Origin of the sequence: Streptomyces xantholiticus (assembly GCF_014651015.1) — a bacterium.
GTDB lineage: Bacteria > Actinomycetota > Actinomycetes > Streptomycetales > Streptomycetaceae > Streptomyces > Streptomyces xantholiticus.
Window position 1 is genome coordinate 343,120 of record NZ_BMWB01000001.1, and the last position, 55,850, is coordinate 398,969.

The window sequence follows — 55,850 nt, forward strand, 5'->3', positions numbered from 1 at the left end:
GGTCATCGCCCGCGGCGGTCTGACCTGAGCCGCTGGGCCCGGCGCGCCTCGCGGGCCAGGGGCAGGTAGCGCAGCCGCTCGGGAAGTACGGGCACGACGGCCCGTACGAGCCGGGCGAAGCGCCGCAACCGGCGCTCCTGCCCGTCGGTCCAGGGCAGGCCGATGGCCTCGCGGGCGTCCGGCGGCATCAGCCCGATGGTCATGAACCGGCGGAAGCGGGCGAGTTGTGGCCGCAGCAGCGGCCACAGGACGCGCAGCACCAGCCGGAGGGCGCGCGGCCCCCGGTCGGGCGGCGGCACCGGCTGGTCCACGGCCACCAGCTCCCGTACGACGACGGTCGCCTCGAGTTCGTCGGCGAGCACCTTGCGGTAGTACGGCCAGAACTCCTCGATCGTCTGCGGCATGTCCCGGTCGTGGACGCCGAGGATCCGGCCGACCTGGAGCCACTCCGCGTACAGCTGCCGCTCCTCGGCCTCGGTGAGCTCGCGCACCAGATACCCGGCCGCGTGCCGGTAGACGGGGAAACCGGTGGCGTGGACCCACGAGTAGTAGGCCGGGTTCAGCGCATGGTAGCGGCGACCGTGGCTGTCGGTGCCCTGGATGGTGCGGTGCAGTTCGCGGAGCCTGCGCCCCTCGGCGGCGGCCGCCTCACCGCCGTAGATCCACAGTTGCAGGGAGCGCAGGGACCGCTCACCGCGGCCCCAGGGGTCGGTGCGGAAGACGGAGTGCTCGTCGACACCCGCGCCGACCGCGGGGTGGGCCACCTGCATGGTGAGCGCCGCGGGCAGCATCAGCAGGGCGCGGACGTCACCGGCGAGGCCCCAGAGCACGCCGCCGGGCGGGGGCGGCAGAGGGTCTTCGGCGGCTGCCCTGCTCATCGGTTCTCTCCCCTGGGTACGGCCCGGTCGGTCACCTCCCAGTATGCGACCCGGAGCACAGGCGCCCCGCCGGCACCAGGACGCACCGGACCCCCGGGCGACGTGAACCCAGGAGTTCGCCGAGCCGGCCCGACCAGGGACGACAGGTACATCTGGACGATCACCTGGCAGGAAGCCGGTCTCGGGCCGCACGCCATGGCGAACAGGCGTCCCGATAGCCTGCGTCGTATGACGGACATCGTGATCAGGCCCGCCGTCGCGGACGACATCCCGGCCGTCGTGGCCATGCTGGCCGACGACCCGCTCGGGTCTGCGCGGGAGTCCCCGGACGATCTCGGGCCCTATCTGACGGCCTACGAGCGGCTGCGCAGTGATCCGAACCAGTTCCTGATGGTGGCCGAGCGCGGTGGAACGGTCGTCGGCACGCTCCAACTGACCGTCGTTCCCGGCCTGTCCCGCCGCGGCAGCACCCGTTCGATCATCGAGGGGGTACGCGTCCACAGCTCGGAGCGGGGCCGGGGACTCGGCCAGCAGTTCATCGAGTGGGCGATCGACAAGTCCCGCGAACAGGGCTGCCAACTGGTCCAGCTGACCTCCGACGCGTCCCGCGGTGACGCGCACCGGTTCTACGAGCGGCTCGGTTTCACCGGCTCCCACATCGGGTTCAAACTCCGGCTGACGGCGCCGGCGGGCGCCGCCGGAACCGGCGCGGGAGAGCCGGCAGGGCACCCCGAGCCGCAACGGTGACACAGGCTGCTCATCCTCAGCGGCGGTTCGGCGAACCCCGCCGGACGACACCGGGCCGCCCGCGTCGTCCATGACCTGTACGGCGCACCACGCTCGTCCTCCCGAGCGGCCCCGGTGGCGCGAGCTGCCGAATCGACGCTGTCTGTACGAAACAAGTACAGAAAGCGAGGAAACATGGGGTCGAAGCACGAGCGCCTCGGGACACCGCGGGCTGCCGGGATCGCCGGGGTGGTGTTCGCCGTCCTGATGGCCGCGGCGATCGTCCTGGTCCGCATTGCCCTGCCCGGCGGGGCCGGCGGGGACCACATCACCATTGACGCCGGGCAGCGGGATGCCGTGCAGACGGCGCTGGCGCTGCTCCCGTTCGCCGGGATCGCCTTCCTGTGGTTCATGGGCGCCCTGCGCGAACAGGCTGGTGAGGCAGAGGACCGGTTCATCGCCACCGTGTTCCTGGGCAGCGGACTGGTCTTCGTCGCCACCCTGTTCGGCAGCGCCGCGGCAGCCGGGACCGTACTCGACGAGAGTCAGCAGGACTCGCCTTTCGGCCGCCACTTCGCCTACACCCTGCTGACCACGTACACGATGCGGATGGCGGCGGTGTTCATCTTCACGACCTCGGCCATCGGCCGCCGACTCGGCGTCTTCCCGCGACCGCTCATCGCCCTCGGCTATCTGGCGGGCCTGACACTGCTCGTGGTGGGAGCGGACCTGCCGTGGTCCGAACTGGTCTTTCCGGCCTGGGCACTGGTCGTCAGCCTGTACATCCTGGGGGGCAGGCGTCCCGCCGGGTCACGGCCCGCCGCCCCGGTCTGATCCGGTGCAGCTCACTCCAACGGTCTTCCCTCGTCGCCGCATCTCTCTCGGCCCCCGAAGGTTGTCCCAGGGGGTGACCCGAGCCCATTGGAGAGGACCGATCCCTTGGTAAGGCTTGTCGTCGACCTGAACCGCTGTCAGGGGTACGCGCAGTGCGCCTTTCTCGCCCCCGAAGTCTTCGTCATGCACGGCGAAGAGGGGCTGCTGTACAACCCGGAGGCCGAGGAGGCACAGCGCGAGAAGCTGGCTCAGGCGTCCGCGGCCTGCCCCGTCCAGGCCATCCTCGTCGATGCGATGGACGCACCGGCCGAGGCGGTGTCCGGTGAACGGTGACGGATCCCTGGAACGGCTCAGACGTGAGGGCCGCATCGTCGTCGTCGGCGCCTCGCTGGCGGGCCTGCGGGCCGCGGAGACCCTGCGCGACAAGGGCTTCGCGGGTTCCCTGACGATGATCGGCGACGAGCCCTACGAGCCGTACGACCGACCCCCGCTGTCCAAGCAGGTGCTGCTGGGCATGGCACCCGCCGACAGCACCGCCCTGCCCAGGCGCCGTGCCGTCGACGCGACCTGGCGGCTCGGCGTACCGGCCACAGGCCTGGACATGGCCGCCAGGCGAGTGCGGCTGGCCGACGGCGACGAGGTGCCGTACGACCGGCTGCTGATCGCCACCGGGGTGCGGGCTCGACCGTGGCCGCGTGAGGCCGAGGCGGAACTCGACGGCGTCTTCGTGCTGCGGACCCGCGAGGAGGGGGCGGCGCTCGCGCGGCGGCTCGCCGACGGACCCAAGCGGGTCTTCGTCATCGGCGCCGGCTTCACCGGCTCGGAGATCGCCTCCGCCTGCCGCGAACGCGGCCTCTCCGTCACCGTCGCAGAGCGCGGTGCGGCACCCCTGGTCGGCGCGCTCGGCGGGGTGGTCGGTGCCGTCGCCGCCGATCTCCAGCGCGAGCACGGCGTGGATCTGCGGTGCGGGGTCATGGTCACCTCTCTGGAAGGGGACTCCTCGGGACGGGTACGTGCGGCGCATCTGTCCGACGGCTCCACCGTGGAGACCGACGTCGTGGTCGTCTCGCTCGGCGCCACCCGCAACACCGAATGGCTCGCCGGGTCCGGACTCGGGGCCGGCCCCCGCGGCATCGCCTGCGACGCCGGCTGCCGCGCCTTCGACATCCGCGGAATCGTGACCGACGACATCTATGTGGCCGGCGACGTCGCCCGCTCCCCGCACGCCCTGTTCGGCTACCAGTTCCTGTCCCTGGAGCACTGGGGCAACGCCGTCGCCCAGGCCGAGATCGCGGCGCACAACATGATCAGTGAGAGCGCCGACCGCCTCCCCCACATGTGGGTGCCGGCCTTCTGGTCCTCGCAGTTCGGCGTGAACATCAAGTCGGTCGGCGTGCCGTCACTGGGGACGGAGATCATGGTCCCGCAGGGCACGCTCGCCAGTCGCAGGTTCATCGGCGTCTACGGGTACCAGGGGCGCGTCATCGGCGCGGTCGCCTTCGACCATGCCCGGTGGCTGCCGTTCTACCAGGAGCTGGTCGAGACCACAGCGCCGTTCCCGCCGCCGTTCCCCACGGTCGACCGGCACCCGGACGGGCAGCGGCCGATGGACGCGGACTTCCCCGACCCGTCGGTCCCGACCCACGGCCCCACTGTGACCCTCAGCGGTTATTCGCCGGCCGACCGCCGGATGACGTTCACCCCCGCGCACTGACCCGCACGGCCACGAGGACCCGCCATGACGCAATCCCTGCTGCACCAGATCCTGGACTACGCCAACCGCGCCGATCCGTACCCGATCTACGAAGAGCTTCGAAAGACGCCGGTCCACCACGAAGAGGACGGGCCGTACGTCGTCGGCACCTACTACGAGATCCGCAGTCTCCTCCACGATCCCCGGATCAGTTCCGACGCCCGCAATCTGGCATCGACCGCCGGCGACCCGCTGGCCGAGTCGGCCCAGGAGGAGGAGACCGCCCTGCCACCGGGCTTCCTGCGGCTCGACCCGCCGGAGCACGACCGACTGCGACGCATGACGAACCGGCCCTTCGGCCCGCCGCACTCCCCCCACCGGGTCGACGGGATGCGTGGAGAGCTCCACGGCATCGTCTCCGGCCTCATCGACGGCCTCGGCGACACCGGACGGATCGATCTGGTCGAGCAGTTCTCGTACCCCTTCCCGGTGACAGTGATCTGCCGGCTGCTCGGGGTGCCGCGCGACGACGAGGCGCGCTTCCACACCTGGGCGGACGCCATCGCCGCGAGCCTGGACCCCGACCCGGACGCGGATCCCGCCCAAGGGGGCAAGGCCTCGCACGACGCCCGTACGCAGCTGGGCATGTACCTGGCCGGCCTGATCGAGGAGCGCCGCAAGAACCCCGGAGACGACATCCTCTCCGAGCTGGCGACGGCCAAGGGCCAGGACGGCGCGATGACCACGATGGAACTGCTCAGCACCGCGGCGCTGCTGCTCATCGCGGGGCACGAGACCACCGTCAACCTCGTCACCAACGGAATGCTGACCCTGCTGCGCAACCCGGACGTCCTGCAGCGGCTGCGTTCGGATCCACGGCTGGCCGTGCCCATCGTCGAGGAGTTGCTGCGCTTCGAGCCGCCGGTGCAGCTGGTGCCGCAGCGCACCACCCTCGCCGACATCGAGGTCCGCGGCGTCACCATCCCCAAGGGCGCCTCCATCTGGCTGGTTCTGGCGTCCGGCAACCGGGACCCTGAGCGCTTCGAGGACCCGGACCGCTTCGACCCGGACCGCCGGGACATCCAGCACCTCGGCCTGGGCAGCGGGATCCACAGTTGCTTCGGCGCACCGCTCGCCCGGCTGGAGGCCCAACTCGCCCTCTCGGAACTGGCCCGCAGGCTGGAGAACCCCCGTCTGCTGGAGGACCCGCCCACGTACCGGCAGAACGCCGTGCTGCGCGGGCCGCGGCATCTGCCCATCGCCTGCGACGGGATCCGCCCGTGATCGTGGGACGGCGTGAAGAAAGCGGGCACCCGGCTATTACCAGAAGGTAACTACGACTGCTTTGATGTGCGGCGCCGGCCCACAGGCCGGTGGGAACCCCCCACCACGAACGGGAGATCCAGTGCCGCACGCGAAGTTCCGCCGTTTCTCCGGCGCAGCCGTGTCCGCCACCCTGTCCGCCGCGCTCACCGCCACCGCCCTGGCGGGCGCCGCTCCGACTGCGGCCGCGGCCGCCGGGACGCCCAACCTGAAGGTCCTCACCTACAACGCGTTCCTCTTCAGCAAGTCGCTCTACCGCAACTGGGGCCAGGACCACCGGGCCGCCGCCATCCCGGCGGCGCCGTTCTTCCAGGGCAACGACGTCGTCGTGCTCCAGGAGGCGTTCGACAACTCCTCCTCGGACGCGCTGTTGCAGCGTGCCGCGGGCCAGTATCCGTACCGGACGCCGGTGATGGGCCGGAGCAGGGACGGCTGGGACGCTACGGGCGGCTCCTACTCGTCGACCACACCGGAGGACGGCGGGGTCGCCGTCCTCAGCAAGTGGCCGATCGTCCGCAAGGAGCAGTACGTCTTCAAGGACGCGTGCGGCGCGGACTGGTGGTCGAACAAGGGCTTCGTCTACGCCGTCCTCGACGTGAACGGCACCAGGGTGCATGTGGTGGGCACCCACACCCAGTCCACGGACCCCGGCTGCGGCGCGGGCGAGGCCGCCGAGATGCGCAGCCGTCAGTTCCGCGCGATGGACGCCTTCCTGGACGGCAAGAACATCCCGGCCGCCGAGCAGGTCGTCGTGGCGGGCGACTTGAACGTGGACTCGCGCACTCCCGAGTACGCCTCGATGCTCGCCGACGGCGGTCTGGCAGGGGCCGACACACGCACCGGCCACCCGTACTCCTTCGACACCGAGGAGAACTCGATCGCCGCCGAGCGCTACCCCGACGACCCCCGCGAGGACCTCGACTTCGTACTGCACCGGGCCGGGCACGTGAAGCCGTCCGGCTGGACCAATGAGGTGATCAAGGAGCAGAGCGCGCCCTGGTCGGTCTCCAGTTGGGGCACCAGGTACACGTACACCAACCTGTCCGACCACTATCCGGTGATCGCCTCCGGCCAGTAGGCGCAAGGCGTCGACGAAGCCCTTGGCTCCATGTCAGGGCCATGCCACATTGAGTCCGCACTCCGGACTGGTCCAGTCCACATTGCCGTCAGGCAATCCCCCACACGGACTCGTACGAAGGAGAAGCCCCCATGAGACGCACGCTCCGCGCGCGCATCTGCCTTCCCGCCCTGCTGGCCCTGACCACCGTCGGACTCGGCTCATCGGCCGCGGACGCGGCCGACACCGGCAAAAACCCGGGCCCTGGCGTCGCCGCATCACCCGCCCAGTACGCCCTGCACACCTTCCTCGAACGCGACCTCGGCGAACGCACCGCCGGCTCGTACCTCGACGCGGAGAGCGGCGAACTCGTCGTCACCGTCACCGACGCCGAGGCCGCGGCGGAGGTGCGGGCCACCGGCGCCCGGGCCGAGCTCGTCGAGCGCAGCATGGCCCAGCTGACGGCCGCCATGGACACCCTGGAGTCCAAGGCGCAGATCGCCGGCACGTCGTGGGGTATCGACCCGTCGGCCAACAAGGTCGCCATCGAGGCCGACAGCACCGTCTCCGCGGCCTCCATGGCAAAGCTGCGGAGCGTCACGGCACGGCTCGGTGACGCCGTCGGCATCACGCGTGTCCCCGGGGTGTTCAAGAAGGAGGTCCGGGGCGGCGACGCGATCTACGGCGGCGGCTACCGGTGCTCGGCCGCCTTCAACGTCTCCAAGGGCACGGCCCGTTACTTTCTGACCGCCGGGCACTGCACCAACGCCGCGAGCAGTTGGTACGCCACCTCCGGCGGCCCCTCGATCGGCACCCGTGAGGGCACCAGCTTCCCGACCAACGACCACGGCATCGTCCGCTACACCGACGGCTCCCAGCCGGCGGGCGACGTCAACCTCCACAACGGGAGTCACCAGGACATCACCGCGGCGGCCGACGCGATCGTCGGCCAGTCGATCCGCAAGAGCGGATCCAGCACCGGGCTCACCAGCGGCACGGTGACGGCGGTGAACGTCACCGTGAACTACAGCGACGGCCCGGTCCACAACCTCGTCCGCACCACCGCCTGTTCAGCGGGCGGCGACAGCGGCGGCGCCCACTTCGCCGGCTCCACGGCGCTCGGCATCCACTCCGGCAGCTCCGGCTGCACGGGCGGCAGCGGCTCGGCCCTCCACCAGCCGGTCAAGGAGGCCCTCAGCGCATACGGGGTCGCCGTCTACTGACGTCGAGGTCCCTCTCAGCAGGGCGTGCCCGCCCCCGGGTGGGCACGCCGTTGTCATGCATGCGCGACAGAGCGGCCGCGGCGTCCGGTCAGTCGCCGTGGTCGTAGACCGTGACCTCGATGTCGCGGGCCGTGAGCCGGTCGGCTATCAGCGGTTCGATCCGCGACCACCTGCCGCCCGCGAGACCGCATCCGATGCGCGGCATGTGGACGGAGGCGTTCAGTTCCAGGGCCTTGTCCGCCACCGCGGCGAGGGCCTTGTCGATCGCGTCGTAGCGGACGGGGACGCCTTTGCTGCCGGTGCGCATGCCGCGCTGGCCAACGATGTTGGCCACCCACAGATACGGGCCGACCCTGACGAACTGGGCAGCGCCCAGGGCGAAGTCGTTGCCGGCGCGCTCGCGGTGCCAGCGTCGGTAGGCCGCCTCGGGCTCCGGCCAGCGGCGGGAGAGGGCGAGGACGAATCCCTTCCCCCAGCCGCCCAGGTCGTTGCACACATGCACGATCAGCTTGACGCCTTTGCCCTGCGGCACGGTGGCGTCCCCCCGGACATATCTGATCTCGGACATGGAACCACCGTACGTTCCGCCACTGACAACGCGCCCCGGCCCGGCGCACGGCTTTCACAGGACTGGTGAGACAGCAATACTGTTGCACCGGAGTGTTCAGCAGAAGGAGGGTCATGGCGACCGAGACCGAGGAGCCGAGGCTCACCGTCGACGAACTGGCCGCGCGGGCCGGGGTGACCGTGCGCACCATCCGGTTCTACAGCACCCGCGGTCTGCTGCCTCCCCCCGTGATCGGTCCCCGCCGGGTCGGGCACTACGGCACCGGGCACCTGTCCCGGCTGGCGCTGATCGAGGAGCTCCAGCACCAGGGCATGACACTCGCCGCGATCGAACGCTATCTGGAGCAGTTGCCGCCGGACCTGAGCGCGCAGGATCTCGCGATCCACCGCGCGCTGGTCGCCTCATGGGCCCCGGAGTCGGCGGAGGAGGTCGGCCGGCAGGAGCTGGAGCGCAGGGCGGGCCGGGCGCTGACCGACCAGGATGTCGACCGGCTGGCGGCGATGGGAGTGCTGGACCGGGCCGGGCGGGACGCGTACCGGCTGGACGGTGGTCTGCTGCGGCTCGGCGTGGAGCTGCTGGACGTGCCGATCGCGCACGAGACGATCCTCGCGTCCCGCACCGTGCTGCTGGAGCACGCACGGGCCGCCGCCCACGACCTGAGCCGGCTCTTCCGTGACGAGGTCTGGGGCCCCTACCGTGAGCGCGAGTCGGATCCGGACCATGTGGCGGCCATGAAGTCGCTGTCCGCCCATATGCAGCCGCTGGTGATCCAGGCCCTGGTGACGGCGTTCCAGCGGTCACTGCGTGAAGAGCTGCGGGCGGCGTTCACGACCGAGGCGTAGCGGAGCCGTAAATGCGTTGCCCGGCGCCGAGGGGTGCGCGAGGCTTCCCGGCATGTCCGATCAAGGAACCAGCACTGCCCGCGGCGTCCACGCCCTCTTCTCCCGGGGGCGGCTGACCACCGTCCCCCGTAAGTCGGCCCGCCGCGAGCAGTTGCTCGTGCACCTCGCGCAGACGCTCTTCGAACCGGGCCGCGTCTACACCGAGCGCGAGGTCAACGACGCGCTGCTCGGTGTACATGACGACTGTGCTGCCCTGCGCCGCCATCTGGTGGTCGCCGGGCTGCTGACCCGGACGAAGGACGGTTGCAGCTACCGGCGGGGCCGGTAGCTGCCACCCGGGCCGCCGTCACGCGTCGCTGAAGACCTCGCCGCGCTCGGCCTTCTCCACGAGCAGCGCGGGCGGCTGGAAGCGCTCGCCGTAACGCTCGGCCAGTTGGCGGGCGCGGGCCACGAAGCCGGTCAGGCCGCCCTCGTAGCCGTTGATGTACTGCAGGGCACCGCCGGTCCAGGCGGGGAATCCGATGCCCATGATGGAGCCGATGTTGGCGTCGGCGACCGACATCAGCACGTTCTCCTCAAGGCAGCGGACGGTGTCCAGGGCCTCGGAGAAGAGCATTCTCTCCTTCATGTCCTCGAACGGGACATCGGCGTCGGCGCGTGTGAAGTGCTCGCGCACGCCCGGCCACAGGCCGGCGCGATTGCCGTCCTCGTCGTAGTCGTAGAAGCCCGCGCCGCCGCTGCGCCCGGTGCGGCCGAACTCGTCCACCATGCGGTCGATCACCGTGTCCGAGGGATGGCCGGCCCAGGTGCCGCCCGCCTCCTCGACCGCCCGCTTCGTCTCGCCCCGGATCTTGCGCGGCAGGGTGAGGGTCAGCTCGTCCATGAGGGAGAGCACCTTGGCCGGGTAGCCGGCCTGCGCCGCCGCCTGCTCCACGGAGACGGGGTCGACGCCCTCGCCGACCATCGCCACGCCCTCGTTGATGAACTGGCCGATGACCCGGGAGGTGAAGAAGCCGCGGGAGTCGTTGACGACGATCGGCGTCTTGTTGATCTGCCGGACCAGGTCGAAGGCGCGGGCCAGCGCCGTCTCGCCGGTGCGCTCGCCCTTGATGATCTCCACCAGCGGCATCTTGTCGACGGGCGAGAAGAAGTGCAGCCCGATGAAGTCGTCCTGCCGCGAGACGCCTTCGGCGAGGACGGTGATGGGGAGCGTGGAGGTGTTGGAGCAGAGCAGTGCGTCGGGCTCGACGACGTCCTGGATCTCCTGGAAGACCTTGTGCTTGAGCGCGGTGTCCTCGAAGACGGCCTCGATCACGGCGTCGCAGCCCGCGAGGTCGGCGGCGTCCGCGGTCGGGGTGATCCTGGCGAGCAGCGCGTCGGCCTTCTCCTGGGTGGTACGGCCCCGGGTCACGGCCTTGGCGCACAGCTTCTCCGAGTACCCCTTGCCCTTGGCGGCGGCCTCGGCGGTGACGTCCTTGAGGACGACGTCGATCCCTGCGCGGGCGCAGGAGTAGGCGATGCCGGCGCCCATCATGCCGGCGCCGAGGACGGCGACCTTGCGCACCCGCCGCGGCTCGATGCCCCCCGGTCGGCTGCGGCCGGCGTTGACCGCCTGCAGGTCGAAGAAGAACGCCTGCATCATGTTCTTGGCGATCGCGCCGGTGACCAACTCGGTGAAGTAACGGGCCTCGATGACCTGCGCGGTCTCGAAGTCGACCTGCGAGCCCTCGACGGCGGCCGCAAGGATGTTGCGCGGCGCCGGGTAGGGCGCGCCGGCGGTCTGCTTGCGCAGGTTCGCGGGGAACGCGGGAAGGTTGGCGGCGAACTTCGGGTTGGACGGGGTGCCGCCGGGGATCTTGTACCCCTTGACGTCCCAGGGCTGCTGCGACTCGGGGTTGGCGTCGATGAAGGCGCGGGCCTTCGCGAGCATCTCCTCCTCGGTGGCGGCCACTTCGTGGACCAGGCCGTTCTCCAGCGCTCGCGCCGGGCTGTACTGGGTGCCCTGGATCAGCACCTTCAGCAGCGCGTCGGCGATGCCCATGAGCCGTACGGTGCGGGTGACGCCGCCGCCGGCCGGGAGCAGTCCGAGGGTGACCTCGGGCAGGCCGAGCCTGGAGCCGGGTGCGTCGAGCGCGATGCGGTGGTGGCAGGCCAGGGCGATCTCGTAACCGCCGCCGAGGGCCGCGCCGTTGATGGCGGCGACCACGGGCTTGCCGATGGTCTCGATACGGCGCAGGGCCCGCTTGATGCCCATGCCCGCCTCGAAGACGAACTCCGCGTCCTCGGGCCCTGCCTGGATCATCTCCTTGAGGTCGCCGCCCGCGAAGAAGGTCTTCTTGGCGGAGGTGAAGATGATGCCGCGGATGGAGTCCTGCTCGGCCTCCACGCGGTCGGCGATCGCCGCGATGGAAGCCTTGAAGGCCTGGTTCATGGTGTTGGCGGACTGGTTCGGGTCGTCGAGGACGAGGGTGACGACGCCGGTCTCGTCCTGTTCCCAGCGGATGGTGGTGGGCTCGCTCATGGTGGTGGCTACTCCGTAAGGCGGAAGCGGAAGAGGACGGGTGTCAGAGACGCTCGACGACGGTGGCGACGCCCATGCCGCCGCCCACGCACAGGGTCGCGAGGCCGTACCGCTTGTCCTGGCGCTCCAGTTCGTCGATGAGGGTGCCGAGGATCATCGCTCCGGTCGCTCCGAGCGGATGGCCCATGGCGATCGCACCGCCGTTCACGTTGACCTTGTCCAAGGACAGGTCCATGTCCTGGGCGAAGCGCAGGACGACGCCGGCGAAGGCCTCGTTGATCTCGACGAGGTCGATGTCGTCGATGGTCAGCCCGGCCTTGGCGAGTGCCTTGCGGGTGGCGGGCGCGGGACCGGTGAGCATGATGGTCGGCTCGGAGCCGGAGACGGCGGCGGAGACGATCCGGGCACGCGGGGTCAGGCCGTGGCGCTCGCCGACCTCCATGGAGCCGATGGCGACGAGGGCCGCGCCGTCGACGATGCCCGAGGAGTTGCCCGCGTGGTGGACGTGATCGATCTTCTCGACCCAGTGGTACCTCTGCAGTGCGACGGCGTCGAAGCCGCCGAGGTCGCCGATGCCCGCGAACGAGGGCTTGAGTGCGGCGAGGGATTCGGCGGTGGTACCGGGCCGCATGTGCTCGTCGTGGTCGAGGACGACCAGGCCGTTGCGGTCACGGACGGGGACGACCGAGCGGTCGAAGCGGCCGTCCTTCCACGCGGCGGCGGCCCGCTCCTGCGACATCGCCGCGTACTCGTCGACGTCACGACGCGACCAGCCGCCGAGGGTGGCGATCAGGTCGGCGCCGATGCCCTGCGGGACGAAGTTGGTCTCGAAGTTGGTCATCGGGTCGGCGAACCAGGCACCGCCGTCCGAGGCCATCGGCACCCGGGACATCGACTCGACACCACCGGCCAGGACCAGGTCCTCCCAGCCGGAACGGACCTTCATGGCGGCCATGTTGACGGCCTCGAGGCCGGAGGCGCAGAAGCGGTTCTCCTGAACGCCGGCGACGGTGTCGGGCAGCCCGGCCGCGATGGCCGCGATCCGGGCGATGTCGGAACCCTGGTCGCCGACCGGGCCGACGACGCCCAGCACGATGTCGTCGATCGCGGCCGGGTCGAGTCCGGGGAAACGGGCCTGGATCTCGTGGATCAGTCCGACGACGAGGTCGATCGGCTTGGTGCCGTGCAGGGCGCCGTTGGCCTTTCCGCGCCCGCGCGGGGTGCGGATCGCGTCGTACACGTACGCTTCGGTGCTCACCTTGTCAGCCTTTCGGGAGGGTTAGCCCAGCAGGGAACGACCGATGATCTCCTTCATGATCTCGGTCGTGCCGCCGTAGATGGTCTGGATGCGTCCGTCGGTGAATGCCCGGGCGACGCGGTACTCGTTCATGTAGCCGTACCCGCCGTGCAGCTGGAGGCAGCGGTCGGCGGCGCGTTTCTGCAACTCGGTGGCCCACCACTTGGCCATCGAGGCATGGACGGCGTCCAGTTCGCCCGTCGTGTGGTCCTCGATGCAGCGGTCGAGGAAGGCGCGGGTGACAGCGCACTCGGTGGCCAGTTCGGCGATCTCGAAGCGGATGTGCTGGAGCTTCGCGAGCGGCCGGCCGAACGCCTCGCGCTCCTTGACGTACTCGGTGGTGATCTCCAGCAGGTGCTCTGCGGCGGCGATCCCGGCGATGGCTATCGCCATCCGCTCCTGAGCCAGATTGGTCATCAGATGGACGAAGGCGCCGTTGAGCTCACCGAGCAGGTTGTCCTTCGGGACGCGGACGTCGTTGAAGAACAACTCGGCGGTGTCCTGGGACTTCTGGCCGATCTTGTCGAGGTTGCGACCCCGCTCGAAGCCCTCCATGCCGCGCTCGACGACCAGCAACGACAGCCCGTGCGCGCCGCCCTCCGGCGTCGTCTTCGCGACGACGACCACCAGGTCGGCGAGGATGCCGTTGGAGATGAACGTCTTGGATCCGTTGAGCACCCAGTGGTCGCCGCGGTCCTCGGCAGTGGTGCGGATGCCCTGGAGGTCGGAGCCTGCGCCCGGCTCGGTCATCGCGATGGCGGTGATGGTCTCGCCGCTGCAGAAACCGGGCAGCCAGCGCCGCTTCTGCTCGTCCGTGGCGAGCGAGGTCAGGTAGGGGCCGATGATGTCGTTGTGCAGACCGACGGCGAGGCCCGGCGCGCCCGCCCGGGTGAACTCCTCGTGCAGCACGACCGCGTACCTGAAGTCGTCGTTGCCGCCGCCCCCGTACTCCTCCGGGACGGCGAGGCCGAGCAGCCCCTGGCGGCCCGCCGCCAGCCAGGCCTCGCGGCTGACGATGCCGTCCTTCTCCCACTGCTCGTAGTGCGGCTGCACCTCCTTGGTGAGAAAGGTGCGGACGGTCTCACGGAACGCCTCGTGCTCCGCGGTGAAGATCCGGCGCTTCAACGGTCCTCCTCGGAAACGGTCAGGTCCAGGCCCCAGTCACGGGCGACCTCCGCGGTGTCCGCGCCAGGCATGGCGGGCCCCCGGGTCACCGCCCCCGGGGTGGCGGAGAAACGGGGCGCCGGTGCGGGCTGGGTGATACCGCCGTGGTCGACGAAGGTCCCGCGGGCCGCGAGATGCGGGTGGGCGGGGGCCTCGCGCAGCGACAGCACGGGCGCCACGCAGGCGTCGGAGTCCTCGAAGACGGCGGTCCACTCGGCGCGCGTGCGGGTCCTGAACCGGTCGGCGACCGCCTGGCGCAGCTCACCCCAGCGGGCGAAGTCCTTACGGGCGGGAACCTCGTCCTTGATGCCGAGCAGCTCGACGAACCGGTCGTAGAACTGCTGCTCCAGCGCGCCGACCGCCATGTAGCGGCCGTCGGAGGTCTCGTAGTTGCCGTAGAAGGGGCAGCCGCCGTCGAGGAGGTTGGTGCCGCGCCGGTCCTGCCAGCCGCCGGCCGCCATCATGCCGTGGATCATCGTGGCGAGGTGCGCGGCGCCGTCCACGATGGCCGCGTCGACGACCTGGCCGGCGCCGCCCTCCGAGCGGGCGTGCTGCAGGGCCGCGAGCACGCCGATGACCAGGTAGAGCGATCCCCCCGCGTAGTCGCCGACGAGGTTGGCGGGGACGGCGGGCGGTTCGTCGGCCTTGCCGATCATGGAGAGGGTGCCGCTCAGGGCGATGTACGCGATGTCATGGCCGGCCCGCTCGGCCAGCGGCCCCTGCTGGCCCCAGCCGGTCATCCGCCCGTAGACCAGGCGCGGGTTGCGGGCGAGGCACTCGTCGGGGCCGACGCCGAGGCGCTCCGCGACGCCGGGCCGGTATCCCTCGATGAGCACGTCCGCGCGCTCGACGAGGTCGAGGACCCGGCCGGCGCCGTCCTTCGCCTTCAGGTCGATCAGGACCGAGCGCTTGTTGCGGTTGGTGAGGTCGTACGCCGGGTCGATGGCGAGCCCGGCGCCGCCCGGGCGGTCGACCCGTACGACGTCGGCCCCGAGGTCCCCGAGCAGCATCGCGGCGAACGGGCCGGGCCCGATGCCGGCCAGCTCCACCACGCGGACCCCGGCCAGCGGGCCGTTCCCTGACGCTGTCATCCAGCCCCCAGCACTTTGACACTAATGATGTAACACCAGTGATGATAAGAACGCGTTCCAGCCCGCACAAGGGTTTCGGCCGAGCAAGCGCTTAGAGGTGTGGGACACGCCGCGGCCCGACCGGATCACCTGTCCGGCCCCCAGGTTGATCACCGATGGGAAACGCATCTTCTGCCCGGCCGGCTCGCGCGCTAGCCTCAGCCACCGACATCGGCGTGGGGCAGGGGCCGCCGGCCCTGATCCGCCGGACGGCCTGACGGCGGAGGAGCCAGTGAACAGCCAGAACGGGACGGATCGCGCACAGCGCCCGTACGACATCGTCCTTTTCGGGGCGACCGGATTCGTCGGCGCGCTGACCGCCGAATACCTCGCGCGGCACGCGCCACAGGGCTGCCGGTGGGCCCTCGCCGGACGCAGCCTCGACAAACTCGAACATCTGAGGGAGCAACTGGCGGTCATAGACCCCGCGTGCGCCGCCCTGCCCCTCGTCGAAGCAGACGCCTCCGACGCCGGGTCGCTGCGGGAGCTCGCCGAGTCCACGCGAGTCGTGGCAACGACGGTCGGCCCGTACGTCTGGTACGGCGAAGGCCTGGTCGCGGCCTGCGCCGACGCCGGTACGGACTACGTCGACCTGACGGGCGAGCCCGAGTTCGTGGACCTGATGTACGTACGGCACGACGCGCGCGCCCGCGAGACGGGGGCACGGCTCGTGCACGCCTGCGGGTTCGACTCCGCGCCCCACGACCTCGGCGTGTACTTCACGGTCCGGCAACTGCCCGAGGGCGTACCGCTCACCGTCGACGGATTCGTCCGCTCCAACGCGATGTTCTCCGGCGGGACACTGGCCTCCGCGCTCAACGCGATGGGCCGCCCGCGGGAGTCGCTGCGCGCCGCGCGGGAACGCCGCCTGCACGAACCGCGCCTCGTCGGCCGCCGGGCCAGGGCACCGCTCGGCGGGCCGCACTTCAGCCGGGAGACCGGGACGTGGGCACTGCCCCTGCCCACGATCGACCCGCAGATCGTGGCCCGCTCGGCCCGCGCGCTCGAGCGCTACGGCCCCGACTTCCGCTACCGCCACTACGCCGGGGTCAAGACCCTCCCGATGGCCCTCGCCGGCCCGGCGGCCCTCGGCGCGGGCTTCGCCCTCGCCCAGGTCCCGGCTGCCCGGCAGTGGCTGATGCACCGTTACGCCCCTGGCGACGGCCCGAGCGCGAAGCGCCGCGCCGAAAGCTGGTTCTCGGTCCGCTTCGTCGGCGAGGGCGGCGGACGCCGCGTCCTCACCGAGGTGACGGGCGGCGACCCGGGCTACGACGAGACGGCGAAGATCCTCGCGGAGTCGGCGATGTGCCTGGTGGCCGACGCGCTGCCGAAGACTTCCGGCCAGGTGACGCCGGTGGTGGCGATGGGCGACGCGTTGCTGACTCGGCTGGAGGGGGCGGGGATCCGGTTCCGGGTGGCGCACACGCGGTAGGGGTGGGGCCCGGGGCGGCCGCTGGGCGGGGCATGTGCCCCACCCCGCCCTCCCCCTACGGCCTGGCGGCCGTGGGTGGTACCCCCGTCCCGAAGCGGGCTCCGCCCGGACCCGTGTACCGCGCCCCGCACGGCGCGCGGCGACCTGGGGGCTCCACCCCCGGGCCTCGAAGGCCAGCGAGGCTCCCGTTGCCCGCAGGCCGCGGCACCTTCCCGCCCGCGGGGCCGCGGGCGAAGCCCCGTGGCGAACGCCGAAGGGCGCCCGAGGCCGGACGGAACCCGACCGGGTTCCGACGAGCCCGGTACCCCCCAAGGGCGGGGAGCGGAGCCGGGGCGGCCCGGGCAGCGCCTGGAGGGCGTACGGAGCCCCGTACCAGGGCGAGGGTCGGGACGGAGTCCCGCCGCAACGCCCGAGAGCGCGCGGGGACCAGGGCTGTCCCCGTTTCGGGAATCCGCGCAGCGGCCCGTCAGGACCCGCCCGAGACCTCACGCAGTGCCCGCCTGCACAGTGCATCCGCGCGCCTCGTCGATTCGGGTATGCGGAAGTCCCGCGCCAGATGCAGCGCATGCGCGCACGCCGATTCCAGGGTCACCCGGTGTCCCGCCGAGACGAAGACCGGCTTCACGCCGTGCTGGGTACGCAGCGCCCTGCCGACCTCCTCCCCGTCGTCCGCCACGAGCGCCGCGAAGTCGCCGCGGGACCCGCCCGGTTCGGCGTGGGTGAAGACGAACGGGTTCTTGGCGACGCCGAGCACCGGCAACCCGGTCAGGACCCCCAGGTGGCTGGCGAGCCCGAACCTCCGGGGATGCGCCCGGCCGTAGCCGTCGCAGACGACCAGGCCGGGGTCGGACGTGAGGGAGGCGAGCGCGGCCAGCACCGTCGGGAGCTCGCGGAAGGCGAGGAGCCCGGGTACGTACGGGAAGGTGACCCGGCCGATCGCGGTGGCCTCTTCCACCACGGTCAGCGTCGCCGCGTCCAGCACGACCGCCGCTGCGGCGACGACGTCGCGCTCGTCGTCGTACGCGACGTCGACACCGGTCACCGTACCGGTGCCGACCGGCGGGCCCGGCTCGTCCAGGACGACGCGCGTGCGCAGTTCGTCCTGGACCGACAGGGCCTCTGCTTCGTTCACCGGCCAGCCGGCGGGCGCTTCGACGATCTTCATGGTGCCGCCCACCCTAGGGCCTCCAGTTCTGCTCCGCGGAAGTCCGGGGAGGGGCATCAGCCGGTGAGGGCGGTGAAGAAGTCGGAGACGGCACCGGGGCGTCCGGGCTTCAGGAGCTTCTCGAAAATTATCAGGACCAGTTCGTCGGTCTCGTCCAGGACACAGTGGTCGTCGCGGCTGACGCTTTGCGAGCCGCGTCCGACGAATGACGCGATCCGGGTGCCGTCCCGCATCGCGTCGGCGCGCTGTCCCCCGGTGTGAAGGAACTCGTAGCGCCGGCCGTGGACAAGGGCATGACCGGTTTTCTCCCGACGGCGGTGACCGTGGCCCCGGCCGTCGCTGACGAAGGCCTGCTCGTCGTGCGGATGCAGCGTCACCGGGGTGGGTTCACGGCCAGGCAGAGACGGCCCGCCGCTCTCGAACGCTCGGCTCGTGACCGCGTTCTGCCGTTCGGCGAACCGGCCCGTGAAGTGCTGCACGGGCTTCGTGGCCACGGACGCGCGGACTCGGCCGCTGGGGTCGATCACGTCCACGCGGGTGCGCGAGTCGTCGGCCTCGATACGCCAACCGCCACGGGTCGGCCGACGCCAGAGGGGGATGTCCGTCATGGTCGCAGCCTCTCAGACGGCCGGAATTCGCAGGCCACGAGGCTGCTCCGGGACTCGACCCACCGTCGCCGAGGCGGCCTGGGCGGTGAACGGCGTAACGGCCAGGACGGCGCCCGCACCGGCGGCTGCCGGCACGGCTTTCACGAGTCGGTGCGACATGAACCTCTTCTTACGTGGATCTCTTGCTGATCACACGGCGTCTTCTCCTGCACGGCCGCCCAGTGCCCTGTCGGTGTGTGCGGCGGCCCGTCCGGTCGTGGCCCCGGCCCGGCGCCCTCACGGACGCGGCCGCCCGCCGGGGCGGTTCCCGCAGAGCCCGGACCAGCGGTGCGGACGGCGAAACCGGATCGGTAGTAGCCGCCCGGTAGCCTGGCGATCATGTTTGTGATGGAACTGACCTACACGGCGCCGATCGAGCACGTCGAACCGCTTCTGGAAGACCATGTGGCATGGCTGGACGCGCTTTACGAGGAGGGCGTCTTCATCGCGTCGGGCCGCAAGAAGCCGCGCGACGGCGGGATCATTCTCGCCGCCGGGGACGACCGCGCACGGATCGAGAAGATCGCGTCGACCGACCCCTTCGTGGCCGGCGAGGTGTGTACATACCGGATCACCGAGTTCATCGCGACCAAGACCGCCCCTGAGCTGGCGCCCTACCGCCAACAGCTGCCTTCCTGACGGCCTGTCGGCTGCTGCCTGACGGCCTGTGGGTCACGGCCCGTCAGAACTCCAGGCGCGCGACCCTGCCCTTCTCTCCCGACGCCCAGCAGCCGAAGTCCGGCGTGCAGTCGACGGTGTCGAAGGAGCCGGTGTCGACGGTGCGCCAGGTGCGGCCGCCGTCGGTCGTGAGGTCCGTGCCGGTGGGGCCCACGGCCAGCGCGGCGGACCTGCTGTGGGGCAGCCAAGCCACGCCCGAGCGGTAGGCGGGCGGCGGGTTCTTCGACTGCTGCCAGTTGTGGCCGCCGTCGTGCGTGACGGCTGCGGCCCGGGGCGAGGCCTGGTCGGCGCGGTAGTCGCCGCCGACCGCGAGGCCGTGCGTCCGGTCGCGGAACGCGAGCGCGAAGACGCCGCGGGCAGGGTCCCCGGCCGGCACCGTGGACTCGGCGACGGTCCAGTTCAGGCCTCGGTCGGCGGAGTGCAGGACCCGTGCGGTCGCGCCTCCACCCGTGGCCAGCCAGACGTCCTTGGGGCCGGAGCTCACCAGGCACTGGCCGCTCGCCGCGAAGCCGGCCTCGCCGGGCAGGGCGGGCGGCATGCCGGCGTCGGGCAGTACCTTCCACGACCTGCCGCCGTCGCCGGTGGACAGGAGGCGGTACTTGCCGTCCACGGGGTCACTCATGGCGAGACCATGGCGGCTGTCGAAGAAGGTGACGCAGTCGTAGAACGCCCGGGGGTCGGTGTTGCGGAACGACTCCGTCCATGTCGCTCCGCCGTCCTCGGTGCGCAGCAACCGGGAAGCCTCGCCCTCCCCGATGGCCAGGACGACAGCTCGCCGGGCGTCGAACGCCTCGATGTCACGGAACTCCAGTTCCTCCGCGCCGGACGGCGAGACGTCGAGCCAGCTGCGGCCGCCGTCGTACGTGCGCAGCACAGTGCCCTTGGAGCCGGCGACCCACGCGGTGCTCCGGCTGACGGGTGCCAGCCCTCGCAGCCGTACATCCGTTCCGCTCTCCTTGAGGCTCCAGCCTGGGGTAGGGGCCTTCGCCTGCCGGTCCGCGGCCGGCACCGCCTGGGCCGGGGCGGCCAACACTGCCGCCACCGCAGCCGCGCACAGCCCCACCGACACCGCGCTTCTCGTCTTCCCCTTGGACGTCATGGCGCTGGAAGCTAGTCCAGGCGCCGGGGGCCGTCCAGGGTGCGTGGTCGGACCGGAACACGACGGCGGACGGCGGACGGTGACACATGTCACGCTCCCTGAAGGTGCACGGAACCGGTCGTTCCGACGTCTTCTGTGGTGTCGACACCACCCCACAGGACCCCAGCGAGCCGCAATCGAAGGAGCGGGCCTTTGTCCACCGTCATCGAGCAGGCCGTCCAGGCCCGACTCGTCGCCACCGCGCCCCAGATGGAATCCGTCCCGGCGACACTGCACTACGACCGCCGGGATCCCTTCGCCGTGCGTATCGACTTTCCCGGCCCCGCGACCCTGGAGGGTACGGACGTGTCGTGGGCGTTCTCGCGGGAGTTGCTGGCGGAAGGGGTCCATGAGCCGGCCGGCATCGGTGACGTGCGGGTGCGGCCGTACGGCTACGACCGGACGGTGCTGGAGTTCCACGCCCCGGAGGGCATGGCCATCGTGCACATCCGCACCGGGGAACTGCGGCGTTTCCTCGAACGGGTGCAGGAAGTGGTCCCGGCCGGGCGGGAACACCTGTATCTGGGGCTCGAGGAGGACCTGAGGGATCTGCTGGGCGACGCGGCCTGAGCGCTGCGCGTCGCCGGGGATCGGCTTCGAGGACGTGGCGGACCATGGTTGCCACGCCGTCGGAGTCGTCGGCGTGGCCGCCCCTCCATGTCCGCGCCGACGGGCACGTCCACGGCGCCCGCGATGCGGGCGGCGTGCCGGAGCGCGGTGGCGCGGTCCAGCTGGTCGCCGTCCGCCGCGCCCAGGCCCAGGCGACGCCGGCGCTCGTGGTGGCGATGGCCGGCGCGCCGGCTTCGGCGATGATCCGGGCGCTCGCGGTGTCCCAGGCGTTGGGAGGGACGAGGGGGCGGCCCATGGCGTGGAGGGCATGGAAACGGCGGGCGAGATCACCGAGGTTCGTCAGCCTTGCACTCGATCAGGGCGGGGCGCCGACCGGCCGGCAGGTTTCCGTCATCAGCACGGGCCGGCGAGCGGGGCGGCTGCGGAGAGAATTGCGTTGACAGCGGCTCAGTACGCCTTCTACGGTGTATGGCGGTTCTGTTGTCGTCGATCGGAGTAGGACGTTGCTCGTCTGAGGTCTTGAGACACCGTGCTGCACGGCCTTCGGCCGGTGCGCCGCGTGTGCGACCTCGACGACTCATGCCGTCCACCCGCGACCGGGACCTTCTCTTCTCTCCCGGCGTCCGTCGCCCCGCCCCGGTGTCTCCACCCGTTGCCCATTCCGCACGCAGCAACCGGGAGGCCCTGTGTCTACTTTCCCCACCTGTATCACCTGCTCCGCGCTCGCCTTCGCATGGCCGGACGGCACCGTCGTGTTCGAGGACTTCCATATCGCGATCGGGCCGGGAAGAACCGGTCTGATCGGCCTCAACGGGTCAGGGAAGTCAACTTTGTTGAAGCTGATCGCCGGTGAGGCCGCACCCCACGACGGAGCGGTCCGCACCATGGGCGAGGTCGGCTACCTGCCGCAGAACGTCGTCCTGGACACCGGTCTGCGGGTCGACGAGGTCCTCGGCATCGCGCGGGCCCGCGCGGCGCTGCACGCCATCGAGGGAGGTGACCCCGGCGAGGAGCACTTCACCGCGGTCGGCGACGACTGGGACGTCGAAGAACGCGCGCAGGCCACGCTGGACCAGCTGGGTCTCGGGCACATCGGTCTCGACCGCACGATCGGCGAGGTCTCAGGCGGCGAGGGAGTCCTGCTGCGGCTGGCCGCACTGCTGCTGGCACGGCCCGAAGTGCTGCTGCTCGACGAGCCGACGAACAACCTCGACCTGTTCGCCCGCCGACGCCTGTACGACGCGGTGGCCCGCTGGTCCGGGGTGCTGGTCGTGGTCAGTCACGACCGCGGGCTGCTGGAACTGGTCGACCGGATCGCAGAGCTGCGGGACGGCGAGGTCAGCTGGTACGGCGGCAACTACTCCGCGTACGAGCAGGCACTCGCCGTCGAACAGGAGGCGGCGGAGCGGATGGTGCGTGTCGCGGAGGCGGACGTGCAGCGCCAGAAGCGCGAACTCGCCGACGCGCACGTCAAGTTGGCCCGCCGCAAGCGGTACGGCCAGAAGATGTACGACTCCAAGCGTGAGCCGCGGATCGTGATGAATGCGCGCAAGCGGACGGCCCAGGAGTCGGCCGGCAAGCACCGGATCATGCACACGGAGAAGCTCGCCGAGGCGAAGGAGCGCCTCGAGGGGGCCGTGGAGGCGGTGCGCGACGACGACGAGATCCGTATCGAGCTGCCCAGCACCCAGGTGCACCCCGGGCGTGGTGTGTTGCGGCTGCGGGACCTGCGCCTGCGGTACGGGGCCGAGGTGAAGGGCGAGTTCGAGGTACGCGGCCCGGAGCGGATCGCGCTCGTGGGACGCAACGGCGCGGGCAAGACGACGCTGCTGCGCACCATCGCGGGTGAGCTGGAACCGGTGGCGGGCGAGGCGGTGGCCGAGGTGCCACTCCGTTTCCTCCCGCAGCGGCTGGACCTGCTCGACGACGAGCTGAGCGTGGTGGAGAACGTGGCCCGGTTCGCCCCGGACGCCACGAACAACCGGATCAGGGCACGGCTGGCGCGCTTCCTGTTCCGGGGCGCACTCGCCGACCAGCCGGCCGGGACGCTGTCGGGCGGCGAGCGGTTCCGTGCCGCGCTGGCGGCGCTGCTGCTGGCCGACCCGGCCCCGAAGCTGCTCATGCTGGACGAGCCGACGAACAACCTGGACATGGCGAGCGTGCGCAGCCTGACGGCGGCGCTGGAGTCGTACGAAGGGGCGCTGATCGTCGCAAGTCACGACCCGGTGTTCCTGGAGTCGATCGGCGTCACCCGCCGGCTGCTGCTCGACGGCGAGCTGCGGGACGTCTCGGCGGAGGAGCTGCGGGAGGGGGTGTTCCTGGCGGAATGACCGCAAAAGGAGCCGGCGGGCGGGTCCCGCCCGCCGGCTCCGCCGGGTCCGGAAGGGTGAGATGTCTCTCCCGGCCCGGCCATGAGCTGGACCCATAGCGTTACGTAATGGGACATCCCGGATCCGGGCTTGGACTGGGGCTTATGGCGTGCTTAACCTACGGTTTCGTAACCTACGACTACGTAGGTAACTCTCCCGTCCCCAGGAGCCCCCGTGACGATCACCTCTCCCCACCTCGGCAGTTCGGAAGCGTGGACCGATGCCAAGCTTCTGTACGCGCTGGAAGAGGTCGTGGAGAAGGAGCTCAACCGCCATCTGAAGGTCGCCAAGGACTGGATGCCGCACGAGTACGTCCCCTTCTCCGACGGCCGCAACTTCCCCGGTCAGTTCGAGGACGGCGAGGCCTGGGAGCCCGGCCAGTCCAAGGTCACCGACGTCGGCAAGATCGCGCTCGTGGTGAACCTGCTCACCGAGGACAACCTCCCGAGCTACCACCACGAGATCGCCACCCTCTTCGGCCGCGACGGCGCCTGGGGCACCTGGGTGCACCGCTGGACCGCGGAGGAGGGCCGGCACGGCATCGTGATGCGCGACTACCTGCTCACCTCCCGCGCGGTCGACCCGGACAAGCTGGAGCAGTTCCGGATGGCCCACATGGCGGAGGGCTTCGAGTCCGACAACCGCCACTCGATGCTGCACTCCGTCGCCTACGTGGCCTTCCAGGAACTCGCGACGCGCGTGTCGCACCGCAACACCGGCCACCAGTCGGGCGACCCCGTCTGCGACCGGATGCTGGCGCGCATCGCCACCGACGAGAACCTGCACATGGTCTTCTACCGGAACCTGCTGGGCTCGGCCTTCGAGCTCGCCCCCGACCTGACGATGCAGGCTGTGCGGGACGTCGTCGTCAACTTCCGCATGCCCGGACACGGCATGCCCGGTTTCGAGCGGGCTGCCGCGCAGATGGCGATCGGCGAGATCTACAACATGCGCATCCACCACGACGACGTGCTCCAGCCCGTGCTGCGCTTCCTGAAGGTCATGGAGATCGACGGCCTGGGACCCGAGGGGCGCAAGGCCCAGGAGGAGCTGGGCCTGTACATGGGCGGGCTCGACGCCGAGGCGCTCAAGTTCGACGAGAAGCTCGCCGCCCGCAAGGCCCGGATGGCCGCGCGCGCCGACCGCTGACTCCCGCGGGGGCGCGGCAGCGGCCGCATCGGCCGAGGTCCGTCGTCCGCGCGGGTGGGCAGGGGGCTTCTGGGTCGTGACGGCCGCATCGTACTCTGTCCCGCGTGAAGCCCCTGACCCGCATCGTCCTGATCGGCGCCCCTATAGCCGTCGCCGTCTCCGTCTGGTTCGGTGGGGACGGTGAGCCGCAACGCCCCAAGGACGACCCGAGCCTGCGCGTCAGCCGGACGGCCGCGGCGCCCGACCCCCTCAAGGCCGGCACCCCGGAGCAGCAGCAGGAGCTGGAGGAGCGCATCGACGCCCTGCCGCCGGGGCTCGCGGACCCTGCGAAGAAGGAGATCGCCGCCCGGCTGGTGGCGAGCGCCGAGAACTCGACGCTGAATTGGCGCGGTCAGTACGGCGCCATCGAGGACATCGGCGACGGGAACGGCTACACGGCAGGGATCATCGGCTTCTGCTCGGGTACGAACGACATGCTCCAACTTGTCGAGCACTTCACCGAGCAGCACCCCGACAACCCTCTCGCCGGCTACCTCCCCGCCCTGCGCAGGGTCGACGGCAGTGACTCCCACGAAGGCCTCGGCGCGCCGTTCGAGGCGGCCTGGGCCAAGGCCGCACAGGACCCCGCCTTCCGTGAGGCGCAGGACCTGATGCGGGATCGCATCTACTTCGATCCGGCGGTACGGCTGGCCAAGATGGACGGCCTGTCCACCCTCGGCCAGTTCATCTACTACGACGCGATGGTGCTCCATGGACCGGGGCTCGGCCCGCAGGGCTTCTACGGCATCCGCGAGGCCGCCATGGCGGCGGCCGACACGGCCGCGGAGGGCGGCGACGAGAAGGCCTATCTGGGCGCCTTCCTCGACGCGGGCCGCGACGTGATCAGCCGCCAGAAGACCGAGCAGACCAGGGACTCGTCCCGGATCGACACCGCCCAGCGGGTCTTCCTGCGCCAAGGCAACATGGACCTGCAGACCCCGCTCGAGTGGCGCGTGTACGGGGAGACGTTCCGCATCGACTCGTGACCGGGTGCCTCTTCCGGTCAGCGGGAGCCGTGCTTGAGGCGGTGGCGTTCCTTCTCCGAGAGGCCGCCCCAGACGCCGAACCTCTCGTCGTGGGTCAGGGCGTACTCCAGGCAGGCCACGCGGCCCTCGCACGCTCCGCAGAGCTGCTTGGCCTCGCGGGTGGAGGAACCGGGGGCCGGGAAGAAGAACTCGGGGCCCGCCTGGGCGCACAACGCGGTCTCCTGCCAGGAGAGTTCCTGGCCGTTGGCGCGGTCGGTGGCGCGGTCAATGGTGAGGTCGGTGGTGTTGATCGGCATGCCGAACACGTTGCCCTCGGCCGATAAACGCCGGATCAATGAAGCCTCAACAGCCCTGCGGTCCCGGCGTGCACGGGTTCTCAGTCCGCGGGCCGGAAGCCCTGCATCACCGCGAACCGTGCGCCTGCCGGGTCGGCGAGGTTGGCGAAGCGGCCGATGCCCTCCAGGTCGAGGGGGGCCATCCTGATCTCGCCACCGAGTTCCTGGGCGCTCGCCACAGCGGCGTCGCAGTCGGTGACGGCGAAGTAGGGGAGCCAGTAGGGGCCGCCCGACGCTTCGAGCGGGTCGGCGCTCAGTGGGACGACGCCGGCGAACGTGGCGTCGTGACCGGCCCCGCCTGGATTGATCATCGTGTAGGTCCCGCTGCCGTCCGGCATGGGCATGGAGGAGGTCTCCCAGCCGAAGATGTGGCGGTAGTACTCCAGGGCCGAGTCGGGCTCCGGGGTGTACAGCTCGAGCCAGCACAGCGCGCCCGGGTCGTCGACCAGGTCGAGTCCTTTGTTACGGCCGGGCTCCCAGCCGGCGAAGCCCGCGCCCGCCGGGTCGAGGAAGATCGCCATCCGGCCCTGGTCGAAGACGTCCATCGGCTGGACGACAACGGTCCCGCCGTGCCGTTCCACCGACTTGACCGTGGCGTCGGCGTCCGGCGTCTGGAAGTAGACGTTCCAGTTCGGCGGGCCCTGTTCCGGTGGGACCGTCATGGCCGCCGCGACGGTACGGCCGTCGAGCTCGAACATGCCGTAGCCGCCCGCCTCGGGACCGGCCGACCGGAACGTCCAGCCGAACACACCGCCGTAGAAGGCCTTCGCGGCCTCGATGTCGGGCGTGCCCAGATCGATCCAGTTCGGGGAGCCGGTGACATAGGGAGCGGTGAGCATGGGTCCCTCCTTCTGACGCGGTCCCCCGTCGACCGTGCCGAGTCTGCTACCGATCCCGGCCGGGCGCACCACGGCGCGCCCGGTGGTCCCCTTCTTCGCTGCAACCACATTGCGTCAAGGCCGCGGCGTCCGGCAGGATCCGAGCCATGACGACCAGAAAGGGCCATGCCGCGTAGGCGCCCGTCGCTGCCCTGGGCGAACGCACCGCCGGACCGGACGAACCGCCGCCCAAGTCCGTCCCCGGCTTCCGAGGAGCACGCCCTCATGCACATCACCCCCCTGGTCCCGTACGCCCGGCTACCACGCGCCCGTTCCGGTGCCCGTCAGGAGATCCTGCACAGCACCGTGGACGCGTTCGGCCGCGCCCACTGGCTGCTGGCCGAACGCCGCGGGAACGGCGGGCCGTACGACGCGTCGGTCGTCACCGTGGACGACGGCCGGGTCGAGGAGACCCGTCTCAGTGCTGTGACCGCGCGGTATCCGATGCTGGACGCCCTCCCGGACGGCGGTTTCGTCGTGGCCGACGCCCGGCGCCGGGGCCGCGCCGATCACGTCCAGATCTTCGACGCACTGGGAAGGGCCTCCTGGTCCTTCGCCGTCGGCGACGCGATCGAGCATCTGCTGGCCGACGAGTCCGGTGATCTGTGGGTGGGTTACTTCGACGAGGGCGTGTTCGGTGACGACCCGCTCAGCGAGGCCGGGGTGCGGAGCTGGTCGCCGACGGGTGAGTCACTGTGGGAACTCCCGCCGTCCACTCCGGGCGGCTGCGTGGCGGACTGCTACGCGCTGAACACGCATCAGGGCACGACCTGGGCGTACTACTACACCGACTTCCCCTTGGTCCGTGTCCGCGGCGACGGGTCGGTGCGGGTGTGGGATTCACCGGTCCCAGGGGCGAAGGCGACCGCCGTCCACGACGGCGGTGTCGCCTTCTTCGGCGGTTACGGGCAGGAGAAAGACAGGCTCGTCCTGTGCACGTTGGCCGAGCGCACCGCCGCGCCGTATCTGCACAGCACGCTCGTGCGGTCCGACGGTTCGCCCGTCGGGCGCCGCCGCGTCCTCGCCCGCGGCCCGCGCCTGTACGTGCAGGCCGAGCCGTACACCACCTGGGAGATGTGGGACCTGGGCGCGCCGGGCTAGTGCGCGTGCTCGCCCTCGGCCGACCCCGCCGTCGGGTGGTGCGGCTCATGGCCCGGGATCGTGCCGTCCGGCTTGGCGACGAGGAACAGGCCGGCCATTCCCATGTCCGAGTGGCTCTGGACGTGGCAGTGGTACATCCATGCGCCCGGGCCCACGTGTTCGCCGGCGATCACCTGGAAGCCGAAGGAGTCGGCGGGGCCGGTGATCTTGTTGTCGATGACCCGGCTGACGTCCTCCGGCCCCGACAGCAGGCCGGTCCTGTTGTCCGCCCAGCGGTGACCGTGCATGTGGAAGGTGTGGTAGTACTCGCCGTGCGTGATCATGATGATCTCGACGCGGTCGCCGACCGTGGCAAGGAAGTTGGGCGGGTCGGCGGCCGGGCGGTTGTTGATCGTCATGTCGTTGAAGACGATGGTGAACTGCTTGTCGGGAAGGATGTCGTCCTTCCTGCGCACCACCAGCGGACCGTAGAGGCCCTTGCGGATGCCCCCGGTACCGTGGTCGGTGCCGACCACATGGTCGTGGTAGTGCCAGTAGCCCGCACTACCGGGCCGCCAGGTGCCGTCCGGGCGTCTGCCAGGGATGTGGGTGCGCCAGGTGTAGGTGCGAGTGGTGCCCGGTTCGACATGACTGCGGCTCACCTTGGTGCCGTCGTTGGCGATGTCGTAGTCGACGCCGTGCGGGTGCAGGCTCACGGGGACGTCCATCAGGTTCTCGAACTCGATGTGCAGCGTGTCCCCTTCGACGAGTTCGATCAGCGGACCGGGAATCGTCGCCCTGCCCTTCTCCAGGCCGTATCCCATCTGTCCGTCGGCCAATTTCTCCGCGTACAGCTTGAGGTGGCGTATTCGGCCGCCGGCCCGGGCAGTTCTGGGTGCGCCCTTCGCCGGGGCCGGGGCAGCATTGGAGGCGGAAGGGATCGACAACGATGTCACACCTGTGGCCGCCGCGGCGCCGCCCGCGACCAGGCGCCGATTGAAGCTCCGTCTGTCCATGTCGAACTCTCCAGTCATCGGCAGAGATTGACGGGGCGTACCGACCCCGGGGACGGCCACACGGTAACCGGGTGATCTTCGTTTATCCACAGTCAGGACAAAGTTCGTCGGATTGCGGTCATACCTCTTGGCGAAGCACCGAAAGACGTCTAGCTTCAACGGCTGTTGTTGTGACCACAGAGGGATGGGTGACCACATGCAGCGCGCACCACATCACAGGTCCGGAGAGACACGATCGCGAAAACGCCTACTGGCGGCGGCACTTGGCGTCGGCGCCCTGACCGCGTCCCTGCTCGGAGGGGGCAGCATCGCCGGCGCCGCGCCCCAACCGGAGCCCAGGACAACGTTGTCCCTTCCGTCGCCGCCCGGTGGCGCGAGTGTGCGGGTGCTCGTGTTCCACGCGTCCGCCACCGCCGAGTCGCCGACCGTGGACGCCGGTATCGCGGCGATCGAGACGATCGGTCAGACCGGGCCTGCGGCCGGCCGGTTCGGGACGGCGGCCACCGACGACCCCGCGGTCTTCACCGACGCCAAGCAACTGGGCCGCTTCAACGCAGTCGTTTTCCTCACCGGCGGCGGCGATGTGCTCGACCCCGCCCAGGAGGCCGGCCTCGAGTCGTACCTGGAGGCGGGCGGCGGCTTCGTCGGCATCCACGAGGCGGCGCGCACCGAGCCGTACTCCGACTGGTTCACCGGCCTGATCGGGGCCCGGCCGACCGGGGCGCCCAGCAGCACCCAGCGGGCCGTCGTCGAGGTCGGCGACCGGATGCACCCGGCCACCACATCGCTTCCGCTGCAGTGGAAGCGGCCCGACAGGTGGTTCAACTGGGTGCAGAACCCCTCGGGCAGGGTGCACACCGTGGCGCGGGTGAAGGAGAACTCGTACACCCCGGCGGCCGAGCCCAACGGATGGGACCATCCGGTCTCCTGGTGCCGTGACTACGACGGCGGCCGCTCCTTCTACACCGGCATGGGCGGTACGGTCGACAGCTTCGCCGAGACCGACTTCCGCGACCATCTGCGCGGCGCGCTCGCCTGGACGGCCCGCATCTCGCAGGCCGACTGCAAGGCGACCATCGACGCCAACTACACGGCCGAACGGGTCACCGAGCCCAACCAGCCGGGCAGGAACGACCAGATCGGTGAGCCGCACGGCCTGGTCGTCGCACCGGACGGGCGGGTGCTCTACATCGGGCGCGGCGGCGCCGACTCGTCCCAGCCCGTGGTCACCGACTGGAACGACCCCGGCATCGGAAAGGGCCGGGGCGAGATCCACGTCTACGAACCGAAGACGAAGCAGGTCACCCGGGCCGGTGCGCTGACCGTCTTCGGCAACAAGGGCGGCGGTGACGAGTTGGTCAAGAACGAGGAGGGGCTGCTCGGCATCGAGCTGGACCCTGACTTCATGACCAACGGCTGGGTGTATCTGCACTACACGCCCCACTCCGAGATCGACCGTGACACGCGCATGGCCGAGCGGCGTGTCTCCCGCTTCACACTCGACCTCGCCACCAACCGTCTGGACCCGGCGAGCGAGAAGGTGCTGCTGCACTGGCCGGTGCAGATCCACAGCTGCTGCCACGCGGGCGGCGGGATGGCCCGGGACTCGAAGGGCAACCTGTACATCGCGACCGGCGACAACAACTCGTCAGGCTTCAGCGGCGGTTATTCCGGAAACAACCCGGACCCCGACTTCAAGGGCGTCTCGTTCGCCGACGCGCGCCGCACCGCGGGCAACACCAACAACCTCAACGGCAAGATCCTTCGGATCCACCCCGAGGACGACGGCACCTACACCCTGCCCGAGGGCAACCTGTTCACAGGCGAGGAAACCGCCGAGGGCGGCGGGAAGACCCGCGGCGAGATCTATGTGATGGGCGTCCGCAACCCGGCGCGGATCTTCGTCGACCGGAAGACGGACATCCTCTACGCCGGCTGGGTCGGCCCGGACGCAGGCGCCCCCTCGACGACCTGGGGTCCGGCCAAGTACGACACCTTCGCCGCCATCACCAAGGCCGGCAACCACGGCTGGCCGTACTGCATGGGCAACAACCAGCCCTACCGCGACCGCAATCTGCCCGACCCGAGCAAGCCGCTCGGCTGGTACGACTGCGACGCCCCGAAGAACGAGTCGCCCAACAACGACGGTCTGGTGAACCTGCCGCCGGTCACGCCCAACACCATCTGGTACTCGCCGCAGGGCGGTGGGGTGGACTACCCGCGGGACGCGAACGGCATCCCCAGCTACAAACAGGAGGAGCAGAAGCTGCTGCTGCCGTGGCTCAAGGGCGGCGGCCAGGCGACCATGAACGGCCCCGTGTACCGCTACGACGCGTCGAGCGACTCGCCGGTCAAGTGGCCCGCGTACTGGGACGGCAAGTGGTTCGTCGGCGACTTCTACGACGGCGAGCAGCCGCGCCACGCGGTGCTGACCGACCCGAGGACCGTCGGCATGGGCGGTCTGCCCGTGCACGCCGAGTCGCTCAAGAAGATCGTGCCGGTGGGCTCGGGCGGTATCCGCAACCTCATGGACTGGAAGTTCGCGCCGGACGGGTCGCTGTACGTCCTGGACTACGGGCGCGGGTTCTTCACCTCCGACTCCAACTCCGCGCTGTGGCACGTGACCTACCAGGGCGGCGGGGCGACCCCGGCCGCCGATCAACTGGCGAGGAGGGCGGCGCAGTGACACTCGGACACCGAACCGCGAGTGTGTGGACGGCCCTGCTGGCCGCCGTGGTGATGGTCGTCGGACTGACGTCCGTGCCCGCCCACGGCAAGGCGGTTGCCGACCGGGCCGGGGCGGACGGACCGGCGGCCGCCGAGCAGGTGCTGACCTGGACGGCCGGTGACCCGATCGACCGCTATCTGTCGTTCCCGGCCACCGCGGTGGCCGGCCCTGCGACGATCGTCTTCGAGAACAGCAAGGCCACCGGCAACACGACGGGCATGCCGCACACCCTGACGTTCTCCGTGTCCGACGTCGAGTTCAACAACGACGTACAGCTGAACCTGCTGGCCAATCCGGGCGACGACACGGACGGCAGGCACACCGCCCGGGTCAACCTCACCCCCGGCCGGTACTTCTACCACTGCACCATCCCCGGCCACGGCTCCATGCAGGGCATCCTGACCGTCACCGAGGGCAGCGGCGAGGACACCACCGCACCCGTCACGACGGCGAAGGTGGACGGCGACAGGAACGCCGACGGCGCCTACATCGGGCAGGCATCCGTCTCCCTGGCGGCGACCGACGCCGGCGCGGGCGTCGACAGGATCGAGCACGCGCTGGGCGCGGACGGCCCGTGGCAGCCGTACACGGCGCCGGTCGTCGTCGACCGGGTCGGCACCCACACGGTCCGCTACCGCGCGTACGACAAGGCGGGCAACGTCGAGACGGAGAAGTCCGTCGACTTCGCCGTCGTCGCCCCACCCACGGACGACACCAGCGCGCCGGAGACCTCCGCCACGGTGAGCGGCGAGAAGGACGATCAGGGCCGGTACGTGGGGATGGCCACGGTCACCGTGACCGCCTCCGACGCGGGCTCCGGCGTCAACACCGTCGCGTACGCGGTCGGGGACGGCACCTGGCAGCCGTACACCGCGCCGGTGATGGTGCGCGACGCGGGAGCGCACACGGTCCGCTACAAGGCGACCGACAAGGCGGGCAACGCGTCCGCCGAGAAGTCCGTGGAGTTCACGGTCGTCGAACCGCCGGCCGAGGACAAGGAGCCGCCGCAGACCACCGCCGGCATCGCGGGCGACCAGAACTCCGACGGCGCGTACGTCGGACGGGCCACGGTCACTGTCGTCGCGGTCGACTCCGGCGGCTCGGGCCTCGAGAAGATCGAGTACTCGCTCGACGGCGGCCCGTACCTCGCCTACACCGAGCCGGTTGCCGTCGACCGGGTCGGCTTCCACACCGTTCTCCACCGGGCCACGGACAAGGCGGGCAACACCTCCGAGGCCAGGAGCCTGTCGTTCTCCGTCACCGAGGGAGGCGGCGTCCCCGCACCCAACTGCCCCGAGTACGACGAACGCACGACGGTCGTCGTCGGTGAGGTCGACACCGGTGTCCCGAACCGTATGACACGCAGCCGCTGCACCATCAACGAGCTGATCGAGGACGAGAAGGACTGGTCCTCGCACGCCCTGTTCCTCAAGCACGTGGACGAGGTGCTCGACCGGCTCCTCGAGGAGGGTGTCATCGACGGCCGCGAGCACCGGAAGATCTACCGCGCGGCCACGGAGTCCGGCATCGGCAAGCCCGGTCGGACCGACGGTTATCGCAAGATCTTCGACGGCACCGAGCAATCCTTCTCCAAGTGGCAGCACGTCGGCGGCGGCAGGTTCTCGCTCGGCGAGGACGGGGCGATGACCAGCAGCACCACCGTCCCGGGCATGGGCATGCTGTGGTTCCCGCAGCGTCAGTACGGCGACTTCTCGCTCAGGCTCCAGTGGCGCGACGACGCACCGGCCTCGGGCAACGCCAACGGCGGTGTCTTCGTGCGCTTCCCGTGGGTCCACGACAACCCGGAGGAGCCCCGCCCGGAGTGGGTCGCCATCAAGTACGGCCATGAGGTGCAGATCCTCGACCGTCCGGACGGCGACATGTACAAGTCCGGCTCGATCTACGGCTTCGACCGCGTCGGCCTCGGCGGCGCGGGAGTGACCCCGAAGGGCACCTGGAACGACTACGAGATCCGGGTGGAGGGCCAGCACTACTCGATCTTCCGCAACGGCAGGCTGATCAACGAATTCGACAACTCCGGCGGCCAGGTGTTCGACCCGCCGCGCTCCGACGACCCGGGCACGGACGGCCGCCGGTACGCCACCGGCTACGTCGGCCTCCAGGTCCACGGCACGACGGACGTGATCTCCTACCGCGACATCAGGATCAGGGAGCTGTAGTCCCGGGTTCGTTCGCCGGCTGCCCCGCCGTCCCGTCCGGGACGGCGGGGCAGCGGTGCGTCGCCACCCGTGCCGCTACTCAGCCGCGGGGCGGCGGAAATGAGCAGCTGTACTCAGGCCCGCCCGGCCGGGCCGCTGCGACGATCGCCGCATGCTCAAACACACGAGCGATCCGCGTCAGCGGGTCGGTATCACCGGCGTCGGCAGCGCGCTGCCCGACACGGTGCTGACATCGCACAGCCTGCAGCGCGAGGCGACCGCGCACCTCGCCAAGTCCCTGCCCGGCACGCTGCTCGCGCAGGCCACCGGCATCGACACGCGGCACGTCGCGGCCGACGACGAGTACGCCTCGACGCTCGCGCTGCGCGCCGGCCGCCGTGCTCTGGCGCAGGCGTCGCTCGACCCGCACGACATCGACCTGCTGCTGTTCGCCTCAGCGTCACGCGACATGGTCGAGCCCGCCACAGCCCACATCGTGCAGGCCCGGCTCGGTTCGAAGGCGCACGCCCTGGACGTCACCAACGCCTGCAACAGCTTCGTCAACGGGATCGACGTCGCCCGCAGCACCATCCTGGCGGGCCGTGCCCGGCGGGCGCTGGTCGTCACGGGCGAGACGCCGACCCGTGCGATACGCCGTACGCCGGCCGACTTCGCCGAGTTCCGAGCGGGTTTCGCGGGCTACACCTTCGGGGACGCCGGGGCGGCCGTGGTCCTGGAAGCGGTGGAGCGCGGCGGCATTTTGGACGTGGACACCGAGACGCACTCCGAGCACTGGGACGTCGGGGGCATCCCCGGCGGCGGCTCGCGTCACCCACGCGGCGACGAGCACACCTACTTCCGTGGCGACGGTCATGAACTGCGCGGCGTCTTCGAGAAGGTGGGCGCCTCCGTCGTCGAACGGACCCTGCACCGGGTGGGCCTGGACTGGGACGGCTTCGCGAAGGTGCTGGTCCACCAGGTGACCGTGCCGTATCTCGAGCGGTTCGCCGAGCTGACCGGCGTGCCCGTGGACAAGCTCGTGGTCACCGTCCCGGAGCTCGGCAACATCGCCAGCGCGAGCATCGGTGTGCAGCTCGAGCGGGTGTACGGGGAGCTGACGGCGGGTGAGCGGGTGCTGTTCGTCGGCCTCGGCGGCGGCATCAGCATCATGACGATGGTCTGGGAGAAGTCATGAGCGGCCGCGGCGATCTGTGGGTGATCGTTCCCGCGCACCAGGAGGAGGAACGGCTGGCCGGTACCCTGCGCGCCCTCGCGGCGCAGCGGGACCGCGACTTCACCCTGCTCGTGGTCGACAACGCCTCGTCCGACCGCACCGGCATCATCGCCAGGGACTTCGCGACCGGCGCGCCGTTCCCGGTGGAGGTGCTCGAGGAGCCGGAGAAGGGTGTGGGCTGCGCCGTGGACACCGGTTTCCGGCACGCCATCGAGCAAGGTGCGACGCTGCTGGCACGCACCGACGCCGACTGTCTGCCACGGCCCGGCTGGACACAGGCCGCCCGCGCCGCGATGACCGGCCGGCCGGGACCGAGCATGGTGTGCGGGCGAGTCGTCGCCCGGCGCGACGAGCACGGTCCGCTCGGACGGGCAGGGTTCTCGGCCCTGGTGTCGCTGGCCGCCCTGTTCGGCCGGCTCCGGCCCGCGCACGCCCGCAGGAACGGCTACCTGGCGCCCTACCGCATGCACGCCGGCAACAACATGGCGATCACCGCCGACCTGTATCTGGCCTGCGGCGGCATGCCGCGCCGGCCGTCGCCGACGGACCGGCTGTTCCTGAACCGGGTACGGCGAAAGACGGACCGGATCGTGCGCTGCCCCGCCATGGTCGTCGAGAACTCCACACGCAGGCTCCGGGCGTACGGCATCCGGGGCACCGCCCGCTGGTACCTGGACCAGGGCAGCGGCGGACGCGGCGACGACCCCCGCTGACGCGCTCACTCCCGAACCGGGGCGGCCTGGGGCCCCTCGCGAACCAACGGCGCGCTGCGCACCGCGGACCCGCTCCGACTACCCGTGGACGGCTCATCATGCTCGACCTTCTCGACCACTCACTGTGCTCCTCGCCCGAGCGCCCCGCCGTGCTCGGCACGACCCGCACCGGGCGGACCCGCGTCCGGGCCACCCGGGGCGAACTCGCGGGTCTGGCCGACGCGTACGCCTCTTCGCTGTTCGCACGCGGCCTGCGCCCCGGTGACACCGTCGGTGTCGCGGTGCGTCCCGGGCCACGGGCGCTCGCCGTCCTGCTCGCCCTGTGGCGGCTCGGGCTGCGCGGCGCCGTACTCGACCCCGGCGCCGGACCCGATGTGCTGCGCGCCAGGCTGGCGTCGGTCCGGCCCTCGCTCGTGCTGGCCGATGCCGCCGCACAGGCGGTCGCCGGCTGGGCCCGGCCACTGGCGGCGCGGGCACGGCTGGCTCTGCCGCCCCTGGAGGAGCTCGGCCCGGTGGCCACGGTCGGGCGCCGGCTTCCCGGCTGCGCACCCGCGCTCGGCAGGGCCGACGCGCGCGTTCCGTCGTTCGACCACGGCGACGCCGACGCCGTCATCGTGTTCACGTCCGGTACGACGTCCCGGCCGAGGGCCGTGGTCCACACCCGCTCCGGCCTCGCCGCCGGCATGAGTACGGTCGCTGCACTGTTCCGTGCCCGGCCGGGCGAACCCGTTGCCGGGGGAACGTTCTTCGTCCTCGTCCCCGCACTGGCCCAGGGCGCGCCGGTGGCGCTTCCGGCGCGCTCCCCGAAGGTCCTGGCACGACAGCTTCAGCGACTGCGCCCGCAGGCCACGTATCTGACGCCACCTCAGCTGCGGGACGCTCTGAACGCCGGCGCCCGTTTCACGGGCCGAGTGTGGACCGGTTCGGCGCCGGCCGGCGCCGAACTGCTGAGTCGGGTACGGGCCGCAGGCGCGGCGGAGGCCTGGGGTGTGTACGCGCTCACCGAGCTGTTCCCCGCCGCGGCGGTCGAGTCCCGGGACAAGGCGGCGTACACGGGGGCGGGGGATCTCGTCGGTGATCCGCTGCCGGGTGTCGAGGTGCGCACGGAGGCCGGTCAGCTGCTGCTGTCCGGACCGGCGGCAAGGAACCGCTACCTCGGGGAGGACCCCGACCCATGGGTGCGAACGGGCGACCGGGCCCATCTGGACGCCTCCGGCCGGATCGTGCTCGAGGGCCGCTGCAAGGACATGGTGCTGCGGCGTGCCGAAAACATCTATCCAGGTCTGTACGAGCCCTCGCTGCATGTGCCCGGGGTGGAGCTCGCCGTGCTGGTCGGAGTCCCGGCGGGCGACGGCGACGAGCGGCTGGTCGCCGTCGTCCAGCCCCGGCCGGGCCACGACGAGTCCCGGCTGAGGGCCGCGCTCGCCGGGCCGCTGCGACGGATGGGCTCGGCCCGGCCGGACGCGCTGCTCCTCGCGGACGTGCCGCTGTCCGGCCGGTCGCGCAAACCGGACCGGGCGGCGACGGCGCGCTTGGCGGCGGAACGCCTGGGCACGGCGGGGCCCACGGAGGTGCGGACATGACCGGCCGACGATCCCTCTCTACGGGCCGACGCCACAGCGGTGGCAACGGCGCCGCCTGCCCGGTGACCGCCCTCACCGGTCCGGCCGGCGCCCGTACCGAGGGCGTCGCGTCGTCGGCCGACGCAGTCCCGGAACTCGCGAGGCCGGACGGCGCGGAGCCGGCCGGTGCCGCCCCTGGCACCGCGCGCCTCGCCCGGGCGGCGCGGCGGCGCGACCGCCGCGTGTACTGGCGGGCGCACCCGTTCCTCTTCGCCCTGCTCGCGGCCACCCGCGGGCGCCCGTTCCGCAGGATCGGCCGCACCGTGCTCGTGCACGACCCGGACGCCTACCGCGAGGTGCTGACCCGACTGCCGCTCGACCGTACGGCACCCGGGACCACCGGAGGCGCGGCGCGGTCGGCTCTCGGTGCGAAGGGGCCCGGGGACGCGGGTGTCCTGTTCGACCAGGAAGGCGGCGAGCACCGGGCCGTGCGGCGTGGTCTGGCGCGTGGCCTCGGAACGGCCGGCATCGAGGAACTGCGGGAGCTGTGGCGGCCGTTGTTCGCGGATCGCCTCGAACCGCTCTCATCCGGCGGCACGGTGGACGTCGTCGCGCTCGCCCGGGAGCTGTCGGGCACGGTCGTCTGCGCGCTGCTCGACTCCCCCGCCTCGCCCCGGGCTGTTGCCGCTGCCGCCGCGGAGGTCGCCGCCGCCTCGGTCCGCAGTGAGTTGCCCGGCCCGCCGCGGCCGGGGGCGACGGCCGCCGTGGCGCGGGCAACGACCCGGCTGCGCCAACTCCTCGGCGGCGAGGGCGACGACGCTTTGTCCGCGATGGTGGCGGTCGCGGCGGTGAACACGACCGTCGCCGCCCTCCCCCGCGCCGCGGCCTGGTGCGCGGACGCCGCCCTGTGGGAGCAGGCCTCCGACGACACGCTGCGCCGGAGCCTGGTCGGCGAACTCCTGCGCGTGACGGCCGCCTCGCCGCTGCTGCCGCGGGTCGCGGCGGCGGACGGTGCGGTCGGCGGGTGCCCGGTGCGCGCCGGTGACCGAGTGCTGCTGGTCGCCCGGCACGCCGTCGGCGCACACCGGGACGACCCCGACGCGCTGCACCCGGCGCCTGCGGGCGTCGCCCGGCTGGTCTTCGGCGCCGGGCCGCACACCTGTCCCGGAGCCGCCCTCGCCCGGGCGCTGCTGGAGGACCTGCTCGCGGCAATGGCCCCGTACCGACCCGCCGTGGTTCGGGCGGAGGTCGACCGCCGCGCGGCGCTGCCCGGCTGGCGGACGCTCACCGTACGCGCCGGGGTCCGCCGGTGACCGCCCGGCTCCGCATCGCCGTGACCGGCGCCTCCGGCTTCTGCGGCGGACACGTCGCACGGGCCGCGGCGGCGGCCGGCGCCGAGGTGGTGTGCCTGGGTCGCCGACCAGGGCCGACGGGCGAATTCCGGTTCTGGGACGCCACGTCAGGCGCCCCGGACCTGTCCGGCGTCGACCACGTCGTGCACTGCGCGGCCGCGGTCGGCGACCCGCCACCCGGTTCGCCCGCGGAGGAGCGAATGCACGCCGTCAACGTGCGAGGCACCGTGCGGCTGCTGGAAGCGGCCGGGGGCCGCCCGGTGATCTGGGTGAGCAGCGCCAGCGTCTACGACCCGCGCCCCGCCCGCACCCTGGTCCGCGAGGACCACCCGCAGGCCGGACACCTGAACGCCTACGGGCGCACCAAGGCGGCCGGCGACGCGATCGCCCTGGCCGCCGGCGCCGTCGTGCTTCGTCCGCGTGCCGTGTACGGCCCCGGCGACACACAGCTCCTGCCGCGTCTGCTGTCGCGGGTCAGGGCAGGGACGCTGCTGCTGCCGGGCCCGGACGTACGGCTGAGCCTCACGGCCGTCGAGAACCTGGCCGACGCGTGCCTCGCCGCGGCGGGCTGGCCACCGGGCGCGTACAACATCGCCGATCCTCAGCCGTACGGCAGGGACGCGGCGGTACGGGCGGTGCTGCGCGCGCACGGCGTGGCGGCCCGGATCCGGCACCTCCCGCCGGCTCTCGCCACCGCGGCGGCCCGCCTCGCGGAGGGCGCGGCCCGCCTCGCGCGCACCGAGCCGGCGCTCAGCAGATACGCCGTCGACCAGCTCGCGCACCCGGTCGTCCTCGACGTGACGCGCGCGAGGGCGGAGGGCTGGCGGCCTCGCAGGTCACTGGCCGACTATCTGGCGGCGGCGGGTGGGCCTGGACCGGGAGCCTTTCCCCCTCCCCGCCCCTTCCCGTAACCGGGGGCAGGCCCCCGGGGCCCGGAAGGTCGGTGGGGCTGACGCCCTCACCCCCCACGCCCCCACGCAGCGCCGGTGCGCATCTGCCCTGCCTCCGGTACGGCAGAGCGACGGCGGCCCGGCTCCGGCCGGGGGCATGCCCACCCCGGGGAGGCGATCCGCGGCAGTGGCTGCCCACCCAGGAGGCGACCTGCCCGGCCGGGACCCGAGCGGGCCCGACCGGAGCGCGACCCAGGCCGGCAGGTCCGGGCGGCCCGACCCGCGGTGGCCACCAGCGCGGGCGGGACCCTACCGGGGCGCGGCCCGACCGAGGCGGGGCCCACCGGAGCCCGACCCAAGCCGGCGCGTCCGGGCGGCCCGACCCGCGGTGGCCACCCGAGCAGGCAGGCCCCTACCGGGGCGCGGCCCGACCGAGGCGGTGGGGGCGGGCGGGGAACGGGGCGGGTTCAGGCGGTCGGTTTCTTCGCGCGGCTCGGCTGGACGCGCTTCGGTTCGCCCGGCATCTTCGGGTAGTCCGGCGGGTAGGGCAGATCGCCCATGCCGTGGTCGCGTTCGTCCTTGCGCGAGAGCTCCAGGAGGCTCTCCAGCGAGAACGCATGGTCGTCCATGTCCGCGTGCACGTCGCCGAGTTCGGCGAAACGACCGGGCATGGTGGCGATGTCGAAGTCGAACGGCGAGACGTCGTCCAGTTCGTCCCAGCGCAGCGGCGCGGAGACGGGGGCGTGGGGGCGGGGACGCACCGAGTAGGCGGAGGCGATGGTGCGGTCGCGGGCGGTCTGGTTGTAGTCGACGAAGATCCGCTCGCCGCGCTCCTCCTTCCACCATGCCGTGGTCACCCGGCCCGGCATCCGCCGCTCGAGCTCCCGGCCCACGGCGATGGCGGCGCGCCGCACACCGGTGAACTCCCACTCGGGCCGGATCGGTACGAAGACGTGCACCCCGCGGCCTCCGGAGGTCTTGGGCCAGCCGCGCAGCCCGTGCTCGTCGAGCAGGGCGCGCAGTTCGTGGGCTGCCGCGACGGCGTCCTTGAAGTCGGTGCCGGGCTGCGGGTCGAGGTCGAGGCGCAGCTCGTCGGGGTGGTCGACCGCATCCCTGCGCACCGGCCAGGGGTGGAAGGGCAGGGTGCCCAGGTTGGCCGCCCAGATCACGGCGGCGACCTCGGTGGGGCACATCTCGTCCGCGGTCCGCCCGCTCGGGAAGGAGATGTGGGCGGTGGGGATCCAGTCGGGAAGGTACTTGGGGACACGCTTCTGGAAGAAGGACTCGCCCTCGACACCGTCGGGATAGCGCTCCAGCGTCGTGGGCCGCTCCCGCAGGGCGCGGAGGATGCCGGGGCCCACGGCGAGGTAGTACTGCGCGACATCCAGCTTGGTGAAACCCCGCTCGGGGAAGTAGACCTTGTCCGGATTGGACACCCGTACGGTCCGCCCGCCTGCTTCCAGTTCCACCGCTGCACCCATGTGCGCCACGGTAGGCCGAGGGCGACAACGCCGCATATCGGGCAGAATCGACGCATGGATCTGCCCGTGATGCCGCCTGTGAAGCCGATGCTGGCCAAGTCCGTGAAGAAGATCCCGCCGGGGATGCACTACGAGGCGAAGTGGGACGGGTTCCGGGCGATCGTCCACCGCGACGGCGAGGAGCTGGAAATCGGCTCCCGTACCGGCAAGCCGCTCACCAGGTACTTCCCTGAGCTGGTCGCCGAGCTTCTGGCCAATCTGCCGGACCGCTGCGTGGTCGACGGGGAGATCGTCATCGCGCACGACGGGCGGCTCGACTTCGACAAGCTCACCGAGCGCATCCACCCGGCCGACTCCAGGGTGCGGATGCTCGCCGAACGGACACCGGCCAGCTTCGTCGCCTTCGACGTACTCGCACTCGGCGACGAGTCGCTGCTGGACGCCCCGCTCAGCGCGCGGCGCGAGCTCCTCGCCCAGGCGCTCGCGCACGCCCGGCCGCCCGTGCACCTCGTGCCGTCGACGACCGACATCGAGGTCGCGCAGGAGTGGTTCGAAAGGTACGAGGGCGCGGGCCTCGACGGTGTCGTCGCCAAGCCGCTCGATCTGCCGTACCGGCCGGACACACGCCTGATGTACAAGGTCAAGCACGAGCGGACCGCCGATGTCGTCGTCGCCGGCTACCGCTTCCACAAGAGCGGGCCGGTCATCGGTTCGCTACTGCTCGGGCTCTACGACGACTCCGGGGCGCTCCAGCACGTGGGCGTCTGCGCGGCGTTCTCGATGAAGCGGCGCGAGGAGCTCGTGGCGGAGCTGGAGCCGCTGCGGATGGACCCGGTGACAGGTCACCCGTGGGCGGCCTGGGCGGAGGAGAGCGCCCGTGAGAGCGCCCGGCTGCCGGGCGCGCCGAGCCGTTGGTCGGGCAAGAAGGACCTGTCGTGGGTGGCGCTGCGTCCGGAGCGGGTGGTGGAGGTGGCCTACGACCACATGGAGGGCGACCGTTTCCGGCACACCGCGCAGTTCCGCAGGTGGCGGCCCGACCGGGAGCCCACCAGTTGCACGTATGCGCAGCTCGAGGAGCCGGTGAGCTACGACCTCGGCGAGGTGCTCACCTCCTCAGGAGGGTGAGCGATCCCGTCCGCGACAGGAGGACCGTCGCTGCGGGCGGGCGGTGGAGCGGGCGCCTCTCGGCGAGGACGCATCCCTCGGGTTTGCCGGTGGTGCCGGAGCTGTAGCAGAGCGTGGCGGCGGTGTCGAGGGGGAGTGCGTTCCGTCGCTCGATGATCTCGCTGTCGGGTACGTCACGGCCGAGTGTGGCCAGAGTCACCATCGCGCCGTCGTCGAGGACCAGGACCCGGGGCGGCGCCTCGGCCCCGGCGGCGGCCCAGGCGACGAGTCCCGCGTCTTCCCCGCTCTCCACGACGACTTGACCTGCGCCGCTGTCCTGGAGGACCCAGGCGATCTTCTCCACGGAGGAGGTGGCGTAGATCGGTACGCTCACTCCGCCGGCCGCCCAGACGGCGAAGTCGAGCACGGTCCGCTCGTAGCGGGTGCGGGACATCACGGCGACCCGGCCGACCGGCTCCACGCCCCGGGCGATCAACCCCTTGGCATTTTCCGTGACTTGACCTGCGAATTCGGCTGCGGTGACCGGTTTCCAGCGGCCGTCGTCACCCTTGCGTCGCAGGACCACCGATTCGGGTGCTTCGGCGGCGTTCGCGTAAGGTATGTCGCCGGTGCTGCCGGAGACGGGCGGCCGGGCGAGGGACGCGGTGCGCGCCTCTCGTACGACCCCGTCCTTGCTGGCCAGCTCCACCGGGACGCGATCGGCGAGACCGCTGTGGTTCTTCGCCCTCTTCAGATCCTTGTGTACGCCCATGGTCGGCTCCGGTTCGCGGGTTCGCTGTTCGCGATCGGGGAGTTGACGGGACCTCGGCACTTGCTCGCGGGTACCTACTCCCGCGTTACGAGAAAACAACGGGGCGACCCGTAACGGTAAAGAAGGACTTCACGTGACCGCCTCCCCCCTCGTCCCGGTTCCGATCCCCGACCGTGTCGCGGCCATGATCGGTTCCTGCATGCCGGTCCACATCCTGCAGGCGGAGATCGACGCGGAGTGCGCGGCGCGTGAGGTGAGCATGTTCCGGGGGCCGCTGTGCGCAGAGGACCGGGCGGAGAGGGAGCATGCGCTCTCCACGCTGGCACGGGCCAACAAAGTGCTGGCGGCGTACGACCCCCGGCTCACGGTCGGACCGCGGCGCGGGCGCTGACCGGCCCCACTCCTTCGCTTCAGGCCGCCCCTCTTGTCGAGGGGGCGAGCACGGCGGGGCGAGCGCGGTCGGGGCGGTTACCGAGGGGCGGCGCCCCGGGGGCTCACGCGCTGTCGAGGGCCTTGACGACAGGCCGGCTCCTCCGGCATGACCGCGATCAGGATGACCTCACCGCCGGCTCGCATTCGATGATCCGTGATCTCGGGTTGATCCCCGGCCCCTCCCGCACCGACGGCGGCCGGAACCCGGAGCGGCGCGCAGATCGGTGGGCAGGGCGGCCGTCCGTCCACCTGCGATGCATTCCAGGCGAGCGTTGCGGTATCGACGATCAGCCGCCCGGGCGCCGCGCGCCCCTCTCCACCCGCCCTGGTGCATGGAACGGGATCCCGTCCTCGTTCCCCGCAGGCGATCGCCGCTTGCGGTGCCCCCGCCCGCCGATCAGCGAGGCGACCACCCCCGGAAGCACGGGTTCGACCATGCGCGCGCTGAAGCGGGTGCCGGGGCGAGCTCCATCACTCGATGAAAGTGCCGTCGACGTAGACCCACGCGCCCTTCTCGCGCTCGAAGTTGCTGCACTCGTGCAGTTCGCCGCGTTTGCCGTGGTGGCGGTAGCGGGCGCGGAAGGTGACGGTCCCACTGGTGTGGAAGGCGCTGCCGTCCGTCGTGGCGACGACCTCGAGGGACGTCCACTGCATGCCCGGGTCGAGTTCGAGGTGCCGCGGGCGGGTCGACGAGTGCCAGGTGCGCAGCAGGTACGCCGCGTCGTGGGCGACGAAGGCGCTGTAGCGGGAGCGCATCAGCAGCTCCGCGGTGGGCGCCGACTCCTCCCCGCGGTGGAACCGGCCGCAGCACTCGCCGTAGGTGGCCGGCAGCCCGCAGGGGCAGGGCGAGTCGGTGGTGAGCGTGGGAGGGGTGGTGCCTCTGGTGCGCTTGGCTCGTCGGGACATGGCTTCATTTTCCAGCCATTGCGCGAAGGAGGCGCACCTGCGGCTTCCGAGTCGAGCGGGATCTCCGTAAGCTCCGGCGCCGGACGCGAAGGTTACCGTCGGTAAGGGGCTTCGGATGGATCGTTCCGGCACTTCACGACGTGCTTCGCGGCGCACCTTCATGGCGGGAGCCGCCGGTGTCACCGGCGCTGCGCCGGCCGCTGCCGGCGTCACCGGGACCGCGGCCGCCGCCACCCGCGCCACCACCGCGCCGGGTGCCTCCGTCGCGGTGCTCTGGGGTGGCGTCGCCCGTCTGACAGCCGCTCATGAACTGGCCGAACGCGGCTTTCGGGTCACCGTCTACGAAGGCCGTGCCCTGGGCGGCAAGGCCAGGAGCATGGACGTACCCGACAGCGCCAAGGGCGGCCGCAGACCCGTGCCCGCCGAGCACGGCTTCCGTTTCATCCCCGGCATCGCGGCCGCACCAGTTCTATCTGACCGAACGCGCCCCGCTGCTGCACGGCCACCTCAACTGCATCGACTCCCCCTGGTCCCTGACGGCCGTTCAGCAGGCCGCCCACTGGCCGCGCCGCGACTTCCCGGCCGACTACGGCGACGGCGTGGCCAGGACTGCCTGTCGGTCAACGTGTCCGAATGGGACCGGCCCGGCATCCTGTACGCAAAGACCGCCAAGCAGTGCACGCGCGCCGAAGTCGCCAAGGAGGTGTGGGCGCAGCTGAAGGCCGCGCTGAACGACACCGGCAAGGTGGTGCTCAAGGACAGCGCCCTGCACTCCTGGTTCTCGACCCCGGCGTCGACGGCCTCGGCACGCCGTACCCGACCAACGACGACGAGTTCCTCATCCACCCCGTCGGCACCTTCCACAACCGCCCGCGTGCAGCGACCTCGATCCCCAACTTCTTCCTGGCCGGCGACTACGTCTCGGTCGACATCGACCTGGCGACCATGGAGGGCGCCAACGCCTCCGCCCGTGCCGCCGTCAACGCGCTGCTGGAGCGCACCGGATCGACCGCGCCCCGCTGCACCGTCGCGCCCCTGTCCCGCGCCCCGGAGCTCGAGCCCCTCAAACGGCACGACCGCACCCGGTACCGGCTCGGCCTGCGCAACGCGCTCGACCTCGGCTGACGGGTCCCGGGACGCCGGCGCCCAGTAGCGTACGTGCATGAAGCTCACGATTCTCGGCGGCGGCGGATTCCGGGTGCCTCTCGTGTACGGGGCGCTTCTCCGCGACCAGGCGGACGGCCGGATCACCCGCGTCACCCTGCACGACGTGGACGCGGGCCGGCTGGACGCGATGTCCCGGGTGCTCAGGGAGCAGGCGGCCGGGCAGCCCGACGCGCCCGAGGTGGTGGCCACCCGCGATCTCGACGAGGCCGTGCGCGGCGCCGACTTCGTCTTCTCCGCGATCCGCGTCGGCGGCCTCGCAGGCCGGGCGGCGGACGAGCGGATCGCACTCGCCGAGGGCGTCCTCGGTCAGGAGACCGTCGGCGCGGGCGGCATCGCGTACGGGCTGCGCACCGTGCCGGTGGCCGCGGACATCGCCCGCCGGGTCGCCGCGCTCGCACCCGACGCCTGGGTCATCAACTTCACCAACCCGGCCGGCCTGGTCACCGAAGCGATGAGCCGGGTCCTCGGTGATCGCGTCATCGGCATCTGCGACTCGCCGGTGGGCCTCGGCCGCCGCGTGACGAAGGTGCTCGGCGCCGATCCGGCGACCGCGTGGATCGACTACGTGGGTCTCAACCACCTCGGCTGGCTGCGCGGCCTGCGCGTCGGCGGACGCGACCAACTGCCCCGGCTTCTCGACGACCCCAAGGCGCTGGCCTCCTTCGAGGAGGGCCGGCTCTTCGGGCCCCACTGGCTGCGGTCGCTGGGCGCCGTACCGAACGAGTATCTGCACTACTACTACTTCAACCGCGAGACGGTCCGCGCCTACCGGGAGGCCGAGCAGACCAGGGGCGCGTTCCTCCTCGCCCAACAGGCTGGTTTCTACGAGGAGATGGCGCGGCCCGGCACTCCGCCGCTCGCCACGTGGCACCGTACGCTCGCCGAGCGCGAGGCCACCTACATGGCCGCCAACCGGGAAGCGGCCGGCGTCGGCGAGCGGGACGAGGACGACCTGGATTCGGGTGGGTACGAGAAGGTGGCGCTGGCCCTGATGCGGGCCGTCGCCCGCGACGAACGCACCACGCTCATCCTCAACGTCCGCAACAGGGGCACCCTTTCCGTGCTGGACCCGGACGCCGTGATCGAGGTCCCCTGCTTCGTCGACGCGAACGGAGCGCATCCGGTGGCGGTGGATCCGCTGCCGTACCACGCGGTCGGACTCGTCACCGCGGTCAAGGCGGTCGAACGCGAGGTGCTGGCGGTGGCCGAGAGCGGTTCGCGGGCCGGCGCGGTGAAGGCCTTCGCGCTGCATCCGCTGGTCGACTCGGTGAGCGTCGCCCGCCGTCTCGTCGACGGCTACCGCGCCGAGCACCCGGGCCTCGCGTATCTGAGCCGGCCGTAGCACCCGTTCACCCGCGCGGCGCAGCCCACTCCTTACCGACCTGTGACGGCACGGCGCGGAACGGCCGTCCGCCGCCCTTCCCGCCGTAGCGTCGCAGACATGCGTGTACTCGTCACAGGTGGCGCGGGCTTCATCGGCTCGCAGATCGTCACGGCACTCACCACGCGCGGCCATGATCCGGTCGTGCTCGACGCCCTGCTCCCCGCGGCCCATCCCCGCCCTCCGCAACTGCCCGACGCCGAGTGGATCCACGCGGACGTACGGGACCGGGCGGCCGTGACGGACGCGCTGCGCGGCGTGGACGCCGTCTGCCACCAAGCCGCGATGGTCGGCCTCGGCACCGACTTCTCCGACGCGCCCGACTACGTCGGCTGCAACGACCTCGGCACGGCCGTGCTGCTCGCGGCGATGGCCCGGGCACGGGTCACGGACCTGGTGCTCGCCGGTTCGATGGTCGTCTACGGCGAGGGCCGCTACGACTGCGCCCGGCACGGCCGGGTACGGCCCGGGCCGCGTGCCGCGGCGGACCTGGAGGCCGGGCGCTTCGAGCCCCGGTGCCCCTCGTGCGGCGATGAACTGTCTCCCGGCCTCGTCGACGAGGACGCACCCGTCGACCCGCGCAACGTGTACGCCACGACGAAGCTGGCGCAGGAGCATCTGGCAGCTTCCTGGGCCCGGTCGACCGGCGGGCGCGCCGTCGCCCTGCGGTACCACAACGTGTACGGGCCGGGGATGCCCCGCGACACCCCCTACGCGGGTGTCGCGTCCTTCTTCCGCTCCGCGCTGGAACGGGGCGAGGCACCACGGGTCTTCGAGGACGGCGGCCAGCGCAGGGACTTCGTGCACGTACGGGACGTGGCAGAGGCCGACGCGATCGCACTGGAAGCGGTCCTGGGCAGGGAGCCGGGGGTGATGACCGCGTACAACACCGGCAGCGGGACACCGCACACCGTCGGCGAGATGGCCGCCGCACTGGCCACCGCGCACGGAGGACCCGCGCCGGTCGTGACCGGCGAGTTCCGGCTCGGCGACGTACGGCACATCACCGCCGACTCACGACGGCTCCGCGCAGAACTGGGCTGGAAGGCACGGGTCGGCTTCGCGGAGGGCATGGCCGAGTTCGCGGCGAACGGCCTGCGGGGTGCCGCATGCTGAGCGCGGACGTCGTCCTGCCCTGTCTGGACGAGGCGCAGGCACTGCCGTGGGTGCTGTCACGCGTTCCGGCCGGCTGGCGGGCGATCGTCGTCGACAACGGCTCGACCGACGGCTCGGCCGAGATCGCCCGCGCGCTCGGCGCGCATGTCGTGAGCGAACCACGGCGGGGCTTCCGGGCGGCGTGCCACGCAGGGCTGAGCGCGGCGGAAGCGGAGTACGTCTGCTTCTGCGACTGCGACGCGTCGCTGGATCCCGGGCTGCTGACCGGATTCGTACGCGAAATCGCGTCCGCGGGCAGCGACTTGGTGCTGGGGCGCCGACGACCGCAGACACGGGGCGTGTGGCCCGCGCACGCACGGGCCGGCAACGCGGCGCTCTCCCTCATGCTCCGCCGCCGCACCGGGCTGCGGCTGCACGACATCGGCCCGCTGCGTGCGGCGCGCCGCACCGACCTGCTGGCGCTCGGCCTGACCGACCGCCGCAGCGGCTACCCGCTCCAGATGGTGGTCCGTGCCTGCGACGCGGGCATGCGGGTGCGGGAGGTCGACGTCCCGTACCTGCCGCGATCAGGGAAGTCGAAAGTCACCGGTACATGGCGGGGCACCTGGCAGGCCGTACGGGACATGAGCGCGGTGCTCGCGGAACAGCCGCGTTCCCCGGTGGGTGGGGATGCCCGATGAACGGAACGCTGCTGGTGATCGCCAAGGCGCCGGTGCCGGGCCGGGTGAAGACCCGTCTCACACCCGTCCACACGCCCGAGGAGGCCGCGGCCCTGGCCGAGGCCGCGCTGCGGGACACCCTCGACGCGGTGCTCGCCACGCCGGCGAGGCGCCGGGTCCTCGTCCTCGACGGCGAGCCCGGGGCATGGCTGCCTCCCGGCATCGACGTCGTGCCGCAGTGCGGGGGCGGACTGGACGAACGGCTCGCGGACGCGTTCGGACGGTGCGACGGCCCTGCGCTGCTCATCGGCATGGACACACCTCAGGTCTCCCCTGAACTCCTGTCCGCCGGGCTCGACCTGGTTCCTGGGGAGGCCGCGCTCGGTCCGGCGGACGACGGCGGGTTCTGGGCGCTCGGCCTGGCGGAACCGGACGGACGGCTGGTGCGCGGTGTGCCCATGTCGTCCCCCGACACGGGCGCCGCACAGCGGCAGCGGCTGGTCCGGGCGGGACTCGGGGTGCGGGAGCTGCCGCGGCTGAGGGACGTGGACACGCCGGACGACGCCCGGCGGGTGGCCGCCGGTGCGCCGGGCACGCGGTTCGCCGCGGCACTGGCCGCCATGGCCGGGGCCGGGGCACGTTGACCGCGCCGCCGGCCTGGCAGGCCGACCCGTACACCGACGCGCTGCGCACCGGCCGCGGTCCGCTCTACCTGCGGCGGCCCGACGGGTGGCTGCTGCCGCTGGACGTCGAACGCTGGTGCGCCGAACCGGACGCCGCCGACCGCACGGTCCTCGCGCGCAGCCGCGGCACCGTCCTCGACATCGGCTGCGGGCCCGGCCGCCTCGTCGCCGCGCTCGCCGCGCGCGGACGGACCGCGCTCGGTATCGACGTCAGCCCCGAGGCCGTGGCCCGAACGAGAGGCATCGGCGGCAGCGCGCTGCGCCGGTCGGTCTTCGACCCCCTGCCGGGCGAGGGCTCCTGGAGCACGGCGCTGCTGATCGACGGCAACATCGGCATCGGCGGGGATCCGCGGGCGCTGCTGTCGCGTGTGGCCCAAGTCGTCGCACCCGGTGGCCTGTTGATCGCGGAGACCGCGCCGCTGGACGTCGACGAGCGCGTCCGTGTCCGAGTCTTCGACGGCGTCGCGGCCCAGGGCACGGCGTTCCCCTGGGCCCGCGTGGGCGCGGGGGCACTGCTGCGGTACGGGACGGGCGCGGGGTGGTCGCTGCGGGGCACGTGGACGGTGGGGACACGGCGGTTCGTGGCGCTGGGGCGCGGGGCGCGGTAGGACGCGGGGCCGCTGCGCGTTCCCCCCGCCCCTTCCCGAACCGGCTCCGGCCCGGACCCGGTACCGCGCTTCGCGCGGTGTTTCGGGGGCTCCTCCCCCTACGCCTGGCGGCGTGGGCAGGCCCCCACCGGAGCCCCGGGCCTCAAACGTCGGCGGGGCTGCGTGTGCAGCCCGGCCGGTGCAAGACGTTCACGTCGGCGGGCGTCACGCCGTCGAGACCGCGCGCAGCGCGCCCGGTCGCCTCCCCGCCAGCGCATCGAGCGCCGCGGACGCCGCCGCGTCCGCGGGCAGGTGGACCAGGAGGCGCTGGTCGTCGTCGGCCGGGAGGTCCAGCGTCTCGTAGGCGAGCCGCAGCTCACCCGCCTGCGGGTGGGTCATCCGCAGGACGCCGCTCGGCCGCGGCAGCCCCGGCAGCCTCTCCACCCGGTCGGTGAAGACCGTGCCGGCCGTGACGGTCAGTTCGTCCGCCAGGGCCGCGATGTGCGGGTCCGCGCGGAACGGGCCGTGTTTGAGGAAGGCGACCTGCTCGTCGGCGACACGCTCCCAGTCGGGGTACGCGGCACGCGCCCGGTCGTCGGCGAGCACGAAGCGGGCGAGGTTCGGCGGGGTGTCGTCGAGCAGGCCGAGGGGGCCGGTCAGCCGCTCGTACCCCCTTGTCCAGGCCAGCAGTTCAGCGACGCGGTTGACCAGCACCGCCGGCGCGGGCTCCAGCCGGTCGAGCAGGGCCCGCACGGTGGGGCGGACGTCACGCAAGGGGGCCGCCGCACCCATGCAGCTGAAGCCGCCGTCGGCGGCCTTCGTCAGCCGGTGCAGATGGATGCGCTCGCCCGGCGGCAGCCGCAGTGCGTCCGCCAGCGCGGAGAGCACGGACGGCGACGGCCGCCGGTCCCGGCCCTGTTCGAGGCGGGTCACGTACTCGACGCTGACGCCGGCCAGGGTCGCGAGTTCGGACCGGCGCAGGCCTGGCGTACGGCGGCGATAGCCGACGGGCAGGCCGACATCGGCCGGCGAGACGGCCTCGCGGCGCGTGCGCAGGAACAGGCCCAGCTCGTTGTCGCTCACCGTTCGAACCTAACAGCCTGGCGTACCCGGATCGTGGCCCTGCCACTACCAGTCTCGGCCCGGCCTTCCTGGCCGCGTGCCGCGGCGGCAGGTTGGAGGCCGAGCGGCCCCGGTCCGGGGCGGCTCCTGTTCATCGACGAGGAGTACGCACATGTCCGAGAAGAACCTCCGCCTGGCAGTGATCGTCGGCAGCGTCAGGCAGGGCCGTTTCGGCCCGGTGGTCGCCCGGTGGTTCACCGAACAGGCGCAGTTGCACGGTCGGTTCACGGTGGATCTGATCGATCTGGCGGACACGCCGCTGCCGCTGGACCTGCCTCCCCTGCCTCCGGCGCTGCAGCCGGAGATGGACCGGCCCGCGGAGATGGCCGGCCTGACCCGCAATATCGCCGACGCCGACGCGATCGTGGTGGTGACGCCGGACTACAACCGCAGCTTCCCGGCGTCCTTGAAGGCCGCCATCGACTGGCACTACACGGAGTGGCAGGCCAAGCCGATCGGTTTCGTCGGGTACAGCGGCGGCAGCGGCGGTCTGCTGGCGATCGAGCAGCTGCGTCAGGTCTTCGGCGAGCTGCACGCCCACACGGTGCGCGATGTGGTCTCGTTCCCCCGCTACTACGAGCTGTTCGGCCCCGACGGCACACTCATCGACCCCGAGGGTCCGAACGGCGCGGCGAAGGCGATGCTCGACCAGCTGCTGTGGTGGGGCTCCGTGCTGCGTGACGCCCGTCGCGACCGCCCGTACGCGGCCGCCTGACGCCGCCCGCCCGCCGTACGCGGCCGCCTAGCGCCGCCCGCCCGCCCGGTTGCGCCGTGCCCACCTCACGCTCAGCCATCGGCCCGTCAGGACGGCGCCGGTCACGGCGGCCACCGCGGCCAGCGACAGCAGCCAGTTGCGCGGGTAGTCCAGCGGCAGCACGGAGGGGTTCCTCGGCGTGCCCGGGGCGAGCAGCACCGGCAGGGCGATCACGGTCAGGCACCCGGCGCCGACGAAGGCGCCGCGCAGCAGGCCGCGGGCTGGGAGGAGGGCCAGCAGCAGGCCGATGACGAGCACCAGCGGGGCGATGAGGAGGTCATGGAGGACGACGGCGCCCGCGAGCCACAGGGCGACGTCCCGGAACTGCCCGCCGGTGACGAGGAGGGACAGGCCGACGGTCATCAGGGCGATACCCGCCGCGCCCAGCAGGAGCCGCATCACAGCACCGCCTCGATCCTGCTGACCCACTTCGTCTGCCATACGCCCGGTCGGTTGGGGGCGATGATCCGGGCGGGGTAGCCGTGGTCGAGGGAGAGCACCTCTCCGTTGAGGCGCAGCGCGAGGAGGGTGAGCGGGTCGTCGGTGTAGCCACCGCCCATCTCCATCACCCGGTAGGCGCCGCGCCGCTCCAGCGAGACGGCCCGCAGCGCCGTCCCGGGCGGCGCCCCGGCCCGTTCGAGCAGGTCCTGGACGCGTACGCCCGTCCATCGTGCGGACTTGCTCCAGCCTTCGACGCAGGCGATGGGCAGGGTCACGGTGTGCTGCGGCAGGGCGGCGAGCTGGTCGAGGGTGAGGGTGTAGGAGCGGGGTCCGGTCACGGTGAGCCGCCAGTCGGCGACGTTCGCCGGGCCGACCCGGGCGGCTGCGGCGGTGCGGTTGACGGGCAGACCCTGCGGGCCGTGGTCGGGGTGGCGGGGCGCAAGCAGATCGAACCGCCGGAGCGGTGTGAGCGACTGGCCGACGGTCGTCAGGGTCACCGCCCCGACGGCCGCGGCCACACCGGCGAGCAGGGAACGCCGGTCGGGCCCGTCCTCGGCGGGGAGCTCGAGCGTCCCCGGCGAGCGCCGGCTCCAGTGCGACGTGATCTTCGGGTACTTGACGGCGATGTGCAGCACGAGCGCGCCCAGCAGCAGCCAGGCCACAGCGAAGTGCACGGGCACGAAGGAGAACGGCCACGGGTACCACTGGACGGTGTTCAGCAGACCCGTACCGAGCTGGAAGACGGACGCCGCGACGAGCACGGCCACCGAGAGCCGTTCGAGGCCGTGCCGCACCGATCGGAGGGCCGGCCACACGAACAGCCTGGGATAGACGGTCCACAGCTTGGCCATCAGCAGCGGGATCGCCGCGATGCCGGCGGCGACGTGGAGCCCCTGGGTGATCCGGTAGCCCCAGGCGGGGCGGCTGGGCAGCGCCCCGGCGAGCCAGTCCGGCGGCCGCTGCAGATAGTGGCTGATCAGTCCGGTCATGAAGCACACGGCGATCGCCGCGCCGAGCCACCGGCCGACTGCGGTGGCGGTGCGGGCGTCGTGCAGCCTGCCGGCGAACCTGGGCGGCCGGACGGTGATCGGCGGTCCGATCCTCCTGATTCTCATGTCTTCCATGAGAACGCCGAGAGCTGCCCGGCCAAGGGTCCGACTCCTTACGGAAGGCTGACGTCAGGGGGCGTCTACGCCGTTCGGGCGGCTGTGGCTGCCAGGGTGGGCCACATGATCAACATGCGCTCGCTCACGGCCGGGGTCCTCGTCGGGGCTCTGACGGCTGTGCTGGCGGTGACGGTTCTGGAGGACGGGTACGTCACCGCTCCGGGCGGCCTGGCCTGGTGGTACGCCGCCTGCTGGCTGCTGTTCGCGGCGGCGGCCCTCGCCGTGCGCAGAGCGCCGGTGCGGCACGCGGTGGCGCTGATCCTCGCGGGCGGTGTCGCGGTCGCCGCGACCGGGCTGCTCGCCCCGCCGCGCACCAGCACCGACTCCTACCGGTACGCCTGGGACGGCAGGGTGCAGGCCTCCGGAATCTCCCCGTACGACCATCCGCCCGCCGATCCGGCGCTCGCGGATCTGCGGGACGGCTGGCTCTTTCCGACCGGTGCGGCATGCGAGGTGCCCGAGCGGGCCAGGATCGCGGGGCCCAAGGGCGAGGCGCACTGCACCCGGATCAACCGGCCGGGCGTCCATACGATCTATCCGCCGGTCGCCGAGGGCTACTTCCTGCTGGTGCACGCCGTCTCGCCGGGCGATGTGCGGCACAAGGCGCTGCAGACGGGCGGCGCACTGCTGGCGCTCGCCACCACCGTCGTGCTGGTGCTCGTGCTGCGCCGGCGCGGTGATCCACGGACGGCGGTGTACTGGGCGTGGTGTCCGGCCGTACCGCTGGAGGCGGTGAACAACGCGCACGTCGACGTGCTCGGGGTGCTGCTGGCGGTCGCGGGGCTCGGGGTGGTGGTCCGCGGACGTCTCGAGGGGGGTGTGCTGCTCGGTGCGGCGGTCGCGACGAAGCTGCTGCCGGCGGTGGTGCTGCCGGGCGTCCTGGCGGGTGTGCGCCGATGGCGGGACGCCGCGGCCGTCCTGGTGCCGGCCGCGGCCGTCGTGGCGTTGACGTACCTGCCGCACCTGCTGCTCTCCGACAGCTCCGTGTTCGGCTATCTGAGCGGCTACACCGAGGAGGAAGGGTACGACGACCCGTCCGCCCGCAACCGGTACGCGCTGCTGCGGCTGGTGCTGCCGGACACATGGGCGCTGCCCGCGGCGGTGGTCGTGACGGTGGCTGTCGTCGCCTGTGTGGTGCGGCACGGCGATCCCGAACGCCCTTGGAGCGGGGCACTGTTGGTGACCGGCACGGCGTTCCTGCTGATGACACCGGGGTACTCGTGGTACGCGCTGCTGCCGGTGGCGCTGGTCGCCCTCGACGGCCGGTGGGAGTGGCTGGTGGTCGCGGCGGCCGGCGCGGCCAAGTACGTCACCGTCCATCTGGACGCCGACGGGGAGACGATCGGCACGAGCGCGTACGTTCTGGCGGCCGCGGCGGTGCTCGCCGGCTGGGCGCTGCGGCGCTCGCGCGGCAGGCAAGCACCGGCCGCGCCGCCGGTGAGTGAGCGCGCGTCCCGGACGGTGGCGGTGGGCAGGCATGGGGAATGACGCCTTCCGCCGCACGTTCCGACGCTCCGCCCGGCCGCTCCCGTCGTGCGCTGCCGGCCGGTTCGGTCGGCAACTTCGTCGAGTGGTACGAGTTCGGGGTCTACGGGTACTTCGCCACGATCACCGCCGCAAACCTCTTCACGCCGGAGGGCGGCAGCGATGTGGAGGCCAAGGACCTGTTCCACGCCGGGTCTCTGCGGGAGGCGCTGTCCGATTACGGCACTCTTGCGCCCGAGGACGTGGTCGCCACGCTCACCCGGCTGACCGCACGGACCGTCGCGGACGCGCTGCGCCCGCTGGGGGTGAGCGAGGTGTTCGCGTCGGGCGGTGGCACGCGCAACCCGCCCATGATGGCGGCGCTCCGTGCGGAGCCGGCCGGCACGCCGCTGCGTACCTCGGACGAGCTGGGTGTTCCGGTCGGGGCCAAGAAGGCGTACGCCTTCGCGGTGCTGGGCTTTCTGACCGTGCACGGCCTGGCCGGCACGGTGCCCGCGTGCACAGAGGCCCGCACGGCACGTGTCCTCGGCTCGCTCACCCCGGGCACCCGTCCCCCGCAACTCCCCTGCGCCAGAGGGAACTTGGTCAACACCACCACCTTTACGCAGCGTTGATGCCGGTCGTACGCTGCATCACCATGACCTCAGCCGGTTCCTCTGGCCGCCGGGCGGCGCTGCTGGCCACCGCGGGCGCCGTCCTGGCCGCGTTCGCACTGGGCACCGCCACTGCGACCGCACATGCCGAGCCCCGGGTGACCGACGGGGCGACGGTCGTGCCGTTGCAGACCACGGGGCCTGCGGACAAGCGGTTCAACCTGGTGGTGCTCGGCGACGGATACACCGCACAGGAGATGCCCGCCTTCCGGGCCGACGTCGAGAAGCACATGAACGTGCTCTGGTCGACGGAGCCGTTCGCGTCGTACCGCTCGTACATCAATGTGTGGGCCGTCGAGCTGCCGTCCGCCGAGTCCGGCGTCGACTGCGACCCTTCGCTCGACGCACCCGGCCGCGACACGCCGCTCGACATGGGCTTCTGGGGCGGCTGCAACGCGAACAGCGTGCAGCGGCTGCTCACCGTGGACAGCGGCGCGGCCACCGCGCTGGCGGACCTGGTGCCCGGCACCGCGAGCGCCAACCGCCAGATCGTGGCTCTGGCCAACAGCGGGACGTACGGCGGGGCGGGCGGCACGTACGCCACAGCGTCGGGCGGCAACGCGCT

General features: G+C 71.8%; 54 protein-coding genes and 4 pseudogenes (2 of these 58 only partly in view). 38 read left to right on the forward strand and 20 right to left on the reverse strand.

Annotation, left to right across the window (positions count from 1 at the left end):
• Positions 1-28, forward strand: the 3' end of a protein-coding gene (locus IE198_RS01550) for a GH1 family beta-glucosidase (RefSeq protein WP_189881790.1). Its footprint begins 1,370 nt before the window's first position; the window shows 28 of its 1,398 coding nt (coding positions 1,371-1,398); its start codon lies beyond the left edge, outside the window; its stop codon occupies positions 26-28.
• On the opposite strand, the gene IE198_RS01555 is transcribed toward IE198_RS01550, so the two are convergent.
• On the reverse strand, positions 3-878 hold the full coding sequence (locus tag IE198_RS01555) for an oxygenase MpaB family protein (protein WP_189881792.1): 876 nt from the start codon (positions 876-878) through the stop codon (positions 3-5). The genes IE198_RS01550 and IE198_RS01555 overlap by 26 nt on opposite strands.
• A 228-nt stretch (positions 879-1,106) precedes the next feature.
• On the opposite strand from IE198_RS01555, the gene IE198_RS01560 reads away from it, so the two are divergent.
• The 7 genes from IE198_RS01560 (at position 1,107) to IE198_RS01590 (ending at position 7,734) form a co-directional block, all read left to right on the forward strand.
• Positions 1,107-1,625: a GNAT family N-acetyltransferase gene (locus tag IE198_RS01560; protein WP_189881794.1), complete on the forward strand. Its 519-nt coding sequence runs from the start codon at positions 1,107-1,109 to the stop codon at positions 1,623-1,625.
• A 174-nt stretch (positions 1,626-1,799) separates the two neighbouring features.
• A complete protein-coding gene (locus tag IE198_RS01565; RefSeq protein WP_189881796.1) occupies positions 1,800-2,438 on the forward strand; it encodes a hypothetical protein in 639 nt (212 codons plus the stop codon).
• A gap of 105 nt (positions 2,439-2,543) precedes the next feature.
• Positions 2,544-2,771 carry a ferredoxin gene (locus IE198_RS01570; protein WP_189881797.1) on the forward strand — a complete coding sequence of 76 codons (228 nt, stop codon included), beginning with the start codon at positions 2,544-2,546 and terminating at the stop codon, positions 2,769-2,771.
• Positions 2,728-4,152, forward strand: a complete 1,425-nt coding sequence (locus IE198_RS01575) for an NAD(P)/FAD-dependent oxidoreductase (RefSeq protein WP_373299737.1) — start codon at positions 2,728-2,730, stop codon at positions 4,150-4,152. The genes IE198_RS01570 and IE198_RS01575 overlap by 44 nt, the downstream gene beginning before the upstream one ends.
• Before the next feature lie 24 nt (positions 4,153-4,176).
• A complete protein-coding gene (locus IE198_RS01580) occupies positions 4,177-5,415 on the forward strand; it encodes a cytochrome P450 (protein WP_189881801.1) in 1,239 nt (412 codons plus the stop codon).
• 121 nt (positions 5,416-5,536) lie between these two features.
• Entirely contained in the window at positions 5,537-6,532 is a 996-nt protein-coding gene (sph, locus tag IE198_RS01585; protein WP_189881803.1) for a sphingomyelin phosphodiesterase, read from the forward strand.
• 131 nt (positions 6,533-6,663) lie between these two features.
• Positions 6,664-7,734 carry a S1 family peptidase gene (locus tag IE198_RS01590; protein ID WP_189881805.1) on the forward strand — a complete coding sequence of 357 codons (1,071 nt, stop codon included), beginning with the start codon at positions 6,664-6,666 and terminating at the stop codon, positions 7,732-7,734.
• Positions 7,735-7,822: 88 nt separating this feature from the next.
• Here IE198_RS01590 and IE198_RS01595 read toward each other — a convergent pair whose 3' ends face one another.
• Positions 7,823-8,302 (reverse strand): macro domain-containing protein, encoded by a 480-nt coding sequence (locus tag IE198_RS01595; RefSeq protein ID WP_189881807.1) that lies wholly within the window; start codon positions 8,300-8,302, stop codon positions 7,823-7,825.
• A gap of 113 nt (positions 8,303-8,415) precedes the next feature.
• On the opposite strand from IE198_RS01595, the gene IE198_RS01600 reads away from it, so the two are divergent.
• Together IE198_RS01600 and IE198_RS01605 are read left to right on the forward strand one after the other, a co-directional pair.
• Positions 8,416-9,144, forward strand: coding sequence for a MerR family transcriptional regulator (locus tag IE198_RS01600; RefSeq protein WP_189881810.1), 729 nt, complete (start codon positions 8,416-8,418; stop codon positions 9,142-9,144).
• A 52-nt stretch (positions 9,145-9,196) separates the two neighbouring features.
• The gene (locus tag IE198_RS01605; RefSeq protein ID WP_189881811.1) at positions 9,197-9,472 is read left to right on the forward strand and encodes a DUF2087 domain-containing protein; all 276 of its coding nucleotides are present in this window, start codon (positions 9,197-9,199) and stop codon (positions 9,470-9,472) included.
• Between the two features lie 18 nt (positions 9,473-9,490).
• Here the strand turns inward: IE198_RS01605 and IE198_RS01610 are convergent, their stop codons facing one another.
• The 4 genes from IE198_RS01610 to IE198_RS01625 are packed head-to-tail and all read right to left on the reverse strand — an operon-like array spanning position 9,491 to position 15,217.
• Positions 9,491-11,665, reverse strand: coding sequence for a 3-hydroxyacyl-CoA dehydrogenase NAD-binding domain-containing protein (locus IE198_RS01610; RefSeq protein WP_189881813.1), 2,175 nt, complete (start codon positions 11,663-11,665; stop codon positions 9,491-9,493).
• 43 nt (positions 11,666-11,708) lie between these two features.
• Positions 11,709-12,923 carry an acetyl-CoA C-acetyltransferase gene (locus IE198_RS01615; protein WP_189881816.1) on the reverse strand — a complete coding sequence of 405 codons (1,215 nt, stop codon included), beginning with the start codon at positions 12,921-12,923 and terminating at the stop codon, positions 11,709-11,711.
• A 21-nt stretch (positions 12,924-12,944) separates the two neighbouring features.
• Complete coding sequence (locus tag IE198_RS01620) at positions 12,945-14,087, reverse strand: acyl-CoA dehydrogenase family protein (RefSeq protein WP_189881818.1); 1,143 nt, start codon at positions 14,085-14,087, stop codon at positions 12,945-12,947.
• Entirely contained in the window at positions 14,084-15,217 is a 1,134-nt protein-coding gene (locus tag IE198_RS01625; protein ID WP_189881819.1) for a CaiB/BaiF CoA transferase family protein, read from the reverse strand. Before IE198_RS01625 ends, IE198_RS01620 begins: the two co-directional genes overlap by 4 nt.
• 271 nt (positions 15,218-15,488) lie before the next feature.
• On the opposite strand from IE198_RS01625, the gene IE198_RS01630 reads away from it, so the two are divergent.
• Positions 15,489-16,688: a saccharopine dehydrogenase family protein gene (locus IE198_RS01630; protein ID WP_189881821.1), complete on the forward strand. Its 1,200-nt coding sequence runs from the start codon at positions 15,489-15,491 to the stop codon at positions 16,686-16,688.
• Positions 16,689-17,154: 466 nt separating this feature from the next.
• Here the strand turns inward: IE198_RS01630 and IE198_RS01635 are convergent, their stop codons facing one another.
• Genes IE198_RS01635 through IE198_RS01645 form a run of 3 tightly spaced genes read right to left on the reverse strand, consistent with a single transcriptional unit; the run spans position 17,155 to position 18,620 of the window.
• Positions 17,155-17,853, reverse strand: a complete 699-nt coding sequence (locus tag IE198_RS01635) for an endonuclease V (RefSeq protein WP_189881823.1) — start codon at positions 17,851-17,853, stop codon at positions 17,155-17,157.
• Positions 17,854-17,909: 56 nt separating this feature from the next.
• A complete protein-coding gene (locus IE198_RS01640; protein ID WP_189881825.1) occupies positions 17,910-18,461 on the reverse strand; it encodes a hypothetical protein in 552 nt (183 codons plus the stop codon).
• A 12-nt stretch (positions 18,462-18,473) separates the two neighbouring features.
• Positions 18,474-18,620: a hypothetical protein gene (locus IE198_RS01645; RefSeq protein ID WP_189881827.1), complete on the reverse strand. Its 147-nt coding sequence runs from the start codon at positions 18,618-18,620 to the stop codon at positions 18,474-18,476.
• A gap of 219 nt (positions 18,621-18,839) precedes the next feature.
• Between IE198_RS01645 and IE198_RS01650 the strand changes: the two genes are divergently transcribed.
• Complete coding sequence (locus IE198_RS01650; protein ID WP_189881829.1) at positions 18,840-19,139, forward strand: YciI family protein; 300 nt, start codon at positions 18,840-18,842, stop codon at positions 19,137-19,139.
• 43 nt (positions 19,140-19,182) lie between these two features.
• On the opposite strand, the gene IE198_RS01655 is transcribed toward IE198_RS01650, so the two are convergent.
• Positions 19,183-20,277 (reverse strand): WD40/YVTN/BNR-like repeat-containing protein, encoded by a 1,095-nt coding sequence (locus IE198_RS01655; protein WP_189881831.1) that lies wholly within the window; start codon positions 20,275-20,277, stop codon positions 19,183-19,185.
• 192 nt (positions 20,278-20,469) lie between these two features.
• Between IE198_RS01655 and ssgD the strand changes: the two genes are divergently transcribed.
• On the forward strand, positions 20,470-20,886 hold the full coding sequence (gene ssgD, locus IE198_RS01660) for a spore wall synthesis regulator SsgD (RefSeq protein WP_189881833.1): 417 nt from the start codon (positions 20,470-20,472) through the stop codon (positions 20,884-20,886).
• 97 nt (positions 20,887-20,983) lie between these two features.
• Here ssgD and IE198_RS36510 read toward each other — a convergent pair.
• Positions 20,984-21,181, reverse strand: a pseudogene (locus IE198_RS36510) (isocitrate lyase/phosphoenolpyruvate mutase family protein); the annotation flags it as partial.
• Positions 21,182-21,572: 391 nt separating this feature from the next.
• On the opposite strand from IE198_RS36510, the gene IE198_RS01670 reads away from it, so the two are divergent.
• The 3 genes from IE198_RS01670 to IE198_RS01680 all read left to right on the forward strand — a co-directional run bounded on the left by IE198_RS01670 (position 21,573) and on the right by IE198_RS01680 (position 25,429).
• A complete protein-coding gene (locus tag IE198_RS01670; protein WP_189881835.1) occupies positions 21,573-23,216 on the forward strand; it encodes an ABC-F family ATP-binding cassette domain-containing protein in 1,644 nt (547 codons plus the stop codon).
• A 213-nt stretch (positions 23,217-23,429) separates the two neighbouring features.
• Positions 23,430-24,404 carry an acyl-ACP desaturase gene (locus tag IE198_RS01675; protein ID WP_189881836.1) on the forward strand — a complete coding sequence of 325 codons (975 nt, stop codon included), beginning with the start codon at positions 23,430-23,432 and terminating at the stop codon, positions 24,402-24,404.
• Between the two features lie 113 nt (positions 24,405-24,517).
• The gene (locus IE198_RS01680; protein ID WP_229833723.1) at positions 24,518-25,429 is read left to right on the forward strand and encodes a chitosanase; all 912 of its coding nucleotides are present in this window, start codon (positions 24,518-24,520) and stop codon (positions 25,427-25,429) included.
• Positions 25,430-25,446: 17 nt separating this feature from the next.
• Here the strand turns inward: IE198_RS01680 and IE198_RS01685 are convergent, their stop codons facing one another.
• A complete protein-coding gene (locus tag IE198_RS01685) occupies positions 25,447-25,725 on the reverse strand; it encodes a WhiB family transcriptional regulator (RefSeq protein ID WP_229833678.1) in 279 nt (92 codons plus the stop codon).
• Between the two features lie 80 nt (positions 25,726-25,805).
• On the reverse strand, positions 25,806-26,603 hold the full coding sequence (locus IE198_RS01690) for a VOC family protein (protein WP_189881838.1): 798 nt from the start codon (positions 26,601-26,603) through the stop codon (positions 25,806-25,808).
• A gap of 264 nt (positions 26,604-26,867) precedes the next feature.
• Between IE198_RS01690 and IE198_RS01695 the strand changes: the two genes are divergently transcribed.
• On the forward strand, positions 26,868-27,743 hold the full coding sequence (locus IE198_RS01695) for a YxiH-YxzG fusion protein (protein ID WP_189881840.1): 876 nt from the start codon (positions 26,868-26,870) through the stop codon (positions 27,741-27,743).
• Here IE198_RS01695 and IE198_RS01700 read toward each other — a convergent pair.
• Positions 27,740-28,738, reverse strand: a complete 999-nt coding sequence (locus IE198_RS01700) for a multicopper oxidase domain-containing protein (protein WP_189881842.1) — start codon at positions 28,736-28,738, stop codon at positions 27,740-27,742. The two genes, IE198_RS01695 and IE198_RS01700, sit on opposite strands and share 4 nt — an antisense overlap.
• Before the next feature lie 196 nt (positions 28,739-28,934).
• Between IE198_RS01700 and IE198_RS01705 the strand changes: the two genes are divergently transcribed.
• The 7 genes from IE198_RS01705 to IE198_RS01735 all read left to right on the forward strand — a co-directional run bounded on the left by IE198_RS01705 (position 28,935) and on the right by IE198_RS01735 (position 39,397).
• A complete protein-coding gene (locus tag IE198_RS01705) occupies positions 28,935-31,424 on the forward strand; it encodes a ThuA domain-containing protein (protein ID WP_189881844.1) in 2,490 nt (829 codons plus the stop codon).
• A gap of 53 nt (positions 31,425-31,477) precedes the next feature.
• Positions 31,478-33,646, forward strand: a complete 2,169-nt coding sequence (locus IE198_RS01710; RefSeq protein WP_189882764.1) for an OmpL47-type beta-barrel domain-containing protein — start codon at positions 31,478-31,480, stop codon at positions 33,644-33,646.
• A 151-nt stretch (positions 33,647-33,797) separates the two neighbouring features.
• Positions 33,798-34,820 (forward strand): 3-oxoacyl-ACP synthase III family protein, encoded by a 1,023-nt coding sequence (locus IE198_RS01715; protein WP_189881846.1) that lies wholly within the window; start codon positions 33,798-33,800, stop codon positions 34,818-34,820.
• Positions 34,817-35,572, forward strand: coding sequence for a glycosyltransferase family A protein (locus IE198_RS01720; RefSeq protein WP_189881848.1), 756 nt, complete (start codon positions 34,817-34,819; stop codon positions 35,570-35,572). Before IE198_RS01715 ends, IE198_RS01720 begins: the two co-directional genes overlap by 4 nt.
• A gap of 98 nt (positions 35,573-35,670) precedes the next feature.
• On the forward strand, positions 35,671-37,155 hold the full coding sequence (locus tag IE198_RS01725; protein ID WP_189881850.1) for a class I adenylate-forming enzyme family protein: 1,485 nt from the start codon (positions 35,671-35,673) through the stop codon (positions 37,153-37,155).
• On the forward strand, positions 37,152-38,447 hold the full coding sequence (locus IE198_RS01730) for a cytochrome P450 (RefSeq protein WP_229833679.1): 1,296 nt from the start codon (positions 37,152-37,154) through the stop codon (positions 38,445-38,447). The genes IE198_RS01725 and IE198_RS01730 overlap by 4 nt, the downstream gene beginning before the upstream one ends.
• Complete coding sequence (locus tag IE198_RS01735) at positions 38,444-39,397, forward strand: NAD-dependent epimerase/dehydratase family protein (protein ID WP_189881852.1); 954 nt, start codon at positions 38,444-38,446, stop codon at positions 39,395-39,397. The genes IE198_RS01730 and IE198_RS01735 overlap by 4 nt, the downstream gene beginning before the upstream one ends.
• Positions 39,398-39,843: 446 nt before the next feature.
• Here IE198_RS01735 and ligD read toward each other — a convergent pair whose 3' ends face one another.
• Positions 39,844-40,857: a non-homologous end-joining DNA ligase gene (ligD, locus tag IE198_RS01740; RefSeq protein WP_189881854.1), complete on the reverse strand. Its 1,014-nt coding sequence runs from the start codon at positions 40,855-40,857 to the stop codon at positions 39,844-39,846.
• A 54-nt stretch (positions 40,858-40,911) separates the two neighbouring features.
• Between ligD and IE198_RS01745 the strand changes: the two genes are divergently transcribed.
• Positions 40,912-41,982 (forward strand): ATP-dependent DNA ligase, encoded by a 1,071-nt coding sequence (locus IE198_RS01745; RefSeq protein WP_189881856.1) that lies wholly within the window; start codon positions 40,912-40,914, stop codon positions 41,980-41,982.
• On the opposite strand, the gene IE198_RS01750 is transcribed toward IE198_RS01745, so the two are convergent.
• The gene (locus IE198_RS01750) at positions 41,963-42,733 is read right to left on the reverse strand and encodes an AMP-binding protein (protein ID WP_189881858.1); all 771 of its coding nucleotides are present in this window, start codon (positions 42,731-42,733) and stop codon (positions 41,963-41,965) included. The two genes, IE198_RS01745 and IE198_RS01750, sit on opposite strands and share 20 nt — an antisense overlap.
• A 133-nt stretch (positions 42,734-42,866) precedes the next feature.
• Between IE198_RS01750 and IE198_RS01755 the strand changes: the two genes are divergently transcribed.
• Positions 42,867-43,124 (forward strand): hypothetical protein, encoded by a 258-nt coding sequence (locus IE198_RS01755; protein ID WP_189881859.1) that lies wholly within the window; start codon positions 42,867-42,869, stop codon positions 43,122-43,124.
• Positions 43,125-43,636: 512 nt separating this feature from the next.
• On the opposite strand, the gene IE198_RS01760 is transcribed toward IE198_RS01755, so the two are convergent.
• Entirely contained in the window at positions 43,637-44,071 is a 435-nt protein-coding gene (locus tag IE198_RS01760; RefSeq protein WP_189881861.1) for a YchJ family protein, read from the reverse strand.
• Positions 44,072-44,231: 160 nt separating this feature from the next.
• Between IE198_RS01760 and IE198_RS36515 the strand changes: the two are divergent.
• The 7 genes and pseudogenes from IE198_RS36515 to IE198_RS01790 all read left to right on the forward strand — a co-directional run.
• Positions 44,232-44,480 (forward strand): annotated as a pseudogene (locus IE198_RS36515) (NAD(P)-binding protein); the annotation flags it as partial.
• Between the two features lie 296 nt (positions 44,481-44,776).
• On the forward strand, positions 44,777-45,196 hold the full coding sequence (locus IE198_RS36520) for a hypothetical protein (protein ID WP_373299762.1): 420 nt from the start codon (positions 44,777-44,779) through the stop codon (positions 45,194-45,196).
• Between the two features lie 37 nt (positions 45,197-45,233).
• Positions 45,234-46,580 carry a 6-phospho-beta-glucosidase gene (locus IE198_RS01770; RefSeq protein WP_189881863.1) on the forward strand — a complete coding sequence of 449 codons (1,347 nt, stop codon included), beginning with the start codon at positions 45,234-45,236 and terminating at the stop codon, positions 46,578-46,580.
• Positions 46,581-46,679: 99 nt separating this feature from the next.
• Positions 46,680-47,735: an NAD-dependent epimerase/dehydratase family protein gene (locus IE198_RS01775; protein WP_189881865.1), complete on the forward strand. Its 1,056-nt coding sequence runs from the start codon at positions 46,680-46,682 to the stop codon at positions 47,733-47,735.
• Positions 47,729-48,415, forward strand: a complete 687-nt coding sequence (locus IE198_RS01780) for a glycosyltransferase family 2 protein (protein ID WP_189881867.1) — start codon at positions 47,729-47,731, stop codon at positions 48,413-48,415. Before IE198_RS01775 ends, IE198_RS01780 begins: the two co-directional genes overlap by 7 nt.
• Positions 48,412-49,038 (forward strand): TIGR04282 family arsenosugar biosynthesis glycosyltransferase, encoded by a 627-nt coding sequence (locus tag IE198_RS01785; RefSeq protein ID WP_189881869.1) that lies wholly within the window; start codon positions 48,412-48,414, stop codon positions 49,036-49,038. Before IE198_RS01780 ends, IE198_RS01785 begins: the two co-directional genes overlap by 4 nt.
• Positions 49,035-49,685, forward strand: a complete 651-nt coding sequence (locus IE198_RS01790; protein ID WP_189881871.1) for a class I SAM-dependent DNA methyltransferase — start codon at positions 49,035-49,037, stop codon at positions 49,683-49,685. The genes IE198_RS01785 and IE198_RS01790 overlap by 4 nt, the downstream gene beginning before the upstream one ends.
• A 204-nt stretch (positions 49,686-49,889) precedes the next feature.
• On the opposite strand, the gene IE198_RS01795 is transcribed toward IE198_RS01790, so the two are convergent.
• Entirely contained in the window at positions 49,890-50,747 is an 858-nt protein-coding gene (locus tag IE198_RS01795; RefSeq protein ID WP_189881873.1) for a helix-turn-helix domain-containing protein, read from the reverse strand.
• A 151-nt stretch (positions 50,748-50,898) separates the two neighbouring features.
• On the opposite strand from IE198_RS01795, the gene IE198_RS01800 reads away from it, so the two are divergent.
• The gene (locus IE198_RS01800) at positions 50,899-51,501 is read left to right on the forward strand and encodes an NADPH-dependent FMN reductase (RefSeq protein ID WP_189881875.1); all 603 of its coding nucleotides are present in this window, start codon (positions 50,899-50,901) and stop codon (positions 51,499-51,501) included.
• 27 nt (positions 51,502-51,528) lie between these two features.
• Here IE198_RS01800 and IE198_RS01805 read toward each other — a convergent pair whose 3' ends face one another.
• Complete coding sequence (locus IE198_RS01805) at positions 51,529-51,939, reverse strand: hypothetical protein (RefSeq protein ID WP_229833680.1); 411 nt, start codon at positions 51,937-51,939, stop codon at positions 51,529-51,531.
• A complete protein-coding gene (locus tag IE198_RS01810; RefSeq protein ID WP_189881878.1) occupies positions 51,939-53,105 on the reverse strand; it encodes a molybdopterin-dependent oxidoreductase in 1,167 nt (388 codons plus the stop codon). The genes IE198_RS01805 and IE198_RS01810 overlap by 1 nt, the downstream gene beginning before the upstream one ends.
• A gap of 105 nt (positions 53,106-53,210) precedes the next feature.
• Here IE198_RS01810 and IE198_RS01815 point away from each other — a divergent pair, with 105 nt between their 5' ends.
• The 4 genes and pseudogenes from IE198_RS01815 to IE198_RS01825 all read left to right on the forward strand — a co-directional run.
• A complete protein-coding gene (locus tag IE198_RS01815; protein WP_189881879.1) occupies positions 53,211-54,635 on the forward strand; it encodes a glycosyltransferase 87 family protein in 1,425 nt (474 codons plus the stop codon).
• Positions 54,632-54,805, forward strand: a pseudogene (locus tag IE198_RS34875) (MFS transporter); the annotation flags it as partial. The gene IE198_RS01815 and the pseudogene IE198_RS34875, both read left to right, overlap by 4 nt.
• Positions 54,806-55,246: pseudogene (locus tag IE198_RS01820) on the forward strand (anhydro-N-acetylmuramic acid kinase); the annotation flags it as partial.
• A gap of 23 nt (positions 55,247-55,269) precedes the next feature.
• Positions 55,270-55,850 carry the 5' end (the start) of a M64 family metallopeptidase gene (locus IE198_RS01825; protein ID WP_189881883.1) on the forward strand. The gene runs 1,327 nt beyond the window's last position, so the window shows 581 of its 1,908 coding nt (coding positions 1-581); the start codon lies at positions 55,270-55,272; the stop codon falls past the right edge of the window.

Bases quoted from the DNA above. Each gene is read 5' to 3' on its own strand.
- IE198_RS01555 (WP_189881792.1), bottom strand. From the start codon at position 878: ATGAGCAGGGCAGCCGCCGAAGACCCTCTGCCGCCCCCGCCCGGCGGC.
- IE198_RS01560 (WP_189881794.1), top strand. From the start codon at position 1,107: ATGACGGACATCGTGATCAGGCCCGCCGTCGCGGACGACATCCCGGCC.
- IE198_RS01565 (WP_189881796.1), top strand. From the start codon at position 1,800: ATGGGGTCGAAGCACGAGCGCCTCGGGACACCGCGGGCTGCCGGGATC.
- IE198_RS01575 (WP_373299737.1), top strand. From the start codon at position 2,728: ATGCGATGGACGCACCGGCCGAGGCGGTGTCCGGTGAACGGTGACGGA.
- IE198_RS01580 (WP_189881801.1), top strand. From the start codon at position 4,177: ATGACGCAATCCCTGCTGCACCAGATCCTGGACTACGCCAACCGCGCC.
- IE198_RS01590 (WP_189881805.1), top strand. From the start codon at position 6,664: ATGAGACGCACGCTCCGCGCGCGCATCTGCCTTCCCGCCCTGCTGGCC.
- IE198_RS01595 (WP_189881807.1), bottom strand. From the start codon at position 8,302: ATGTCCGAGATCAGATATGTCCGGGGGGACGCCACCGTGCCGCAGGGC.
- IE198_RS01600 (WP_189881810.1), top strand. From the start codon at position 8,416: ATGGCGACCGAGACCGAGGAGCCGAGGCTCACCGTCGACGAACTGGCC.
- IE198_RS01605 (WP_189881811.1), top strand. From the start codon at position 9,197: ATGTCCGATCAAGGAACCAGCACTGCCCGCGGCGTCCACGCCCTCTTC.
- IE198_RS01610 (WP_189881813.1), bottom strand. From the start codon at position 11,665: ATGAGCGAGCCCACCACCATCCGCTGGGAACAGGACGAGACCGGCGTC.
- IE198_RS01625 (WP_189881819.1), bottom strand. From the start codon at position 15,217: ATGACAGCGTCAGGGAACGGCCCGCTGGCCGGGGTCCGCGTGGTGGAG.
- IE198_RS01635 (WP_189881823.1), bottom strand. From the start codon at position 17,853: ATGAAGATCGTCGAAGCGCCCGCCGGCTGGCCGGTGAACGAAGCAGAG.
- IE198_RS01640 (WP_189881825.1), bottom strand. From the start codon at position 18,461: ATGACGGACATCCCCCTCTGGCGTCGGCCGACCCGTGGCGGTTGGCGT.
- IE198_RS01645 (WP_189881827.1), bottom strand. From the start codon at position 18,620: ATGTCGCACCGACTCGTGAAAGCCGTGCCGGCAGCCGCCGGTGCGGGC.
- IE198_RS01650 (WP_189881829.1), top strand. From the start codon at position 18,840: ATGTTTGTGATGGAACTGACCTACACGGCGCCGATCGAGCACGTCGAA.
- IE198_RS01655 (WP_189881831.1), bottom strand. From the start codon at position 20,277: ATGACGTCCAAGGGGAAGACGAGAAGCGCGGTGTCGGTGGGGCTGTGC.
- IE198_RS01685 (WP_229833678.1), bottom strand. From the start codon at position 25,725: ATGCCGATCAACACCACCGACCTCACCATTGACCGCGCCACCGACCGC.
- IE198_RS01690 (WP_189881838.1), bottom strand. From the start codon at position 26,603: ATGCTCACCGCTCCCTATGTCACCGGCTCCCCGAACTGGATCGATCTG.
- IE198_RS01695 (WP_189881840.1), top strand. From the start codon at position 26,868: ATGCACATCACCCCCCTGGTCCCGTACGCCCGGCTACCACGCGCCCGT.
- IE198_RS01700 (WP_189881842.1), bottom strand. From the start codon at position 28,738: ATGGACAGACGGAGCTTCAATCGGCGCCTGGTCGCGGGCGGCGCCGCG.
- IE198_RS01705 (WP_189881844.1), top strand. From the start codon at position 28,935: ATGCAGCGCGCACCACATCACAGGTCCGGAGAGACACGATCGCGAAAA.
- IE198_RS01710 (WP_189882764.1), top strand. From the start codon at position 31,478: ATGGTCGTCGGACTGACGTCCGTGCCCGCCCACGGCAAGGCGGTTGCC.
- IE198_RS01715 (WP_189881846.1), top strand. From the start codon at position 33,798: ATGCTCAAACACACGAGCGATCCGCGTCAGCGGGTCGGTATCACCGGC.
- IE198_RS01720 (WP_189881848.1), top strand. From the start codon at position 34,817: ATGAGCGGCCGCGGCGATCTGTGGGTGATCGTTCCCGCGCACCAGGAG.
- IE198_RS01725 (WP_189881850.1), top strand. From the start codon at position 35,671: ATGCTCGACCTTCTCGACCACTCACTGTGCTCCTCGCCCGAGCGCCCC.
- IE198_RS01730 (WP_229833679.1), top strand. From the start codon at position 37,152: ATGACCGGCCGACGATCCCTCTCTACGGGCCGACGCCACAGCGGTGGC.
- ligD (WP_189881854.1), bottom strand. From the start codon at position 40,857: ATGGGTGCAGCGGTGGAACTGGAAGCAGGCGGGCGGACCGTACGGGTG.
- IE198_RS01745 (WP_189881856.1), top strand. From the start codon at position 40,912: ATGGATCTGCCCGTGATGCCGCCTGTGAAGCCGATGCTGGCCAAGTCC.
- IE198_RS01750 (WP_189881858.1), bottom strand. From the start codon at position 42,733: ATGGGCGTACACAAGGATCTGAAGAGGGCGAAGAACCACAGCGGTCTC.
- IE198_RS01760 (WP_189881861.1), bottom strand. From the start codon at position 44,071: ATGTCCCGACGAGCCAAGCGCACCAGAGGCACCACCCCTCCCACGCTC.
- IE198_RS01770 (WP_189881863.1), top strand. From the start codon at position 45,234: ATGAAGCTCACGATTCTCGGCGGCGGCGGATTCCGGGTGCCTCTCGTG.
- IE198_RS01775 (WP_189881865.1), top strand. From the start codon at position 46,680: ATGCGTGTACTCGTCACAGGTGGCGCGGGCTTCATCGGCTCGCAGATC.
- IE198_RS01780 (WP_189881867.1), top strand. From the start codon at position 47,729: ATGCTGAGCGCGGACGTCGTCCTGCCCTGTCTGGACGAGGCGCAGGCA.
- IE198_RS01785 (WP_189881869.1), top strand. From the start codon at position 48,412: ATGAACGGAACGCTGCTGGTGATCGCCAAGGCGCCGGTGCCGGGCCGG.
- IE198_RS01800 (WP_189881875.1), top strand. From the start codon at position 50,899: ATGTCCGAGAAGAACCTCCGCCTGGCAGTGATCGTCGGCAGCGTCAGG.
- IE198_RS01805 (WP_229833680.1), bottom strand. From the start codon at position 51,939: ATGCGGCTCCTGCTGGGCGCGGCGGGTATCGCCCTGATGACCGTCGGC.
- IE198_RS01810 (WP_189881878.1), bottom strand. From the start codon at position 53,105: ATGGAAGACATGAGAATCAGGAGGATCGGACCGCCGATCACCGTCCGG.
- IE198_RS01815 (WP_189881879.1), top strand. From the start codon at position 53,211: ATGATCAACATGCGCTCGCTCACGGCCGGGGTCCTCGTCGGGGCTCTG.